The organism is Lactobacillus pasteurii DSM 23907 = CRBIP 24.76 (assembly GCF_000297025.1).
Classification (GTDB): Bacteria; Bacillota; Bacilli; order Lactobacillales; family Lactobacillaceae; genus Lactobacillus; species Lactobacillus pasteurii.
Map to the genome: position 1 here is coordinate 115,343 of NZ_CAKD01000001.1, position 47,601 is coordinate 162,943.

The following is a 47,601-nucleotide window of genomic DNA, read 5'->3' on the forward strand; positions in this document are numbered from 1 at the left end:
TTGACCAATTCTCCATGGATATTAGCTGGACTTAGATTCTTGCTTGGAATGGCTAGTGCAGGGATGATGCCAGCTGCTCAAGCAGTCTTAACCTTGAATACTCCAGCAGAAAGTTTCGGCCGTATCTTCAGCTACAATCAATCCTTCCAGGCCTTTGGCGCTATGGCGGGCTCAATGATTGGCTCGACCATCTCTGGTGTATTTGACTATGCGGCCGTCTTTTGGATTACTGGCCTTACCTTGTTAATTAACTTTATAATCGTTATGGCACTTGGCCAAAGTAAAAAATAATTTACATGCAAAAAATGCTTGATAAGTTCGTTGCCTATCAAGCATTTTATTTTTATCCTAAATGAATTTCTCGATCAAACATTTGATGCATTTCTTCAGCAACTATTGTTAGTAATAAAAATATTAAAGAAAATCTCAGCTTATTACTTTTAACAAGTCCACTTGGTGTCATTTCTTTCGCCTACTTTGTATTCATTTAACATTATCTTTATTGTAATCATACTTCTCATAAATTTAAATATTTTTAAATAAAATATCATTTTTATAAAAAATTCGAGATAAATAATATTTTAACTAACTTTATGCTGTCAAAATTACAAAAAAATACCGATAAATTCGATAGAATTCATCGGTATTTCCAGACTAATTCACCCTAATATCGCCATCTGCCGTCGAGATATGCAAGACGTTGCGGCTATTGATCTTTTTCTTAACTGTGCCTGAATCAAAGCTTGATACACGCTTACCCTTGAAATCAAGATCACCATCCGTAGTCGTCAAGTAATACCCTGTCGCATTATTCTGACTAACTGAAATATCGCCATCAGCTGAAGAAATACTAAAGCCAGTCTTAGATGCTAGATCTAGTATATCTACATCCCCATCAGAACTGCTTAGCTTACCGCTATCTGCGACTAATTTCCGAGCTGATACATCTCCATCTGCCAAATCAACAATCATTTGCCCAACCTTAAGATCATCAATATCTAAATCGCCATCGCTATTCTTAACGGTCAAACTAGTTAGCTTTTTAGGCACATAGACAATAATCTTTGGCTCTTCTTCAACATAGACTCCACTCTTCTTAGAATCTGTAATCTTCAAAGTTTGGCCAATAACTTTTGCATTTATGCGTGAATCTTTTACACCCTTATAAAGCACTTCTGCCTTATTTGATTTTCTGATTTCAACGTCCAAATCACTAACATTAATGTCGATCTTGTTAAAGGTCTTCTCAGTCAAAGTCTTAGTAATTCTGGTTTTAGCCTTATTTGTCTGGCTTGATTCACTTGCTGGCTTTTGCACTACAACTTTATAACATCCAGATAAACTTGCACCTATACCAGCAATTAAGATAGCTGATAGGATTTTTGTTTTGAATTTAGTCATGATTTCCCTCCGAATCTATCTAACTCATCACTATCATTTTATAACAAGAAAACACCCCATGCATAGCATGAGGTGTTATTAGCATAAGCAAATATTCGACTAACCCTTGTCAGCACCAGCAGTAATTCCGTTTACATAGAACTTCTGCATGAAGATGAACAAGATTGTAATAGGGATAGCAATGATTACACATCCAGCAACGAATTGTGCAAAGTATGCAGTGGCGTTACCTTTAGCTGTGTGAACCATGTTGTAAAGTCCATAGGCAATGGTGTAGTTCTTAGCATTACCTGAAGTTGATAAGATAATACCTGAGAAAATGAAGTCTGTCCATGGTCCGATGAAAGCTGTCAAAGCAGTGTAAACGATCATTGGCTTGGATAGGGGTAAACCAATGTTCCAGAATACTTGCCACTTGGTAGCTCCGTCGATTTCGGCAGCTTCATCTATTGCCCGGGGAATAGTGTCAAAGAATCCTTTGGCAACGTAGAAACCAAGTCCGGCACCACCTACATAAACAAGGAGCAAACCGCCTAAGTTAAGCATGTTCAAACCTTTTAAGATGTAGTACAAAGCGATCATAGACATGAAGCCTGGGAACATTCCTAAAACCAAAGCAATTTGCAAGAATGGCTTTCTAAGCTTGAAACGTAATCTTGATAATACGTAGGCAACTGTGATTGTTAAGAATGTTGAAATTACCATTGAAGCTAAAGAGATAATCAAAGTATTGATAATCCAGTTGACGAATGGATACTGAGGATTAGTAAAGATTCCAACATAGTTTTTCAGAGTGAATTGTTCAGGCCAGAAGGTTGAAACAAATCCAGTGTCGTTATATGAAAAGCTGGCTAAGATGATCCATACAATTGGTAAAATCCAAAGAACTGCCAAAATAGTTAAGAGGATATACCGGAAGATCAGTGAGAGCCGTCTTTGATTTGAATATGACTTCATGTTCTATTAGCCCTCCTTGAAAGCATTAGTACGTCTATATGCGATTAATGAGAATGTCGCACTAATGATAAAGATTAAAATACCTAATACCGCAGATGCGTTGTAACGTTGTTCCTGACCGAATGTCAAGTTGTACAACCACGTTACTAGCAAGTCGGTTGAACCCGCACCGTTGTAGTTATTGTTCATTGGTGCACCACCAGTCAACAGGAAGATAACATTGAAGTTGTTGATGTTACCGATGAATTGTTGAATCAATGATGGAGCCATTACGAATAGAATTTGTGGGAAAGTGATTGAACGGAAAATTTGTACGGCGTTGGCACCATCGATTCTTGCAGCTTCAATTTGATCTTGGGGTAAGTTTTGAATAATCGCAGTTGAAACTAACATAGAAACTGGGATACCAATCCACATGTTAACAATAATTACCGTAATACGAGCCATCAATGGTGAAGCTTGGTTATCAATAAAGTGAATTGGGTGGCTAATCCAACCAAGGTTCATCAAAATACCGTTTAAAGCACCTTGGTAGTCCAAGAATTGTGCCATCATCAATAAGGAGACAAATTGAGGCACAGCCCAAACAATAACGAATATTGTTCTCCAAAATCCCTTATGCTTAATACCCTTAGATTCGATCAAGAGAGCTAACAACACGCCAAAGAAGAAAGTGGTTGCTGTAGCAGCTACGGCCCAAATTAGAGTCCATCCTAATACTGGGAAGAAAGTACCTGCTAATTCACCATTAAGCACGTTTCCAAATGCCTTGAAGGCAGTCCATGAAAAGGCGATTGGGTGTTGGCGATCGTAGTTAGTGAAGGCCATTGAAATCATGAACAGAGTTGGCAAAATGTTGAAGAATAAGATACCTAATACAGGCAATACCATCAAAGTGGTATGTAATCTACCATCAAACAAGCTTGCTAATTCTTCACGGTTAGTTGCAAGATGTTCACCATCACGCTGCAGAATGTAGTTGTGACGTGTTGAACGCAAGTTGACAATGTAAAGGTAAATCATACCAATACAGATCATAATTGCTAACACACCAAAGAGCAGAATCAAAACTGAGTTAGATGGTTGTTTAGTTATATAAACGCCTTGCGCAGCGTCATATACAACTTTCTTTTCTTTAATTGTTCCTAATGTGGTTAACATGCTCAAAGCTGACGTACCACTAAAGATAAACCAAAGAATGAAGACGATTTCTGATAATAAAAGTGAAATTCCTTTTACCCATTGTTTATTGGCAAGGGCTTGACTACCCATTATGATAAAAGATAATTTGGTAGCTGCATTTCCTTTAGTCCATACCTCTCGATAAGTCGCTTTAGGAGCTACATGCTTTTTCTTTTTAAACATAACTTCTCCTTCTCTTAAGCGAAAAGGTTGGACTAAATATTTGACCAACCTTTGCTTATGCTTTAAAACTTACTATTTCTTTTCGATGTTCTTAGCAAATTTTTCAAGTTGAGCCTTGTATTGTGCAGGCTTAATCTTGCCATCGTAAGCACCACTGATTAATGGAGCTGCACCGTTCCAGAAGGCAGCCATTTGTGGAAGCTTAGGCATCAATACTGAGTTCTTACCTTGTTCGATAACTGCTTCTGCAACTGGGTCACTCTTAACTGCGCTTGATTCAACTGCTGACTTAAGAACAGGAATTTGACCAGCGTGTTCGTGAACGATCAATTGTGCCTTCTTGTTAGTAATGTATGAAGCTAATTCTGAAGCAGCCTTAGCACTCTTAGTGTGTGAGTTAACTGCGAAGCCTTCGATACCAAGGAATGCTTGCATTTGAACCTTCTTACCAGCAATAGTGATAGTTGGGTACTTAGCAACTGCAAAGTCCTTGCCCAAGATCTTCTTGATGTTAGCAGCGTTCCAAGGACCATCTAAGATAGCTTGAGCGTTGCCCTTCTTCAATTGGTTCAAAGCGTTTGAAGTTTGCATTACACCCTTGTTGTTCTTTTGAGCTGCGAACCACTTCAAACCGTTGATACCTTCTTGTGAGTTGATAGTTGAACCCTTAAGGTCTTCACCGTTGTCACCGTACAACTTAGTACCTGCTGAGAAGAATACTGGGTACATTACGTAAGCATTAGTAAAGTCAGTAGCAACTACACCCTTCTTAGTCAAAGTGTCCCAATCCTTAACATCGCTAGCTGAAAGCTTGGACTTGTTGTAGTAGATAGTTTGTGCTTGTTGTGCGTATGGGAATGCGTAAACCTTGCCCTTCCAAGTTACACCCTTAACAGCAACATCTACGTAGTTAGCTTTAATGTCCTTAGTAGCATCTGGTGAAAGTGGGTTGATGTAACCAGCTTCAGCCATTTGACCTAATTGGTCGTTAGGAACTTCAAATACGTCTGCGGCCTTTGAAGGGTCCTTACCAACGTCAGTCTTAGCGTTTGCTGAACCGTTAGGACTTTGAGTTACGCGAACCTTAATGTTCTTGTGAGTCTTTTGGAAGTCCTTTACGATGTCCTTGTAGTATGATACTTGTTCAGTATCTACCCAAAGAGTCAAGTTTGCCTTTTCATCACTGCTCTTGCTGCTTGATGATGAATCTGATGATCCATTTGAACAAGCTGCTAATGAAAGTGCTGCTAATGCAGCTGTACTACCCAAAGCTAATTTTTTCCAAAACTTCATGATTTTCCTCCTAAAAATCAATAAATATTCTTACTCTTACTAACGCAGTTACATTCTGCTATTTGTAAGCTTTAATTAAATACCTCGGCTTAGTTTACGATTGCCTCGGTGGTATCCTTGTCGAAGAAGTGAGCCTTGTTAACATCAAAGCCCATCTTCACCTTGTCGCCAGGCTTGTGGTAATCACGAGCGTTCACAATAGCAACAAATTCAGTTCCGTTGATCTTTTGGTAGAGCTGAATAGTTGCACCCAAAAGTTCTGAAACGACAACTTCTGATTCAATTACAGCGTCTGGCCAAGTTTCAAGGAAGGCCTCTTCGGAGTGAATGTCTTCTGGACGAATTCCGAATACTAGATCCTTGTCAGCGTAACCCTTGTCTTCAAGCATTTTGGCCTTACCAGATGGGATAGCGATATCTAATCCCTTACCGTCAGAAATGCGACCGTCTTTGTAGTGAACGTTAAAGAAGTTCATTTGTGGCGATCCGATAAAGCCGGCTACGAACATGTTTACTGGCTTGTTGTAAACTTCAAGCGGGGTGCCGATTTGTTGTACCTTACCTACTGACATAACGACAACTCTGTCTGCCAAAGTCATGGCTTCAGTTTGGTCGTGAGTTACGTAGATAGTAGTAGTTCCAAGTCTTTGGTGAAGCTTGGCAATTTCAGCACGCATTGATACACGAAGCTTTGCATCTAGGTTTGACAAAGGTTCGTCCATCAAGAAGATAGGTGCGTCACGCACGATCGCACGTCCCAAAGCTACACGCTGTCTTTGACCACCGGAAAGTTCACCTGGCTTTTTGTCAAGGTAATCTTCCAAGCCTAAGATCTTAGCAGCATTCTTCACTCTCTTGTCGATTTCATCTTTTGCGTAGTGACGAAGCTTCAAACCAAAGGCCATGTTGTCGTAAATGGTCATGTGTGGGTACAAAGCGTAGTTCTGGAATACCATCGCAATGTCGCGGTCCTTTGGAGCCACATCGTTCATTACTTTGTGGTCAATTTCCAAAGTACCTTCTGAGATGTCTTCAAGTCCAGCAACCATTCTCAAGGTAGTTGACTTACCACAACCGGAAGGACCAACGAAAACGATGAATTCCTTTTCCTTAATGTGCAAATCAAAGTCATTTACTGAGTTTCTGTCATTTCCTGGATATCGTTTATAGATATGATTTAAATCAACTTCAACCATAGGCTCCCTACTTTCTCTTACTACTAAATACTTCCGTTATTTGCTTTAAGTCTAGTTCAGCCGTAGTTGGAACAATGTAGTCGGCTTCTTTCAAAAGTTCGCTGTCACCAATTCCAACTGCAAATTGCTTAGCTGCCTTGATTGATGCAACACCAGCTGCTGCATCTTCAAAGCTGACCACTTCGTCTGCTTCAAGGCCTAAGATTTCTTGTGCCTTGATGTAGATTTCTGGATCTGGCTTACCCTTGCTTAAGGTTGCTGGATCAACAATGCCATCGAATTGTCCCATGATTCCCAACTTGTTAAGAATCTTTGGTGCATTCTTAGAAGCTGACGCAATTGCCATCTTCAATCCTTGCTCTTTAGCATCTGCCAATAATTTAGGAATTCCTGGCAAAATATCTTCAGGAGTCATTGTTTCAACTTGTTCGAGGAACTTAGCATTCTTTTCAGCTGCAAACTTTTCTTTTTCTGCTTCTGAATACTTGTCTTCTTGACCGCCATATTTCAAGATCAATTCCAATGAATCCATTCTTGAAAGTCCTCGTAAGCCATCAAGTTGAGCATCAGTTAAAGTAATGCCTAATTCTTTGGCTAAGTTGTTCCATGCCCCTAGATGGAATTTAGCTGAGTTAGTCAAAACTCCATCAAGATCGAATAACAATCCTTTAAGCATTGATTGTTTCACCTTCCTTAAGTTCTACTTCCTTACCGCTTACTAGAACTGGTAAGTTTTCACCCTTGATCAAAGTCAACTTGCTGCCAGCTTGATCAACTTCTACTTGGATCAAACGATCGCGGTAGTTAATCTTAAAGCTGTACTTATTCCAGTCATCAGGAATAAATGGCTTGAAGCTCAATTGGTCGTTGTTGTAACGCATTCCAGCAAAACCTTGAACGATTGCCAACCATGAACCACTCATAGAAGTGATATGCAAGCCATCAACAGTATCGTTATTGTAGTTGTCAAGGTCAAGACGAGCTGTTCTTTGGTACAATTCAACAGCCTTTTCCTTCTTGCCAAGTTCTGCTGCCAAGATTGAGTGAATACATGGAGAAAGTGAACTTTCGTGAACTGTCAATGGTTCGTAGAAGTCGAAGTTCTTTTCCTTTTGTTCCATAGTGTATTCATCATTCAAGAAGTAGATACCTTGCAAAACATCAGCTTGCTTGATAAATGGTGATCTCAAGATCTTGTCCCATGACCAGTGTTGGTTAATTGGACGTTGACCTTCAGGAATTGAGCTTACTGGACGAATGTCTTTGTCTAAGAAGTCATCTTGTTGCAAGAAGATTCCTAAGTTCTTGTCTTCGCCCAAGTACATGTTGTCAACAATGTCTTGCCACTTAGCCTTTTCTTCTTCAGTTACGTTTACTCTCTTTTGAGCTTCTTCAGTAGCCTTAGGCAAACGTTCCAAAGTGTACTTGATCAACCATCTTGCCATGGTGTTAGTGAACCAGTTGTTGTTGACGTTGTTTTCGTATTCATTTGGACCAGTTACGCCGTGAATTACGTACTTGTTGCGCCACTTAGAGAAGTGAACGCGGTCTGCCCAAAAGCGTGCAGTTCCAACCAAGACGTCCATACCTTCATCTTTGACGTAAGATTCATCACCAGTGTAGTTAGTGTATTGGTAGATGGCAAATGGGATATCTGCGTTACGGTGAATTTCTTCAAAAGTAATTTCCCATTCGTTGTGGCATTCAACACCAGTGAAAGTTACCATTGGGAACAATGCACCTGCTAAGCCCTGTTGCTTAGCGTTGTGGTAAGCACCTTCCAATTGGTCGTGACGGTATTGAAGCAAAGCCTTAGTTACTTCTGGCTTAGTGATGCCTAAGTACATTGGAACAATGTAAGCTTCTGTATCCCAGTAAGTTGCACCGCCGTACTTTTCACCAGTAAAGCCCTTAGGGCCAACGTTAAGTCTTTCGTCTTCGCCGTAGTAAGTCATGAAGAGTTGCAAGATGTTGAAGCGGATACCTTGTTGAGCAGCTTCGTCACCTGCGATTACTACATCACTCATGTCCCAACGCTTTTGCCATGCTGCAGTATGGTCTGCCAAGTTTTCTTCAAAAGTCTTGCTTTGCAATTGAGCCATCAATTCTGAAGCCTTAGCCTTTTGATCTTCATCTGCTACATCGCGGCTAGTAACAACAATTACGTCCTTTTCAACTTCGTAGCTTTCGCCTTCTGCTAAGTGGATTGCAAAAGTTTCTGCTAATTTTGCTTCTTGGCTAGCTACTTCAGTAGTAACTGCTTGACCTTCATGACGCAAGCTTTCCTTAAGCAAAACTGTAAATTGTGGAACGCCAAAGTTGTTTTCCTTAGTCTTGACTTGGATAGTTCTTGCTTCTTGATCTTCTTCAATTGGCAGCCAGAAGTATTCATCGTAGTTACTGTCTTCGTTGACAACCTTGCCATCTAAAGTAGATTTGTATTCGATGTGTGCTTCACCTGAAAGAACAGTGGCCTTAACCTTGATTAAAGCTGCTTCTTTCAAAGTAATATGAAGGAATCTTTCAAATTCAAATTTTACTTTGACATCTTTGCCTTCATAAATGAAGCTTCTAGTCAACAAACCTTGGTGCATATCAAGTGACAATTCAAAGTCGCTGAAGTTAACCTTAGCTAAGTCTAACTTTTCGTCATTGATTGTGATTTCCAAACCAATAAAGCTTGGGGCGTTGATACTTTTACCAAAGTATTCTGGATAACCATTCTTCCACCAACCAACACGAGTCTTGTCAGGGAACCAAACACCTGCTAGGTAAGTTCCTTGAAGGCTGTCGCCTGAGTAGCCTTCTTCGAAGTTTCCTCTAAGACCCATATAGTCGTTACCAATTGCAGTCATACTCTCTTGCAATCGTTTGTCTTCTTCTTTAAATTGATGAGTTACAACCCGCCAAGGGTCGATTTCAAAAATTCGTTTCATTATATCTTTATTCTCCATCGGACTCATTTGTTTACGGTTTTATTATGTACTAGCTGAAAACGCTTTACAATAGGAAAACGACTGTTACCGGTATCAGAAAAAAGCGTTTACAAAAGATAAGTGCAAAAAAAGGCGCTGTGGCGCCTTTTCTGCATTTTTATTCAAATACAATGGCAAAACCATCACAAGCTAGCTTGCCATCAACCAAGTTCTGACTCAAAACGGCGTTTTCCTTGAATTCATGGGCTTTGTCGGTGGTATTGAAGTAAGCAGTGATCTTTTCATCACCGGTTCTTTCTACCTTAATTAGGCCTGAATTTGTTACAGACATAACAATGTCGCCATGACCTAAGGTTGAGTGACTATTTCTGAATTCAATCAAGTCGTGAACACGATGCCATACTGGTCCATCGATCTTGTCCCAGTCCATTGGCTTGCGGCAGTCTGGATCGTTATCGCCGCTCATACCCATTTCTGTACCATAGTAGATACATGGAGAGCCTGGTTGCATAAACATGAAGCAGACAGCTTGCAAGGCTAAATCTTGATTGCCATTAGCAACAGTCAAGATTCTGGCTGTATCATGTGAGTCAAGCATGTTCATCATTGCATGGTTAGTGTTGTCGCGGTAGAGCATTAATTGATCAGTTAAATGTTCAGTCAAATCTTGAGCTGACATCTTCTTTTGGAAGAAGTGATCTTCAATTTGCAAAGTATATGGGTAATTCATTACGCCAGTAAATTCATCCCCATTAAGCCAAGGTCTAGCTGAGTGCCAAATTTCCCCAACAATATAGAAGTCTGGCTTGATTGCAACTAGAGCATCGTGGAATTTTCTCCAGAAGTGGTGGTCGACTTCGTTAGCAACATCAAGTCTCCAAGCGTCAATGTCAAAGTACTTCACCCAGTAAGTTGCAATGTTTAATAGGAAGTCTTGCACCTCCTTGTTAGCAGTATTGAGCTTAGGCATATGTGGCTCAAAGGCAAAAGTTTCAAATGGTGCATCGCCTTCGCCCTTGCTTGGATCGCGGTATGGCTCAACTGGGAAGGAATTGATGTGGAACCAATCTACAAAGCGAGACTTTTCGCCATTTTCTACAACATCTTGCCATTGCATTGACTTATAGCCTAAGTGATTAAAGACTGCGTCAAGCATTACTTTCATTCCACGCTTGTGGGCTTCACTGACCAACTTGCTAAACAAGTCCTTGTCGCCGAAGTTTGGATCGATTTCCAAGTAGTCGATTGTGTCGTACTTGTGGTTGGAGCTAGCCTTAAAGACAGGGCAGAAGTAAATACCGCTAACGCCTAAACTCTTAAGGTAGTCCAAGTGATCAATCACCCCTTGCAAGTCTCCTCCATAGTAGTCTTCTCTGCCAGGATGGTCTTCTGGATTCCAAGCCTTAACACCTGCTGGGTCATTAGACTTGTCGCCATTAGCAAAACGTTCTGGGAAAATTTGGTACCAAACAGTATCGCTAACCCAGCTAGGAGTCTTGACCATATCAATGTCATGCAAGTATGGAACCTTGAAGTAAGAGCTATCTGCTAGCAAATTCTTTTGGCTGAATTCGCTAATGCCGCGGTCACCTAAAATTACGCGTTCGCCATTTTGGTCAACAACTTCAAAAGTGTACTTCAAGCGGTGATATGGAGCAGTCAAAGTAGCTGCCCAGTGGTCGCTGACTTGTCCTTGGCCGCTTTTGGTCAACTTAATTGATTGATCAGTTTCAGGTGATAAATAGTTATCAGTATAATGGGCAATAATTTCCTTAATGTCGCCCTTAGCAGTATGTACTCTTACTCGTACATGACTGTGATCAACTACAAAACAATCTTCGCTTTCTGTTCTGTGACGTAATGCTGCTAGTTGCATTTGAATAATTACCTAACCTTTTCCTTTTCTTAAAACTACGCCTGAATAAGGCATTAATGTCAATTTGTTGTCTGTCTTGTTGTAACTGCCCGCTGCTAGCAATTCCTGATCATAGCCCTCAGGCAAGTCTACAGTGAGTTTTTCTGGGCTAAGAGAAACTGCTACGATTGCGCTATCGCCCTGATTATCGCGCTGATAAATGTAAGAATTCTTATCAGTGGTCAATAAGTAGTAGCTACCTTGCTCAAAGAGCTCGGTCTGTTTCAACTTAAGCAGTTGACGATAGAAATTAAGCATAGAGTTATCATCAGCTTCTTCGCTATCAACACTGGCTGTATCAACCTTTTTGCCCACAATCCATGGCGTAGCCTTGCTAAAGCCGCCATTTTCTTCGTCAGTCCAAGGCATTGGACCACGGGCTGGCAGTTTGTGAACCAAGCTGGCCATTTTAATTGCTTCTTCTTTAGTTTTGCCGGCTTTTATAGCTGATTTAATAAAGCTGTCGACAGTTTGGTCAGCAAATTGCTCAGCTGAATCAAACTCTAAATTCTGCATCCCTAATTCTTCGCCATAGTAGATGATTGGAATACCGCGCTGCAAGTACATCAACATTGCTAAGCTCTTGGCTTGGGTGTCATTTTTGGTAAGTCTAGTTCTGGTTCTAGCCATATCGTGGTTGCTCAAATATAAAGTTGGCTGCGATACGCCAGCCAAAGTCTGTTGCCAGATGGCTTGATTTTGCTTAAAGGCAACTAAATCAAGCTCTTTAGGTTGATATTGCGCTGAAAAGCTTGGATCTAGCTTGCTATCATCTTCAGTAAAGTAGCGGAAAGTTACCACGCTATCCATCAATTCGTTGCGCTTAGCAGTATAATCAACCGCCAAATTGACGCTGGCGCTGGCTGCTTCGCCTAGTAGCAATGTTTCTGGATAATCTTGTTTGATTTGCTGACAAAATGCCCGCATCCACTCTTGAACTTGTGGCAAATTAGCGAAAAATGGTTCTGCGATGACTGGTTCATCGCTACCATCTTCATTTGGAAAACTTTGTCTTAAGTCAGCTTTAGCAATATGAATAAAAGCATCTAGCCTCAAGCCATCGATACCCTTTTCTAGCCAGTATTCGGCTATTTCAAGCATTGCATGGCGAACTTCATAGTTGTTCCAATTTAAGTCGGGCATTTTTTTGTCGAACAAGTGGAAATAAAATTCGCCTGTGCCAGCAGGATCTTCTTCCCAAACGCTGCCACCAAAGAAGCTGCCCCAGTTGTTTGGACGCTTGCCATCTTTACCAGCAAAAATATAGTAGTCGCGGTAAATGCTGTCAGGATTACTGATTGCGTCTTGGAACCAAGGGTGTTGATCTGAAGTATGGTTCAAAACGAAGTCCATGATGACCTTGATTCCAGCTTCATGAAACTTCTCAATTAGATTTTCCATATCCTCCATTGTTCCCATATGCGGATCAATGGCAAAGTAATTCGATACATCATAGCCATTATCTACTTGAGGAGAAACGAAGATTGGATTAAGCCAAACAGCATTGACGCCTAGCTTTTTCAAGTAAGAAATTCGCTTGGTAATTCCGTTTAAATCGCCGATGCCATCATTATTCGAGTCTTGAAAAGACTTAGGGTAAATTTGATAAATTATTGCGTTGTCATACCAATGTGCCATAGTTTTTTCCTCCTGCGTTAAGTCTGAAGGATTATGTTATCGGTTTCAAGACCTTTTGTCGATGTTATCGGTATCAAAAAAATGGCCGCTTTTTTGAGGTCAAATAAAAAAGACCTCACTATTAGTGAGATCCAATCATTATCTAGTTGAGCCGCGTCTAATTAAGGTTGGCTTAATTAGCACTTCGCCTTGTGGCGAGCCCGATTGAGCAATTTTTTGCAGTAGCATCGTAGCTAGCAATTCGCCCATCTCAAAGATAGATTGGCGAATGGTGGTTAGTTTTGGATTGGCTACTTGATCCAAAAAGACCCCATCAAAGCCAATTACACCAAAGTCATCTGGCACCTTAGCTCCTTCTTCTGCAAGCTGCCGCTCAACGCCTAGAGCAATTCGGTCACTAGCACAGATAAAGCAAGTATCTTTCTTGAATTCTTTAAAGTGTTCTTTGATTAGGTCTTGGGCTGCATGACTATGATTGCCAATTCTAAAGATCTTCGGAATCAGCTGATTCTTCTGCAAAGTGTTGATGTAACCAGCTTCTCTTGAATATTCAAACGGCTCTTTCAAGTCGATGCCGATGAAAATGATATTCTTGTATAAACGCGACAAGGCATATTCTGTCGCCATCTTAACGCCTAATTGATTATCCGTATCGACAAAATCAAAACCGCGGTGATTTTCGCCAAATAAGATAAAAGGCTTATCTAATTGATCGAACATATCATAGTCGCTGCTTCTTGCCCCAGTAATAATATAGCCATCTGAGCGCCCAGCTTCGATCTGCTCAGGGTCAGTTACCAATTGAAAAGCATACTGTTTCTTAGTCAAGCCTTTAGCAACGCCAAAGAGCAGGTTCATATAATAAGGTTCAGTGGTATCAATATCCTCCAAAGTAACGAATTTCACGACATTGGTTCGATTGTTGACCAAGGCCTGGGCAATCGAGTTGGGATGGTAGTTGAGCGTGGCCATGGCGCTTTCAACTAAGCTCCGCAACTCTGGCGTTACTTGTTCAGGGTGATTAATCACCCGTGAAACGGTCATTTTCGATACATTTGCAGCTCTAGCTACATCTGAGAGTGTTACCATATCAATTCCTATTCTAAGTATAATTTCTTCAACTGTTCAAGATCCTTGGAACTAAAGCCCAATTCTTTCTTGAAAAAGTTCTCAAAACTGCCCCAGCCAGCCCTAATCGTCTCGGTTATTCCTAAAATAGCCTTGCCTTCGCCATGAGTGACGTTCATCCTGGCCACCATTTCTGAAATTTCATCATTGCTTGGCAACTGTCTTGAGCGGGCAAAGTCATAAAGCTGATTGGTCAAAAGATAGTCCCCAGCAATAGTGTCGTCTGGAACATCTAAGGCCATCAAAATCAGGGCAGTCATCATCCCTGTTCGATCTTTTCCTGCGCTGCAGTGATATACCAAGCCATTTTCTGCTGGCAAAGCTAGCAATTCTTGGAAAACCTTGCGAAATTCTTCTTGACTATGGGTATTGAGCAAGGTGTTTTGATAAATTCTACCAATAAAATTATCCTGTAAATCTGGCAGATGGTGAAAGAAGCGATAAAGCTTATTGCCGGCCTTGTCTTCGCTAAGATCATTCGAATATAGCGGTACGTCAACAAACTTGGCCCCAGCCCATAAATTATCTGGAGCCATGGTCTTTTCGTAATCTGATCGCAAATCGCAATCCACGCTGACCTTCAACTTAACCAATTTAACCTTGTCGCGGACGCTTAACCGACTTAGAGAATCTGAGCGATAGATCTTGTTCCATTTGACATGCTTGCCATCCTTGTTCTCATATCCTCCAATATCTCGGAAATTTAGCGGTCCATCCAATTCAATAATTCTATCTTGTGTCATTTTGTCACCTAAATAAATAACATTCAACCAAAATTATACCTGAGTTAGCCCTTTTCTTTCAATAAAAAAAGGTGAGTTGCTACTCACCGTGGGCAAACACTTCGGTTGCCTTAACTGCACGCTTCCAGCCGCCGTACAATGCTTCGCGCTCTTGTTGGCCCATTTTTGGTTCAAAGGCTTGACCAATTACGAAAATATCCTTCAATTCACCGATATCCTTCCAGTAGCTGACGGCTAAACCGGCCAAGAAACATACACCCATACCGGTAGTTTCTAAGACCTTAGCACGTTCAATCTTTGTACCAAGAATGTCGGCTTGGAATTGCATCAAGTAATTGTTGTTTGATGCTCCGCCATCGACTCTCAAAGTTGGGATCTCAATGCCGGAATCAAGCTGCATGGTATCAACCACATCCCTAGTTTGGTAGGCTAAGGATTGCAAAGTTGCCTTGATCAAGTCATAATTGCTTGTTCCACGTGTAACACCAAAAACCGATCCCCGTGCTTCCGCATCCCAGTAAGGTGCGCCCAGGCCCGTGAAGGCAGGAACGACATAAACTTCGTTTTCTGATTTAGACTTCAAGGCTGCCTTTTCTGATTCTGGAGCTGACTTGATCATCTTCATTGAATCTCTTAGCCATTGAATAGCAGAGCCTGCAACAAAGACTGATCCTTCAAGGGCGTAGTTGACCTTGCCATCGATACCGTAGGCAATCGTTGTCAATAGATTGTGGTTAGAATCTGTTGGTTCTTGTCCCGTATTCATGACGATAAATGAACCTGTTCCATAAGTGTTCTTAACCATCCCTGGCTTTAGCGCTAATTGGCCAAACAAGGCGGATTGTTGGTCACCAGCCATAGCCGCAATTGGAACTTCGCCACCAAAGAAAGTATATGAAGTAGTGTAGCCATAAATTTCCGAATTTGATTTTACTTCTGGCAAGATTGCCTTAGGAATATTCAAGAGTTTCAAGATGTCTTCATCCCATTCTAGGGTATGAATATTAAATAACATCGTTCTAGAAGCATTAGTGTAATCCGTGACATGAACCTTGCCGGCTGTCAGTTTCCACAAGAGCCAAGTATCGATGGTGCCAAACATCAATTCACCCTTTTCTGCACGCTCCTGTGCACCTGGAACTTGATCTAAGATCCATCTAATCTTAGTTGCACTAAAGTAAGGATCAATGATTAAGCCCGTCTTTTGCCGAATTAAGTCGCTATAGCCATCAGCTTTTAACTTTTCGGCTAAGTCAGTTGTTTGTCTTGATTGCCAAACAATCGCATTGTAGATAGGACGACCAGTTTCTTTGTCCCAGATTACAGTCGTTTCACGTTGATTGGTAATTCCGATTGCCGCAATTTGATCTGGTTGAATACCAGAAGAAATGAAGGCTGTCGCAATTGTCGTTTGAACTGCCTGCCAAATTTCTTCAGCCTTGTGTTCAACCCAACCCGGTTGCGGGAAATATTGTGGGAACTCTCTTTGTGAAGATGCTAGTTCTTTTCCGTTGTGGTCAATAATCATTGCGCGCGTTGAGGTAGTACCCTCATCAATCGCCATAATATACTTTTCCGCCACAAATATCACTCCTTGTGTAAAAACGCTTTCCCTATCATTTTAATTGTTTTGGTCTATTTGTGAAAGTCTTTTGATCAATAAATTTTTAAGCAGTCAAGCTAACTGTTACAATAGGATTAACCAATCTTTCGTTAAATCTTGTTAAGGGGGAAAATTAATGACTCAAGAACCTATCGCTGTTACTATCGCTGGAAACGATAGCGATGGTAGTGCCGGCATGCCTGCTGACTTGCATGCTTTTTATGCGCGCAAAGTCTATGGCATGGGCTTAATGACAGCTGCCGTTGCTGGCAATACTACTGGAATTTATGCCGCTCAGATTATGCCAATCGACTTTATTCAAAAACAATTCGACGTTTTGGCAGCTGATTTCGACATTAAAGCCACTAAAACTGGCATGGTCGCAGATTCTACCGTAATGAATGTAGTGGCCGACAATTTAGAAAAGTATGATTTTGGCAAAATTGTCATCGATCCAGTAATCTCAACTAAACATGGCAATAGCTTGATGGACGAGGACTCTTATCAAACCTTCATCAAGCGCTTAGTGCCACTAGCTGACATTATTACGCCAAATTATTACGAACAGAAAAAACTTACCGGCTTAGAACTAACTAGCCTAGATGAAGTCAAACAAGCCGCCAAATTATTGCAAGACATGGGAGCTAAGAACGTCTTGATGAAAGGTCGTCATGATGGCTCTAATAGCCAAGTAACTGATTTGTTATTGACTCAAGATGGCCAATTCCATACCTTTGCCAAGCCATATTTTGCTACTGACAGAGTTAATGGCACCGGCGATACCCTCTCAGCCGTAATTGCAGCTGAACTAGCTAAAAAAACGCCTTTAATTGATAGCGTCAAGATCGCCATCGACTTCACTTATCAGGCCTTAAGTCATCCGATTATCGTTGGTTCTAAATATGGTCCAATCAACCACTGGGCCGGCGAAAATTTGTAAGAAAAAAGCTAAGATTCCCATCGAGGATCTTAGCTTATTTTTATAATCCAATATGTTGCCATGGCTTGACGTCAATTGCTGGCTCTTCAAGCAAGGCTTGTCGCTCTTTAGTTAAGTACTTCTTGTTAACAACAACGTCATAAACGTATTCCTTGAACCATTCGTGGCTAGCAGTGTAAAAACCATTGTGGCCCATCTTGTCGCCCCAAGAGTTTTCAATCTTCCATTTGCGAATGTCGCCCCTGTCTTCGTCAACGCCAACTAAAGTCATATCGTGAGTGGCGCTTCCTTCGCCAGTTGCCAAGCGATCTGCCTTGCTCATTTGCGTATCAACGCCAAACAATTCATCAGTTTGATACAAGTTTGGATCCATGAAACCACTCTTGCGTTCCATTTGCTTAGAAACGTCATTGCCAAACATAACTGCTTGTCCGTCTTTAAGTTGCGCCATGGCTGCTTGAGCTAAGTCTTCAATTGGCAAGTTCAAGCCAACAATTGGTTGACCATCAGCAACATTGTCATAGATATCTTGGTGGTAACGCTTGTTGTATTCGAAGTTTGGCACATTCAATAAGAGAACATAGTCATCAAATGGGAAGTCGCCCAAGTACTTTTGCAAGAATTGACGTGGAGTCAAGTTTTTGTCCAAATGATATTCTTTCTTATCATCGCGATATTCTAAGTCAAATTGCTTTGGCGGCTCGCCAAAAGCAATAGCTAGCATGCGGTAGACCTCGTTTAGATATTGCTTTTTTGCCTTTTGGGCTTCTTCAAGCTTGCCGTCTTGCACTAACTTGCGCAAAGCCAAGGCATCTTTTCTTTCCTTGCGGGCCAAAGAATCATCAATTGCATTAGTGTGGTTGGTGTTGAAATTTTCTGGCATTGCGTATGATGGCACGACGCCGTATTTTTTAATTAAGTTAACAGCCATTGGCCAAAGACCACCATCTTGTCCAACAAAATTAAGCCAAGCTTGTACTTCGCGATCGTCTAAGGGCTTGTCTGCCAAGGCAATAGTAGCATTGTAGAAGGCATTGGCACGCTCTATTTTATCCCAGAAAAAGGTGTAGGCTTGAGAGAAGGTAAAGTCCTTGATGTTGTACTTTTTGCCAAAGAAATGACGAAGCAAGTTCAAACTAGAAAATTCCCAGCAACGACCTGATTGTTGTTGGTTAGTTACCCCCCCAATCTCTAATTCAGTTGAAAAAACATGATTGAAGTTTTGGCTAACCTGATCATTGAATGAGGCTTCAAGAAGGCCGCTGCGACGAGCAGCTCTTGAAAGCACTGGGTTTTCTTTCTTGCTGTTGAAATCAGCTGAAAATTCAGCTAAGCTTTGTTCAGTTAATGCTGTCATAATATACCTCGTGATTTAAGTAAATATTAATAAATTTAATATATCATTGCTATCGTTAGCTTGTAAACCTTTTGACTTATAGAATAAGTACTAATATTTTTGCGAGTTATAGAAATTTTGGCTATAATTTACAATAGTTTATAACTAAAATGAGGAAACAATATGGATGACAAACTAATCAAAATCGCATACTTATACGAAGACCTGATGAACACTTATGGCGACTCAGGCGACGTTAAAATTTTGAAATTCCTACTAAAAAAAGAAGGCTACGACACTCAAGTTGACAATATCTCCTTGGGCGATGAATTCGATACCGACGACTATGACTTTGTCTTTTTTGGTGGTGGACAAGACTTCGAACAGACTGTTGTTGCTAAAGACCTGCCTCGTCACAAAGAGACTTTAGAAAAATACATCAATGACAAAAATCCAATGCTCTGCATCTGCGGCGGCTATCAATTGCTTGGAGACTACTACAAGACCAACTCAGGCGTAACAATCAAGGGATTAGGTATTTTGCCTTTACACACTATCTTCAAGTCTGACAAGCGGATGATTGGCGATACCCGCTACATGACCGAATGGGGCGAAGTTAAAGCCTTTGAAAATCACTCAGGTCAAACTTATTTTGATGATACTGATAAATTGCATCCCTTCGGCGAAATGATCGAAGGCTATGGCAATAACCCTCAAGACAAAGTCGAAGGCTTGCGCTACCGCAATTTAATCGGTTCATACTCACATGGTCCACTACTTAAAAATATCAATGTAGCCAATGCCATTATCAAACAGATTCTCGAGCGCCACGAAAAGCGTCTAGCAAAATAACTAATAAAAAGGATGACAATCACTGATTAGCTAAGATCAAGTGATTTGCCATCCTTTATTTTTGCTTTAAATTTTTATCTTTCTTCTTAGGAGTAATATTCAAAGCCATGGCTGCTAGCACAACTAAAATCGAGCCTAGCCAGTCCATCGGCATCATTACCAAGCCAAAGATCAAGACTGAACCAACAGTTGCTGAAAATGGTTCAAACGCATCTAATAAACTTGCAGTTGAAGGCTTAATGAATCTCAAAGAATTAGCCATCAACTGAAACGGAATCAAAGTTCCTATCACAATTACCCCGCCTGTACATAGCCAAACTTGGGCAGTATTAGGAATCTTAGGCATAGATGGATGAATCAGCAACAAACAAATCCCAGCAATCAACAAGCCCCAACCCGTAACAATCAAGCTTGATTGCCTTTTTAAGACTTGAATCGGGATCAAGGTATTGGTTGCAACCCCTACAGCTGAAAGTAGGCCCCAGAAAAGCACCTGTGGGGTAATAGCAAAGTGATTGAAATTGCCATGGGTAGCAAGCAAGACCACGCCGATAAAGGCAACAATTGCAGCTAGCCAGTCAATCCGGCGCATTACCTGCTTATGAGTGATCGCTAAATATCCCATTACGAAAAACGGCCCAATAAACTGCAAGATTGTCGCAATTGAAGCATTAGCCTTTTGAACAACGATAAAGTAAAACAATTGAACCGGCAATAATCCTAATAAGCCATAGGCAATAATGTCGCGGGCATTGTTTTTATCAATGATTGCCTTTATGGGATGTTGCTTTAAGCATCCTGCCAAAATTAATAAAATAATTCCGGCAACAATCATTCTGACTTGAGTCAGCCACATCGGGGTAATTTGCGAGCTGATATTGAATAAGGCCTTGGCAAATAGCCCTGAAATTCCCCACATAATGCATGCTAGTGCTGCCATCAATGCCCAAAAGCGACGCTGCTTTACTGTTGTCATCAAAAATCCTCCATCATAAAACACTAAATTCCATGATAACACACGGTAATTTGGCAATGGAAAAATTTTTCAATATTTAGGATCGATCGTAAAACGGTCGAAAAAACGGTCGAATCATGAATCGACCGTTTTTTTGCGTGCGTATTAGTATTATACTTGTAATAAGAACTTTCTAAAGGGCGGTAGTAAAGGAGGTAATTTTATGCGAGAAACAAGAAATTTGGAATTCAAAGAACAACTTACCAATACATTTCTAAAAACTGTTAGTGCTTTTGCAAATTATGGTACTGGAACAATCAAGTTTGGGGTGAAAGATGATGGAACAATCATCGGAGTACAAAACCCCGTTGATTTTTGCTTAAATATTGAAAATAAGATCAATGATTCAATTAACCCACATCCAGATTACAGTCTAAAAATAGATGACGAAACAAATGTTGTTATCCTTACTGTCAAACAGGGGAGCAATCCTCCGTATTTATACAAATCCAAGGCCTATAAAAGAAATGATACTGCTTCAATTGAAGTAGATAGATCTGAATTATCCCAATTAATATTAATTGGTGAAAACAAGACATTTGATAGTTTAAATTCTACAAACCAGCGTCTTACTTTTTCCATTCTCGAAGAAGCCCTGCAAGATAAATTAGGAATTGAAAAACTATCCTCAGATATCTTGATTACTCTTAATTTAAAACAAAAAGATGGCAGTTATACCAATGCTGGTGAATTGATAGCAGACAGAAATAATTATCGCGGAATAGATATAGTCCGTTTTGGCGAAAATATCAATATTATCCTTGATCGAGTAAGTTTTGAACATGTATCTATTTTGAAACAGTATCAGCAAAGTATTCAAAAATACCAGCAATACTATCAACACGAAGAAATTATAGGTTCAACTCGCAATATAGTAAGCTTAATCCCTGAAGAAGCCTTTCGCGAAGCTATTGCCAATGCAATAGTTCACCGAATTTGGAATATTAATTCACAAATTAAAGTTTCCATGTTTGAAGATAGAATCGAAATCGTTTCACCTGGTGGCTTACCACAAGGGTTAAGCAGAGATGAATATCTTTCTGGACAAATTTCTATCTTACGAAATCCAATTATCGCAAATATCTTTTTCAGATTAGGTTTAATTGAGCAATTTGGCACAGGAATTCGAAGAATTATGAATACCTATCAAAAAAGTTTGATTAAGCCTCAATTTGAAATCTTTGCAAATTCTATCAAAATAGTTTTACCTGTTTTAAAATATATTATGAATGATTTATCTGATGAATCCGCCAAAATTTATGAAGCTATTAGACTAGGATCAAACACGACCGCCAAACTTGTCAAAGAAAGCAAATTTGGTAAGACCAAAGTATTAAAAATACTGAATCAATTAATAGAGCAAGGCTACATAGCTAAAATTGGCAGAGGTAAAGCAACTAAATACGTTATAAGCAGCGATCGATCGTAAAGCGGTCGAAAAAACGGTCGAATCATGAATCGACCGTTTTTTTGCGTGCGTATTTGGTAGATATACTTATCGTTACCTTTTTTAGATATCAAGCTAATTTAACAACTTGAGTAAATTGAGCCCTTTCTTCATCACTAACTTTATGCGCAACTTCAATTATATATTGGAAATATTCTAGCATAATAAGTGGACAAGTCTTTAGATTCTAACACAGAAAATAAAGATTTATGACCTTTCAAAATTATAGACATCAATAAACTTAGCGCGAGCATCTTTTCATTCGAAGCTTCTCGATTTACCACAGGTTTTATATACGATACCGCAACTAGCTCGTTATTACTATTTTCGATATTTATTTTTTTATAGTTATTAAATATGTCTGTGTTGCTATCAACTCTATCTTTTATATTTCGGTTAATAATTGCGCTAAATACTTTTGATATTTGAATCTGTTTATAATGTATTATACAAATTTACAAACAAAATAAAGGTGTCCCAGCTGTGGGACACTTTTTCCACTAAAGCAAATTTTTTATTATCATTAACTTAAGACTTTTGTCCTGCCTTGACTTGCTGAAATGAATACTCACATACCTCGTGCAAGAGATCCAGATTATTCATCTTCAAAAAATCAAGCTCTACTTTTATCTTGCTGTCATCTCGACTCTCACAGTAGTCCAGCAACAAGGTCATAAAGTAGTACCTAATTCTTTCAAAAGCATATTTTTGCGGAATCAAATCACTACTAAAATACGATAGTAGCCTTTTTGCAAGATCAGTATTTCCTCTGATCAAGATATAAACTGCATTAATCAAAGTATTGTAGACGATTTGGTAATTTTCGTTATCCTGTAATTCGGCAAATTTGACATAATTTACTATTTGAGCACTAATTCTAAAAATATCTGAACTATCTAATAACAAAGCTGTATTGCCAAAATTCATAAAGTCTTCGTAATACCAGTCTTCAATCTTTAAAAAATAGTTCTTCAATCTTTTTCTATTAGTCTGAGTAAAAATATTCTTGCCAGTTAATTCCATATAACAATTGCAAGCCAAGGCAACCTTCCAAAAGTCTCGTCCAGATAAAATTACGTGATCCTGAAGTTGACAAATTCTCAATAAGAAATCTGTATTGTTTTCTAAATATGCATCTTCAACTTCACGAATGTCTTGGACAATTTCCTTAGCAAGGCCATTATTAATCAATTCAATCGGTCTGATGTGTAGTTTCTTAATCAACTGCAACACCTGATTGAAGGATAGATTATCCTGGCCTCGCTCCCAGCGATCTAAACTCGATTTAGAGGTTATGCCCTCGCTTGTCAATCGTAAACTTTTATTTCTATTTTGACGTATCAATCTAAATTTATTACCATAGCTATTTTCCATAGAGGAGTCCTCAAGATGCAAAGATCTAAATTAATCAGTTTATTAAGCAAGTTAATCATTGGTGGCGGCATCGTAATCAGCCATATCGCCTTGCCAGCAATCACTGCATTATCTACTTTTTCACATTAACACTTAACTATAAATTATAACAGGATAGCGATTGTAACAAAAATCTTGCTCATAGAAAGCAAAAACGGCTGAAAATTATTCGACCGTTTTTTTGATGTCAAAAAAATTCTTTTCGAAAAGGAAATTAAATTAGCTAAACTTTTCGTCAATTACTTTATTTCCATATCTTGTAGAACAATTCTACTCACATTTAGTCTAATTTCAATTGGGGCGTGTGGATCTTGAGTAAATATCTGAATCATTTCTACGTTAGATCTTGGATAGTAAAACATTTCCTCAAACTTTATCCAATTCTCGTTAGTAAATAAATTCGGATATTTTTCTTTCGCGACTATCAAAGCAATTAGATCCGGCATTATTTCATGAACAATTCTTTTTACATTTAGCTTTAGTCGCTTTTGATCAACTAATAAAAACACATCATCGTATAACTCAGCAGCATATGATAACAGATTTACAATCTTTTCTTTTTTATAGCCTTGTACTTGATCTATCAACATGTGTGACAGTTCATGAAATACAAAAAAATCATATACTATCCTTGTTTCGTTGCTTATTTTGGACAAATACAAGAACTTTATAGGCATAATTATCTTATTAGTTTTCCTACTATAACTAGGCGCTATCCCTTTGTCAATCACTTCAAAACTTGGTTTAAGGTTAGATTTGATCTGCAATCGCTCACAGACAACTTTCTCAAACAGATCTAAATTATTAACAAAGTCCTGTTTATAGTTGCTAACATCTACTTTTATATCACAAATCCCATATCCTAATAACCGTGCAACCTCCGATACATCGCTACACTTTACTTTGACACTTTTATTACCTAAAAGAAGAAGCCAGTTATTATCTTGCATGTAATCTTTGACCATCAAACTCTAAAACCTTAATATTACCTTTTTCAATCAAGTCTTCATCTAAATTATGTGCAACTTCAATCACTGTTATCGGAAGATTATATATTAGTTGACGAATTTTTCTTGCATTTGTTTTATCCAAACTAGAAGTAATTTCGTCTAAAAGCAATATAGATCTTTGTCGCAACAATCCCCTCGCAATTGTTAATCTTTGTAATTGTCCCCCTGACAAATTATCGTTAATCACAAATGATAACGGATCTTCGCCTAATTCTTTATCCAAATGGACCAACTCCAAAACCTTATTTAAAGTTTCGATATCATAGTTTTGATAAAGTGTAAGATTATCTTTCACAGTTCCTACAAAATACCATGGCTTTTGTGAGATCAAAATAGAATCAGATAATTTAATTGGACTCCCTTCTAACAAAACTTGACCTTTTCTTGCTTTTAATTGACCAGAAATCAGACTCAAAATAGTCGATTTTCCAACACCAGACGGGCCCGTTATTATAACCTTATCCAATTTCGCTATATTTAAATTTAAATTCGAAATGACAGTCTTATCTCCATACCCAGCAACTACATCTTTTAACTCTATAAAAGATTTTTCTGGAGTCGATATACTTTGTACCTCTTTTTCTTCAGAAGATAATTCATAATACTCAATTTTTCTGATCTTTTTTGTACCTGTTATTTGAGTATAATAATTAGTCAACTCCCTAATTCCCCCGAGAACATGATCAGCAGTCAAAGATAGAGTTACTACAGTTCCAATTTTGACACCTAGCCAACCTTTAGCAATACATATCAATCCGATAATAATCGGAAACACGCTTGATAATACTGCACCTATCCAAGTGTAATACTGAGCGGTAAATCTAGCATGATTTAATTGGTAGTATGCCCCTTCTTCAGATCTGAGTTTTTTATCAAAAATATTCAAAAAAGCTGGCATTACGCTATATTTGTTAATTTCAAGTTTTCCTGAAGTTATTTCCTTAATAATTGAAATGAGTTTATTATTTTTGTTACTCCAATCTTTAGTACTGCCACTTAATTTATTACGGGACAAATAAGAAGGTACCATACTGATAAATGACATCAAAATATAAATACTACCTAGATATAGATTAGTTCCCAATACTACAATTGCTGTAGATATAATCGTAATAAAGCATTGAACTAAATAAAATATTGGTTCAAAATATCTTTGCTCAATTTGAGAAGAAATATTTGTCAGCAAATTAAGTGATTCTGTAGTATCTGTTGAAATATCCTTTAATTGATATTTAAATAGCTCTGATTTAAGTTTGGTGTTTAAATGTTTTATCGCAAGCTGCTTACAGACTAAAAACAAATATGCTGAAGTGTAGGTTACTAAATATGCTAAAAAAATACCCAAACCAAATATCAATACCTCATTCAAATTGTTGAAATCAATACTAGTTATTTTCCCTAAAACATATCCATTTATTACTCCTTCAAAGGAACTAAAAACAGATAGTAATAAAATGGCAGTTAGTAAAAGAGATGGAATAGACTTCAATACCCACTTCAAATCAATAGTCTTCTCTTTCTTCATCTTTTAACACCTCCGTCAACAAATCTAGAATAAAAATTATCCCTAAATTTCCAGCTCCTAAATCCTGTTTGATATCAATTCCCTGATCTGCTTTCCATCCTAGCTCAGATTTAGTAGATCTAAAATTAGTTAAGATATATGATTGCCAGTATTTTAATATATGTCTGACTCTTTTTCTATTAGTCAACGAAATTCTTCTATTTTTCATTCCAATTATCAATGGCAAAATGAATCCTGCCACACCATTATTAACACCACTATTAGCCATAAATGGAACATCATATAAATCTAAAAAATTATTTTTTAAGAATCTACTATCGCTAGTACACATCGCATAAAGTACTAATCCGGCTCCTCCTGTCATCAAAGAGGGATACACTACTCCGTCAGTATTTAATCCTATAAAGATACCATCCACAAAGGATTCATTATAAATATTATAAATTTTGTTTCTCACTTTATCTAATAAAGTCTCTCTGACCATATATCCATTAGATACTAAATATTCTAAAGTTAATCCAATTCCTATATCCCCATACTCCAAATTACTCTCTGGAACCATATCAATATTTTCTTCTATGGATAATAATAAATCTTCTATAATATTACTGAAGTTCGGATAATTTTTTATTCTGCTTAAATACTCTAAGCCTAATATTATCCCACTAATTCCATTGGCCAAACTAAGATCTTTGTTTAAGCCCTCCCTATGGTATTCTATAAGAAGATCTACTAATGGCATATTTTCTTCATAGCTGCAATCTAAATTTGCTAAGACACATGCCAAACCTATTTTTCCAAAAAATAGTCCCTGGCTGATTAATTTCTTATGATATTGTTCTAGAATCCATATTCGACATCTTTTTCTATCTTCTTTGTTTAGTTTTTTTATACTGTTCAAGTACAGCAAAGTGCCTGGAATACCGTATGACAAAGATAGATTTGACTTAATATAATTTGTAGTTGATATATCAGCAATAGTACCACACTCTATTTTTTTGATGATACTAGTTATAATTGCATCCTTCGCCGGTTGAATTATTTTATCTTGTTCAAGATCTGCTACTGTCTTATCTATAGACAATAGATCTAAAATCATGTTAACCATATTTTTCAAACTAGGATATTGGTTCACAATAAGATTTAAATAGTACTTTATTAGTTTAGGATCTTTATCAACTTCTTGATTTTTTTGAGTCAGTATCCAAAACATAGACATTCCTAATTTATAGTTATCTGCTTCAAGTTCTGAAAACTTTTCTTCTGATACAGGTGCAAACAACTCTGTTTTTAAATTCAAATATGGTTCTCCCATCCCTATTTTATGAACACTCTCGATATCAATTGCGTGAATATTCAATTCATCATCAACAATAAAGTTATCAGGTGATACATCACCGAATACATATCCCCTACTATGAAGTTCTTTTATTAACTTTTTTAAATTACAAAATATCATACGTACTTTTTGCAAATCTAAAGTAGTAACTATCTTTTTTGGTTTAGTTATCCCCAATTTAGCCGAATAGTCTCTCAAACTAATTCCATTCACAAATTTTTCAGCCAGAAAATAATCTTTGCCAATATAAAAGTCATCTATAAAATCTGGCAAATTCAAAATACTACTTAATTCTGTATTTAATAGATTACTTTTCTCATTTTTCTTAAGTAGTTGTTGTGTACCTTCAGGGTATTCTCTACTGGATAGAGCACCATACTTTGCCATTTTTATGATTACTTTAGTATTTTTATTTTTACCTAAGTATATATTTCCACTTGCGAGTCTCCTAAGTATTTTATGGACTTCAATCTCTTTTCCATATGTATCTCCTATAAATACTAGGCTCGTATTTTTCAGATCATTATGAGTATCCCCGCTAATGAATTGAGGTATCATAATATTCTTAGGAACAAAGAAATATGGTCGACGTACATCTTCTACCTTTATTCCTAAATTATCTACGATATAACTGCGAACAGTATTATCATCATCTACCTCAATAATTGGATTAATTGCACCATATCTGTAATGCACTATTGTAGAATTTCGAAATGAGTTATCACTAGGAACCTTTAATCCATCAAATTTTTTCAATGCATCTGTTAACTCTACTAAAATACACTCAAAATCATCTATATTATTTGGATATATAGTTATTATTTTTCCAAACTGAGACGGTGATACAACTTTCCCAGTCATAACCGCATATCCTTCCAAACTCCAAATAAATTTGAATGATGTTTTTTTCTTATCACATATTGTATTTACTACTTTTAGAGTAACTTCAAAATTCGATAATAACGGAGAAACATGTATTTTCCAACCAGAAATTTTATTATTTAGACCATAATTTACATATTGAAATATTCCCTCTCTGCTTATTCCCCCCTGAAATTTAACTTTATTGATAAATGAAAATGCGTGTTGGCTTTCAAATTCTTTATATATACCCAAGTTAGTAGTTATTTCTCTCATAATAATAAAAGCTGGATACCTAGATCCAGCTCTCCTTTCACAGAAAAATTAATTAGTCTGGTTAAAACAATTTTGACTTAGAGTTGACCAACTAAGTTGCTCAGACTCCTTATCTTCAGCTTCTAACTTTTCTAATAATTCTTCTAATGCTTCAGTGTTTTTGGACATCGTTAACCTCCTATAATTCTAATAGCCCGAAATATTCAGGTAATTAAATAACAACTTTGGATCTTGATTAGATATTAAATACTATCCACGAGATCTAAAATTATTATGGCACAAATATTTGTAAAAAATAAATATGTCCCATATATGGGACGGATTTATTGATCTTAAATTATAAACAGTTATATATTTTGTAATTTTTTCTAATCTATCAATCGTAAACTTTTATTTCTATTTTGACGTATCAATCTAAATTTATTACCATAGCTATTTTCCATAGAGGAGTCCTCAAGATGCAAAGATCTAAATTAATCAGTTTATTAAGCAAGTTAATCATTGGTGGCGGCATCGTAATCAGCCATATCGCCTTGCCAGCAATCACTGCATTATCTACTTTTTCACATTAACACTTAACTATAAATTATAACAGGATAGCGATTGTAGCAAAAATCTTGCTCATAGAAAGCAAAAACGGCCGAATGATAAATCGACCGTTTTTTTGCGTGCATATTTTAAGCTTCTTGTAAGGTCTTACCCTTAGCTTCAGCGATGAATTCTTTGAGTTCATCATCAGTGAAGTAGTCGCCATATTTGTGTTTTGCCTGTGTAAAGATAAAACTATCTTACATTGATGCAGCGATTAGCGCATCAATAAAATTCTTCACACCAACCAGCCGTTCTCTTTCTTCGCCATACAAAGTCCAGTCTAATTTGTTCGTTTCGTAACTCACGATGCTCGCCCTCCTGTCTTGGTTTAGTTCGTTAACTCTATTTTGAGCCCAAATAAATTGCTCATTCAGGCTAACTTTTTGATCATTCATCAGCTTTGCCAGTTCTTTAAGTTCTGCGCTTTCGCCGGCAAAGTCTCCTTTCGAGTTAATGATAACCTTTGTGGCACCGTCGATCAATTTCGCAGAAATGAGTGCAACAAAAAGACGAGATTGCTCTCGCCTTTGTTATCTATGCTTCTTGCAAGGGCCTGCCTTTGGCTTCATTCATGAATTGTTTGATCTGTTTATCAGTGAAGTATTTGCCGTATCTCTTTTGGGCTTGAGTGAAAATCAGCTCATCAGAAAGTCCACTTTCACTAAAACCGATAATCAAGTTGTTTAGACCTTCACATCTTGCTTCGTTGCGACCTTCTTCAAGACCTTCTTCACGGCCTTTCTTTATGCCTTCTTGTCTGCCATACAATTCACGGTCCATCAGTTTTGCTTCATAACTCACAATATCCGACCTCCTGTCTTTGTTTAGTTCATCAATTCTGTTTTGTGCCCAAATAAATTGCTCATTCAGGCTAACTTCTTTATCATTCATGAGATTCGCCAGCTCTTTAAGTTCTGCGCTTTCGCTGGCAAAGTCTCCTTTTGAGTTAATGATAACCTTTGTGGCACCGTCATTCAACTTTAAGTCACTATCTTTGGTATCGACGGTTTTGAAGAAATGCACTGCTCGATCATCTTTCTTGCTAAAGGCATCGGATGGATCTTCCGAACAAAGAAAGATGATATAAGTGTCTGGTAATTGAGAATAGTCTTTGCCGACTTTCAAGATTCCATCTCCATCGATGATCGACTGATAGTAACGCACCCTGCGCCCTAAGTAAGCACTAGCTGTCGTCTGCATCTCGATGTCAAAGATTCGTCCTCGATCATCAACTACCTTGATGTCTAAGCGAATATCCTTAGCTTCGCGATCATCATTGCCGATGGCATCTTGCTTATGGAATTCAATGATTTTCTTGATGTTCAAGTCAGGCAATATAATCTGCAAGAGATACAGGCAGAACTCCTGGTTTTCCATCACCCAGCCAAAGATCTTATCCTCAGTGAAAGGATATTTCTTCAGCGGAACGTATTTTGCTTCATGAGACATGAAGTTTCCTCGTTTCAAATAGTAGTAGAGGTAAAATTACCCCTCCATTATCTAAATACGTAAAAAATCTCGATTTATTTTTTTGATTTTTCTATCTTTACTATTTCTTAAGATTTTGCCGGATGCTACAAAAAAGGCGGATCAAATATCCGCCTCAAATCATTATCAATCTTGTTTTGCTAGTAGCCACATAGTTCCATCTGCCGTGTAGTATGAACCATCTCTTTTAATGGTGAAGTTAACCGTCAATTTCTTCGTCTTAACAATCAATTTGCCTTTTTGCTTTGAAACTTCAGCTCTGCCAAGATCAGCCTTTTGCCCTGCCGTCAACATGTTGCCCTTCTCATCGATTGCCTGTCGAAACTGCTTAGCTGTTGCTGTATCGACCTTAGCAACACTGGTCATAGCAACAAGATACGCTTTATTTTTTTCAAAACGCAAGCTATACTAACCGCCGAGCTTATTATCGGAGACGCTTTGCGAAGTTGTTAAGCTTTTTCCGATCAAGTCTGAAGGAACGGTCTGCTTGTTTTGATAGTAGAACACGCCACCAGCAGCGATTAAGATTAATCCAATCACCGCAATTATCTTTTTCATAATCGATTACCACCTTTCTGTTAGGTACGATTATCTCTTGCTTTTTAAAAAACTTATCATATTTTATTATAATTTTTATTTTATAAAAATGCAATAAAAAAGAGACCTTATCAAGATCTCTGCTATTTCTTTCTATCTAATACAAATGGTCCGCTAACTCCTGCAACTAGTCCATAGAAAAAGTACAGCGAATAAATATCTGTCTGCTGAGGATATCTAACCCATAAAATTCCCGACATCAAAACCAACAAACCAGCTAGAAAAAGGGTTGAGGAATAGTGCATATTCGACATATAGCTAACTGATGCGCCAATAGTTAGCAGTAGCAAAATACTAAATACTACAACAATCAATGGACCCTTTCCTCCAAGATCAATATCTAACATTCTTGCACCGGAAAACAGCTGCCAAATCATATAAAATGCCAGGCTTAGGCCCAATACCAACATAATAATTCGAATAATTAAACATATCTTTTTGGGGATCATAAACACACTTCCCTATATCTAAATCCTACTTAAATTATAGCCAAATTTATCCAGATTCCCAACAATAACCCACCCCTAATGATGAATTTTCTAAGCAAGTCAAATAATAAAAAAGGCCTCTGATTTCTCAGAGGTCTTTGCTTAATCTAAGCCGCATTGTTTAAAGATGTCATCGACATAGCGCAAGTGATAGTGATAGTCGAAAGCATCGTCTAAGTCCTTGTCGGACAAGTAGTTCATCACATCGCTAGCTTCAACTAAACCTCTAAATGAAGTCTGGGTTTGCCATGCCTTATTGGCTAATTTTTGAACCATATCATAGGCTTGTTCACGTGACAACCCTGCTTCATCGATCAACTTAAGCAAGAGACGTTGTGAGTAGATCAAGCCATATGTTCGATCCATGTTCTTGAGCATTGTGTCTGGGAAGACATCAAGGTTAGTCAAGATTCGGTTAAAGCGGTTAAGCATGTAATCAATGCCAATGGTGCTATCTGGCAAAATGATTCGTTCAGCACTTGAGTGAGAAATGTCGCGTTCGTGCCACAAACTTACATCTTCTAAAGCTGTAACTACTTGTCCGCGTAGCACTCTAGCCATTCCACAAAGATTTTCTGAGCCAATTGGATTGTGCTTGTGAGGCATGGCAGATGAGCCTTTTTGACCGGCTCTAAAGTGTTCTTCAACTTCATGAATTTCGCTTCTTTGCAAGCCGCGAATTTCAGTTGCCCAGTTTTCGATACTGGTAGCGATCAAGGCAATGGTTGAAATGTATTCTGCATGCAAGTCTCTAGGCAAAACTTGACTGGTAATTGGCTGCTTGGTTAAGCCAAGTTGCTTCATTACGCTATCTTCAATTTGTGGTGGAACGTTGGCATAAGTACCAACTGCTCCTGAAATCTTGCCTGATTCTGCACCTTTAGCAGCATGTTCAAAGCGTTCAATGTCACGGTTAATTTCAGCATACCAGCGCGCCAACTTCAAACCAAAAGTTGTTGGTTCTGCTTGTACGCCGTGGGTTCTACCCATCTCTACCGTGTACTTGAATTCTTTAGCACGCTTAGCAATTGTTTCCTTTAAGGCTAATAAATCTTGGCGAATCAATTCGTCGGCTTGCTTTAATAAGTATCCTTGGGCAGTGTCGACAACATCAGTTGAAGTCAGGCCAAAGTGAACCCACTTCTTTTCTTCTCCTAAGCTTTCAGAAACAGTTCTGGTAAAAGCTACCACGTCATGGTGAGTAATTGCTTCTAATTCAGCAACTCGCTCAGGCGTAAAGCTTGCGTTTTCAGCGATCTTCTTAGCATCTTCAACTGGCACTTCACCCATTTCTGCCCAGGCATTAGTAGCAGCAATCTCTACCTTAAGCCAAGCAGCGTAGCGGTTTTCTAGTGACCAGATTTTTCCCATTTCAGGGCGAGTGTAACGTTCTAACATCTTATAATTCCCATGGGTTCTTAAGTACAATGGTTTGTTCGCGGTCTGGACCAACAGAAACAGTTACCAATGGTACGCCAACTAATTCAACGATTCTGTTCAAGAACTTCTTAGCATTTTCTGGAAGTTCATCCCAGCTCTTAACTTGGGTAATATCTTCTTGCCAAGCTGGCAATTCTTCGTAAATTGGGTGGCAGCGGTCAAGTTCCTTCAAGCTTGCTGGGTAGTAGTCGATTTCCTTACCATCTAATTCATAAGCAGTAGCAACCTTAACAGTGTCAAAGCCTGAGAAGATGTCCAATAAGTTCAAGCTCAAGCCAGTAATGCCGGCTACGCGCTTAGCGTGACGCAAAGCAACTGAGTCAAACCAACCAACTCTACGTGGACGGCCAGTTACAGTACCATATTCATGAGCAGTTTCACGGATGCGGTCACCAATTTCATCATGAAGTTCAGTTGGGAATGGGCCAGCACCTACTCTAGTGGTGTAAGCCTTGCAGACACCGATAACTGTGTTGATGCGGTTAGCACCAACACCAATTCCGGCAGCAAGTCCACCTGAAATAGTGTTTGATGAGGTTACGAATGGATAAGTACCTTCGTCGATATCAAGCATAATTCCTTGGGCACCTTCGAATAAGACCTTTTCGCCCTTGTCTAAAGCATCGTTAACCAAAACAGAAGTATCAGTTACGTATGGCTTCATTCTTTGACCATATTCGTAGTACTTGTCAAAAATGTCTTCGAACTTCAAAGCGGGCTTGCCATAAACCTTAGTAAACAAAGCGTTCTTAGTTTCAAGGTTGGCGCGCAATTTTTCTTCAAAAGTATCCTTTTCTAATAAGTCACAAACACGGATACCGATTCTTGAAGCCTTGTCCATGTAAGTAGGTCCAATACCGTTCTTAGTAGTACCGATCTTGCCAGCACCCTTAGATTCTTCTTGGTATTCATCTTGCAAGATATCGTAAGGCATAATAACGTGCGCACGGTTAGAAATGCGCAACTTACTGATATCGATGCCACTCTTTTCCAAATTATCCAATTCTTGGAACATAACTTCAGGATTGATCACTACGCCGTTACCAATAACTGCACCTTGATCAGCCGCAAAGATACCTGATGGAATCAAGCGCATCTTGAATTCTTGACCATCGATTTCAATTGTATGTCCAGCGTTGTTACCACCGTTAGAACGTACTGCCATAGCAGCTTCTTTACTCAAAAAGTCGGTAATCTTTCCTTTACCTTCGTCGCCCCATTGGCTTCCTACAACCGCAACTGCTGTCATTATTTTCACCTCATAAAAATTTTTCTCTATCTACATTACCTGTGTAATTCTAGCAATCTAATAACTAATAGTCAATGAAAATCCGAATTATTTTATTTTTGGAGAAAAATAAAGTTCGTTTTAATAGTTGACTTTTAGAAAAAGTTCACTTATAGTTGAGTTCGTTCAGAGAAGACTTACCAAAAGGAGTAGAACATTGAGTAATTATTTTAGCATGGAAGCCTTTGATTATGATGATATCCAATTAGTTCCTAGCAAAGGAATTATTAAAAGTCGGAAAGATGCTGATACTAGTGTTAAATTCGGAAACCGAACATTCAAGATTCCGGTTGTACCTGCTAACATGGAAAGCGTCATTAATGAAGATCTAGCTGTTTGGCTAGCAGAAAACGACTACTACTATGTTATGCACCGTTTCCAACCTGAAAAGCGGATCGATTTCATCAAGATGATGCATGAGAAGGGACTGTTTGCTTCAATCTCAGTTGGAATCAAGGATGATGAATACAAGTTCATCGACCAATTAGTAGAAGAAAACGTGATTCCAGAATATATCACGATTGATGTAGCCCACGGCCATTCAGTTTACGTAATCGACATGATTCACTACATTAAAGAAAAATTGCCTGATAGCTTCTTGACTGCTGGAAACATCGCTACTCCAGAAGCAGTTCGTGAATTGGAAAATGCTGGTGCCGATGCAACTAAGGTTGGCGTTGGACCTGGCAAGGCCTGCATTACCAAGCTCAAGACTGGTTTTGGTACTGGCGGATGGCAACTTGCTGCTTTAAGAATGTGTTCAAAAGCTGCCAGCAAGCCACTGATTGCTGACGGCGGTATCAGACATAACGGCGATATCGCCAAGTCTGTTCGCTTTGGCGCTTCAATGGTCATGATCGGTTCAATGCTTGCCGGACACGAAGAATCACCAGGCAACGTTATCAAGATCGATGGCAAGACCTTCAAGCAATACTGGGGTTCTGCATCTGAAGTTCAAAAAGGTGCCTACCGCAATGTTGAAGGAAAGCAAATGCTCGTTCCATATCGCGGATCAATTAAAGACACTTTGCAAGAAATGCAAGAAGATTTGCAATCATCTGTCTCCTATGCTGGCGGCAAGGATCTTAATGCCATCAAATTAGTCGATTATGTTATTGTCAAAAATACCATTATGAATGGTGATTACTAAAAAATGTCCTTTTAGTCTCCAATTCATAGAGAATTTATGGTATATTGGGATGTATCACTATGAACAGCGACATTTGTCGCAGATAATTTAGTTTAAATTATTGTTTCATATTGTTTATCTTACTGTTAAATGACGCAATACTTCTAGTATGTTAGCGACATTTTCGGTAAAATAATTATGGTCTAGTACTGTTAGGTAGTCAGTACTAGATCTTTTTCTTTTTTAAAAATTTTTCGTGACAAACTGCAAAAATGTGTTATACTATTCTAGTTGATAAAATTATGCACCCATAGCGCAACTGGATAGAGTGTCTGACTACGAATCAGAAGGTTGAAGGTTCAAATCCTTCTGGGTGCATTCAACGGGAAGTGGCTCAGCTTGGTAGAGCACCTGGTTTGGGACCAGGGGGTCGCAGGTTCGAATCCTGTCTTCCCGATATATTGAAGAGCAAGCCTGATGGCTTGCTCTTTTTTCGTTCGATAAAAAATAAAATTTTTTCAAGCAAAATCCTTGCTTTTTTCGTTTTCATAAAATAAAATATAAGCAATAAATTAAAAGGCTATGAAAAGACGAGTAGATTAGTTAAGTCTTGCAGTGAGCTAGTGCCAGTGAAAAACTAGCAGATCCTGGCTAATCGAAAAACACTTTGAGCATGCTAGCTGAACCATTTAGATGTAGTAAGCGAGGCCGTCGTCGGTACGTTATCACGCCGAAATGCATAATTGTGCATTATGAGTTGGTCTTTAATCAAGACAATTTGGGTGGTACCGCGGAAAAAGCCTTTCGTCCCGATCATACTTGGGGATGAAGGGCTTTTTCTTCACCTTGAATTTTCTAGAGAGAGGTTTTAAATATGCCATTACTTTTACCAACAGATTACCATCCTAGTTTATCAGTTAGAGATACGGAAGCAGCAATTGTTTTCATTCGCGAAAACTTCCAAGCAATTTTATCAGAAAAGCTAAACTTGCAAAGAATGTCTGCTCCAATGTTCGTTGAAAAAGATACTGGATTAAACGACAACCTTAACGGAATCGAACGTCCAGTTGATTTCGACATGTTGGCAAATCCTGGACATACCATTGAAGTCGTTCACTCTTTAGCAAAATGGAAGAGATTGGCTCTTAAGCAATACGGATTTGGAATGCATGAGGGTTTATATACCAACATGAATGCTATCAGACGCGATGAAGAATTAGACAATTTCCACTCGATCTACGTTGACCAATGGGACTGGGAAAAGATCATCAGCAAGGAAGAAAGAACAACCGATACTTTGGAAATTACCGTTGATCAAATTTTCTCAGCTATTAAGGCCATCGAACACGAAGTAGCTGTTCGCTATCCTGGATCAGTTTATCATTTACCTGATCATGTCTGCTTCGTAACAACTCAAGAGCTTGAAGATCGCTGGCCTGATCTAACTCCAGATGAGCGCGAAGTTGAAATTACCAAGCGCGAAAAGGCGGTCTTCTTGATGAAGATTGGTGACAAATTGCAAAGAAGCGGCAAGCCACATGACGGCCGTGCCCCAGACTACGATGATTGGCAATTGAACGGCGATCTTTTATTCTGGTATGAACCTTTGCAAACTAGAATCGAAATTTCCTCAATGGGTATTAGAGTTAGCGAAGAAAGCCTCAAGGAACAACTTAAGAAGGCTCATTGCGAAGATCGCGCAGAATTGCCATTCCACAAGATGCTTTTGGCTGGAGAATTGCCTTACACAATCGGTGGCGGAATCGGCCAATCTCGTCTATGTATGTTACTACTCGGCAAGGCCCACATTGGTGAAGTTCAAGCCAGCGTCTGGCCTGAAGATTTAACCAAGAAGTGTGAAGCAGCCGGTATTGAATTCTTATAATAAAACAAAAGCGTCGCAGCTGTGCTGCGACGCTTTTTTGCGTTCTTATTTAGCCTTATTGATAAGCCATTTAAAAATATTATTCATAAAAGCAACCTTCTTGTTACGATGCATCATTTCTGGGTGCCATTGAATACCAATGACGGTCCCTTGCTTATTTTCTAAAGCTTCAACTACACCATCAGATGCCTTGCCCACGACCTTTAAGTCAGGAGCTGGCTCGTGGACGATTTGATGGTGGAAAGAATTAACCATGAAGTCAGTCTTGCCTAAAACTTCTGCTAGCTTGCTGCCTGCCTCTAAATTCATCTTATGCGTTGGCAAGTCTGGCGTATGGTCTTGCGAATGCTTAAGCGTTAATTCCTTGCGATATGATAAATCTTGGTAAAGACTGCCACCATGGGCCACATTGATAATTTGAAAGCCACGGCAAACTCCAAGAACTGGGATGCCCTTTTCTTCGGCTAGCTTTAAGAGCAGCATATCAAAGTGGTCCCTTTCAGGCCAAGTCTTGCCTAACTTTTGCAATGGTTCTTCGCCATACAAATGAGGATCAACATCATGACCTCCAGACAAGATCAATCCTTGCACCTGGTCTAGTTGGGCAGCAATTACTTCATCATCTTCAGTAAAAGGAATAATTAATGGTATGCCGCCATTTTGAACAACTGAATCAACATAGTCTTCATTGACATAGCTGCGACGGTAGCCTGGGAAAATTCCACCATCGTCAATAATTTCAGAACCAGATATTCCGATAATTGGTTTAGTCATAACAAGACCCCTTTCAATTTGTACTTACTTTTTATAGGTATAATTGTAGAAAATATTCCCCCTGCTGTCCATTAATTGCTCTTACGGTGTCGAACCATGTAGCTGATTGTAGCAATGGCCAAAACTACTGCCCCCACAGTGACAGAAATTCGTGTCTCTGGATTGATGAACATAAAGATCACAATCACCGTCAACATGATCAAAGCAAAGAAATTGGAATATGGATAAAGCGGCAATTTAAATGGATGATCTTTCATCAATTCCGGATTGTTCTTGCGGAATTGATACTCAGCTAGCAGAATTACAAACCAAGCAACCATCCCTGGCAAAACGGAAGAACTGTAAATAACGACAAAGATATTGGCCAAGGATTTATTGAAAATTTGAATCAAAACATTCAATATAAATCCGCCCATAATTCCGGCAGTAATCCCAATGATGGCATGACTTGGAACAATTCGCTTTGAAACATAGCCAAAGGTAGCAGGCGCTTCGCCATCGTGGGCTAGTTTATACAGCATTCGACTTGATGAGTAAATACCTGAATTAGCGCCAGATAGCGATGCAGTTAATACGACAAAGTTGATAATCGAAGCTGCAGTAGTAATGCCGACTTTGGCAAAAGTATTAACAAATGGAGAACCTACTTGGCTTAATTCATTCCATGGGTAAAGGGTCACGATTACAAAGATTGCCCCAACATAGAAAATCAAGATCCGCCATAAAACTGACTTAACACTCTTAACGATCGCCTTTTGTGGATCAGCAACTTCACCAGCCGAAATACCAATCAATTCGATTCCTTCATATGATCCAACAATGATAGCCATGGAGAAGAAGAAGCCTTTAACTCCTCCAGCAAAAAAGCCGCCATGGCTCCAAAGATTGCTAAAGCCAATTGGATGTCCATTGATACCAAAAAGAATCAAGAATAAGCCTAGCACAATCATCAAAATAATCGTCACTACCTTGATCATGGCAAACCAAAATTCCAGCATGCCATATGCTTTGGCACTAACCAAATTGGCAGCTAATAAGGCCAAGATCACGATTATTCCGGCAATCCAATCCGATGAATCTTTCCACCAAAAGCGCAGATATTCCGTTGTAGCTACTACATCCGAAATACCAACCACGATAAACTGGAAGACATTAGCCCATTCGGCCAGGTATCCAGCAATTGGATGAATATGGTCAGTGGCATAATCCGCAAAGGATCCAGTACCTGGATCAATATAAAGCATCTCTCCCAATGCCCGCATTACGATGTATAAAATTAAACCTACAAAGATATAGGCTAATAAAACTGACGGGCCTGTCCACTTAATGGTTGAAGCAGAACCCATAAATAGGCCAACTCCAATCGCGCCGCCTAAGGAGATCATCTCCATCTGACCGGCAGTCATGGAGCGTTTTAGTTCGGGTGCTTTCTTTTCCTGCGCCATTTAATCCCTACTTTCATTCAATTATTTCCCAGGAAATTAGTTAGAATCTATTATAACAGAATATTATCGAATGCTTTAAAATACAATAAAAAAAGTCTAAGAGAATTTTCTCTTAGACTTTTGATCAATTAGCTAGCTTTAGGCAGCCTTGTTTTCATCATCAATGGTAAAGAGCTTTTCGCCGTTTAACAAAAAGTCTTGCCCTTCTACTGTGAAGTTAGCTTTCTTAGTATCTGGATGAGCCATGACCAACTTAGCGATTGGGGTTTGAAGGTCTTGTTCAATTACCCGGCGCAATGGTCTTGCACCAAACTTCTTGTCATAGCCTCTCTTAGCCAAAACTCGCTTAGCTTCTGGGCTAACTGACAACTTGATTTCTTTCTTAGCAAGAACATTTTCCATCTTGTTTAAATACAATTCCAGAATCTTGCCCATGTCCTCTTGGGTCAAGGAATTGAATGGCACGATTGCATCCAATCTGTTCAAAAATTCTGGTCTGAAGTAATGACCTAAAGCGTCGATCAACTTAGCTTGATCTACTTCGCCATCCTTAAGCAGGCTATCAGAGTAACCGGCGTTTGAAGTCATAATCAAAATCGTATCCTTGAATGAAACGGTTCTACCTTGTGAATCGGTCAAGCGACCATCATCCATAATCTGAAGTAAGGCATTGAAAACTTGTGGGTTAGCCTTTTCAATTTCGTCAAACAAGATCAAGCTGTATGGTTGGTGGCGAACTTTTTCTGTTAATTGGCCGCCTTCGCCGTAGCCAACATAGCCCGGAGCAGAACCGATCAACTTGTTAATTGCCATTTGATCTTGATATTCAGACATATCTAATCTGATGAAGTGGTCGCGGCTGCCGAACAACTTAGTTGCCAGTTGCTTAGCAAGTTCAGTCTTACCAACCCCAGTTGGACCCGTTAGCAAGAAGGAGCCAGTTGGACGGTTGCTGTCTTTAAAGAGTTGCTTGCGGGCAACTGCATCAGTGATCACATCAATTGCCTTATCCTGGTCAATTACGACTTCTTTCAAGCTCTTAGCTAAATCAAGATTCTTTTTCGCTTCATCGGCATGCAATTCGCTCATTGGAATTCTAGTCTTTTGCTCGATCAAGCTGTAGATATCATCGACCGTAACAGTTGGAAGTTCAGTCTCAGTTTGCTTTGAAGCTTGGCCAGTCAATTTTTCAATTTCATTCTTTAATTCGCTAGCCTTGCGGTAGTCTTCAGCATTTACGGCAGCATCTTTATCAGCTTGCAATTGCTTGATTTGAGCTTCTAAGTCATCCTTGCTCATCGCTACATTGCTTAAGCCTTTCTTAGCGCCAGCTTCATCCATTAGGTCAATCGCCTTATCTGGTAAGTAGCGACCTTGAATATAGCGCTCTGACAAAGCAACGGCTAATTTCAAAGCTTCATCGCTATATTTCACATGGTGGAATTTTTCGTATTTGTCCTTCAATCCTTGCAAAATCTTTACCGCTACTTCTGTACTTGGCTCTGGTACTTCAACTGCTTGGAATCTCCGTGCAAGTGCTGGATCCTTTTCAATTCGTTGATATTCGCTAGTCGTAGTTGCACCAATTAGCTTCAATTCACCACTAGCCAAGGCTGGTTTCAAAATATTGGCAGCATCACCATTGTTGTTTTCTGAATCAGTTGAACCTGCACCAACGATATTATGCAATTCATCAATAAATAAGATGATGTTTGGATTCTGCTTAGCTTGATCGATTACTTTCTTGAGCTTTTCTTCAAAAGAACCTCTCAAACTCGTTCCTGCCACCATATCATTGATGTTGATCGCAACAATATGCATGTTCTTCATCTTAGCAGGCACCTTGCCAGCAGCAATTCTTTGCGCCAAGCCTTCAACGATTGAAGTCTTACCAACACCAGCAGGTCCAATCAAGACTGGATTGTTCTTCTTGCGGCGACTAAGAATCTCGATAACATTGTCGATTTGTTCATCGCGGCCAATCACTGGATCGTACTTGCCGTGTTTAGCCTCTTCAACTAAGTCAACGCCGAGTTTTTGCTTATCTGCTTGCTGATTGTTATTAATTTCACTTGGCTTTTCCATAGCTTTGAATTGCATTGGCTGCATTGAAAAGTCATCGTCAAAAAATGTTGAATTTAATTGTCTAAATAAAGAATCAAAATCATTGTCAAAATATGCCATTGTTAAGCACTTCCTATCCCATTTCTATAAAATTTTAGCACTCTACAAGTTAGAGTGCTAACTCCTTACAATTAAATAGTATAGCACGTTATCCACAGGATGCAATATAAAAGCTCAATTTTTTCCACAGATTTTTAAAAATTGTGATTCTGACTAAAAAAGCCACTTATCCCCTATTATTAGTGGAATAAGCAGCTTCACAATTTTGCATAATCTTACCGATTTTAGCAAGTTTATTCAATTTTTATTTTTAAAAGCTATCCACATGTGGATATTATTCTTCATGTTCATTTTCCTTGCGATTTTTTTGTTTATGTTTGATGCCGGCTAGTTTTTTATCAGTCTTTTTGTCTAACAAGTACTGTTTGATTACTTCTTCTACCTGTTTATTTTGTGGCAAGTCCGAGTGCTGGGCATCTGAACCAGTCACCGTCATTTGGGTAAAATGCTTGACCCGATTCTGGAAAATATACTTGGCAGCTTCAACGCTCGCTTCAGGAACAATTCCATCTGAAGTGTAGTTGCGTCCTCCAGATAAAGAGTAAACCGTCAGATCGCTAGGCAAGTTCTTGCGATACTTGATAAAATCGCTCAGCATCGTAGTCCGGCGATTGATATTGCTTTCGCTAAAGTTGTAAGGCGATCCCAAGGTCATCAGGCGCTTCATCTTTATTTCTGATTTATAGTCGCTATAGTAATGCTCAAGCCAATAGGTCCAGATCAAGCCACCATTTGAGTGGCCGAAAGCCTTAAAATTATTGAACTTGTAGCTTTGCGAAATCTCATAAAAAGCATTATCCAGCCAGCGAGCTTGCTTTTGAATATTCGCATAACCATCATGATTGTTGCTAAAACCAATAACAATAATTGGCTCATTGTCTCCTCGGCTAATTGAGCCATGGTAGGTAATTTTTCCATCAGTCGCAACTTGTACTTTCAATACGCTATGAGGACGGGGATTCTTCTTGTTCAGATCTTCGATCAACTCATCAAAGCGATTAATCGTTGCGCTCGAGCCCGGGACCATAATTACTGGCGAAAGCAGCGATTTATGTCGCTGTGCTCGTTCTAAATTCGTCTTTTTCATCCATAAAAAAGCTGGAATCGTCAATAGAATCAAAAAGGCAATGATGACGCCCACCCAGAGCAAGTTGTGGCGATTAAAATATTGTCGCAGTTTCGTCATATTCCTTCAACCTCTCATTAACCTTGATTCCAATGTAGACAAACGGAATCAGCAAAGCAATATCCAGCAAAAATAGCAATAAAGTAAAGAAGAAGCTACTCCAATTGCCATTCGTTCCCAAAAATGAAGTTAGTATCCCTGGCGTCCCCGAGAGCACTGGATAAGCTGGAGTTGGGATCAACTTAATACTAATAGCGGCAGCCGCAAGGAGTTCATTAATTGCCGGAATAAAAATCAAAGGACGCAAGAAAAGCGGGTTCAAAATCATTGGCAAGCCAATAATTAGCCCAAACGGCGAATTGAAAATGATCGGCAGCAGGTTCCATTTAACAATCGTTTCGATCTGCCGGCTATTGGTGAATAAGAGCAAGACGACTGCCAAAGCTAAAATTACGCCGCCTGTTCCCATTATCCCATAGCCACGAATCAAAGAACTGCCCAAAAATTTATATGGCAAATTCATCGAATCGCCATGACGTAAGGCATAATTCATGTTAGCCACCGCAGATCCATCACTGATAGTCGCAGTCAAAGCAAGCAAGGGGCCATCAATTCCTAGCCAAGACAAGGCCAAAATCAAAATAGTCAAAAAGACAACGATTAAAACATTATTACTCGAGCGAGCTTGCTCAGCCAATTTGGTCATATAGTTAAATTCAACTAAATTGATCTTAAAATAGTAAACCAACGTCGAAAAAATTACTCCCAATAAAACAGAAATTCCGGCAGGCAAAAGTGAATTTAAAGTTCTGCTTCTAACAGCCACAACATTTTCAAGTTTAACGTGAACATATCTATTTCCCAGGAAATGAAAGACTTGTCCAACCAAATAGCCAATAATCATGGCAAACAAGAGATTGTGAAAGCCTAACATTTTTAAATAGGACATATTGCGCAGCTTGCCGTAGTTATCGGCATTAATCATGTAAGCATAAAAAGTTAACACGATCACCGCACTTATTCCGGCAACAGTTGCATCCCTATGATACAAGCGCGCTGTATAAACCGCTGAAAAATAGGCTACATAAAGACCAAATAAGCCTAAAGTTACCGATACTAGACCAGAACTAATGGCATCCCCTAAATTCCAAACCTGATCGCTCATCGTGTAATCGAAATTCAGTAAGTTGTAAATCAGACTGTTGGGCGAAAAAATGCTACTATTGATAAATTCAAAAAAAGCCCCCAAAGTTGCTACCGGCATCAAGATCATAAATGTTCGCTGGGCAACTCTAAAAAAGGACCGCCTTCTCAACCACAAAAATCCGTTGACTATTTTTTCCATTTGATCAACTCCCTATGATTAACCAATTATACACGCTAAGCATGCTATAATTAAATTATAGAGGTGATAAGAATGCCAAAAAAGAAATTTGAATTAGATACCAATATCGAGCAAGCTTTGAATAAATATCTTGAAAATAGTCGGCTAGACTTTGATCAAGTAGTCAACCAAGCTTTAAAAGAATACCTGCTCAAGCAGCTAGGTTGTAAGGATTGTCGCAAGCTATTCAACAAGCCAGGCAAAGATGCTGATCTTTCTAAATATGCCGATGAATTCTTGCGAAACTCAATCAACGATAATTATTAAAAATGCTTCAGTAGCAAAAACCCCCGAAATTCAACTACGAAATTTCGAGGGTTTTGTTTTTTATATCAAATATTTACCGATAATGCTTGTATTTATAATACTTATAGCCAACCTTTTGGCCTAGAATCTGCTCAGAGACATCTGCTTTGTTCGTTAACCAAATGTACACCATTAAGCCTATTAAGCCATAAACAGCTAAATACAAAAAGCTGTTCAAGCGACTAGTCATTCCATCAAAGCGCACGCCGATTAGGAAGTAATACCCTGCTACTAGCAAAAAGAAGACCAGATTTACTCCTACAAGGCGCGTCAAACTGCCCAGCTTGATTTCATATTTGCGATTGATCAAATAGTAGCTAACCACTACAACCAAGAGCATGGCTAAATTAGTGGCCCAGATGGCGCCGCTAGTATGATATAGAGTCAATAATGGCACCTGTAAAACCAGCTTGACTGCAAGTCCGACAAGCATTACAAGAACTGCAAGCTTATTCATGCTCAAAGCCAAAAGCAAGGTCAACACATTCATCGTCAAGGCAAGCAACAGACTCTGAAGGATATTTTGCATCAAGTAGTAGCTGCCGACCATATCATATGAAAATAGCACCGTGTAGATTTGAATGCTGGCAAAGGTTGCTAAAGTCACCAATGGCAAAAGAACAAACAATAAGAGGCGATAATTTTCTAAGAGCAATTCCTTAATTGCCTTCTTTTCCCCATTAGCTCTAAGGCCCGACAACAGCGGCAGGCTTGTTTCAGATACCGCGGTAGCTAGGGAAATAATTACTGTAGTTATCTTGCTAGGATTGGCTGAAAAAACGGTATATAAGTAGCTGACATAATCCTGGCTCCAATTAGTTGTCTTAAGCAAAATCTGCTTAAAGAACACTTGATCAACAAACTGAGTCAGAGTAATAAAAGCACCTAATAAAACAAAAGGAATTGAGCGATACCATAAAGAAAGCAGACTTTTACCTACATTATTTAATGTACGCGGTTGACTATCCTGCAAGGCCTTTTGATAACTTGGCAGTTGCTTTTTGCCGTAAAAAAGCAAATATAAATATGAAGCCAGTGCTCCGATAAATGCACCGAAAACGCTCAAATAAACTGCCAAGACGTAATTTTGCTTGAAGACTTCAACCACAGCAAATGTGGCAACTAGGATAAATAAGACCCGGGAAAATTGCTCCCAAAGTTGAGAAATTCCATAAGGCTTCATATCATTATTACCTTGAAACCAGCCTCTGACCATACTCATCGATGGCAAGATCATGACTGCTGGCACCAATACCCGAATAGAAAAAGTCGCCTGCTCGACTGAGGCAACCGGGCTATTTTTTGCGATCATTGGCGCGATTACATATAGAAGAACTCCACAAATAATCCCCATCACAACCATGACCAAAAAACCCAATTTAGTTAAATAGATACTGTCTTTATAGCGTTTTTTCGAGTTTAAGGCTGCCACTTCTCTAGCAATTACTGATGGCAAGCCGGCAGTTCCAATTGATAAAAATAATGCATATGGCGTATAAGAAGAATTGAAGATCGCCTGGGCATTAAGTTGATTATGGTAATCCCCTAACATGATTAGCCAAGGAATCAGGTATATAACTCCGAGTACGCGCGAAAAAATACTACCAAAAGATAGCCAGAACGAACCGGAGAGAATCTTTTTATTCACACAAATCACCTAAACTTCTAACTATCATAATTATAACTTAAACTTCCCACTTGCAAAAGTGGGCTTGTACCTTGAAAATTCAATAGTTTAGCCAATAAAAAAGCACAAGGCCTTTGTTCGCTTGATATAATTTAGTCAACCACAACATCATCAATATCAAACGAAAGGCTTGTGCTATGTCTAGTTTACCATCATTCGATACTGAAAATGAACCTAAAATCGCCCGTTCTGTTGAAAAGTTCTTCAAGGACTACAAAGTTATGGAGCTTCTCCGTAGATGTGGGCTCCGCAAGTCAAAAGGAATCCCTCTTTGGTCGATCCTTTCATACATCTTCAGTAATGTGTTTCGAGACAGAAGCATGTACATGCAACAGAAGTCTGGCAAGTGTACTGCTGGCTTCTCCAAAAACACCTACTATCGATTCATGCAGAACCCACATATCAACTGGCTCCGCTTCACTATTCTGCTAGCTGAGAAGATCGTCAATGGGCATCTGAAAGATCTGACCTCTGACCAACGTGCGGATTGCTTCGTCTTTGACGATTCGCTCTACTCCAGAACTGGATACAAGAAGACTGAGCTGGCTGCCAAAGTATTCGACCACGTTTCGATGACCTACAAGAAGGGCTTTCGGATGATGACCATGGGTTGGACTGATGGATCCTCCTTCGTCCCAATCGCTTCATCTCTCTTGTCCTCAAAGAATGATCAGAATGTCATCGGGACAACCAAGAAGATCGACAAGCGCACAATCGCGGCCAAAAGACGAATTATGGCCCAATCAAAGGGGACCGATGTAGTTATCCAGCTACTCGATCAAGCTTTGAAAGCAGGGCTTACTGCTAAGTACGTCATGTTTGACACTTGGTTCTCCAATCCTCATCAGATCGTCCAGATCAAGCAACGTGACCTAAACGTAATTGCCATGGTGAAGAAGAGTTCCAAGATCACATACGAGTTCGATGGTAAGCGGATGAACGTCAAGCAGATCTTCAGCGCATGCAAGAAGCGGCGAGGTCGTTCAAGATATCTCTTGTCCGTCCCTGTAAAGGTTGGAGATCCTGCCAAGGATGGTGCCCAGGTTGATGCCAGAATAGTCTGCGTAAGAAATCGCTCCAACCGCAAAGATTGGATCGCTCTTATTTGCACGGACATGATGATCGATGAAAATGAGATCATCAGAATTTACGGCAAAAGATGGGACATCGAAGTCTTCTTCAAGACCTGCAAGAGTTTCTTGAAACTTGGTACTGAATACCACGGCCTCTCATATGATGCATTGACTGCCCATACGGCTTTCGTCTTTCTGCGCTACATGTTCATGTCAGTTGAGAAGCGAGATGATGAAGATGATAGGACAATAGGCGAGCTCTTTTACTGCATGATAGACGAGCTTGCGGACATTACTTTCCATCACTCCCTTCAGATCCTGGTGGAAGCCATGTTCGAGAGCGTGAAAGAGATCTTCCAACTGACAGAAGAGCAGATGGAAAGGTTCACCAAAGCTTTCATTTCCCGCCTCCCGAAGTACATGCAAGAGGCTATATCGCCATCACTAGCAGCATAATTGAATATTTACTGGTTAAACTATTGAGTTTTCAAGGCTTCATAGTTCTTTTTGGTGTGGGAAGTTTAAGT

The 47,601-nt window shown here is 39.1% G+C and carries 38 protein-coding genes, 2 tRNA genes and 1 other annotated feature (1 of these 41 running past the window's edge); of the genes, 10 read left to right on the forward strand and 30 right to left on the reverse strand.

From position 1 onward, the window contains the following. On the forward strand, nt 1–291 hold the 3' end of the coding sequence (locus BN53_RS00560; RefSeq protein ID WP_009558917.1) for an MFS transporter. 939 nt of this gene lie to the left of the window's left edge; only the last 291 of its 1,230 coding nucleotides appear in the window; its start codon lies beyond the left edge, outside the window; the stop codon is at nt 289–291. Nucleotides 292–654: 363 nt separating this feature from the next. Here the strand turns inward: BN53_RS00560 and BN53_RS00565 are convergent, their stop codons facing one another. The 12 genes from BN53_RS00565 to glpK all read right to left on the reverse strand — a co-directional run bounded on the left by BN53_RS00565 (nt 655) and on the right by glpK (nt 16,154). Next, nucleotides 655–1,401, reverse strand: a complete 747-nt coding sequence (locus BN53_RS00565) for a DUF4097 family beta strand repeat-containing protein (RefSeq protein ID WP_009558919.1) — start codon at nt 1,399–1,401, stop codon at nt 655–657. 99 nt (nt 1,402–1,500) lie between these two features. After that, nucleotides 1,501–2,358 (reverse strand): sugar ABC transporter permease, encoded by an 858-nt coding sequence (locus tag BN53_RS00570; protein WP_009558920.1) that lies wholly within the window; start codon nt 2,356–2,358, stop codon nt 1,501–1,503. Between the two features lie 6 nt (nt 2,359–2,364). Beyond that, nucleotides 2,365–3,723, reverse strand: a complete 1,359-nt coding sequence (locus BN53_RS00575; protein ID WP_009558921.1) for a carbohydrate ABC transporter permease — start codon at nt 3,721–3,723, stop codon at nt 2,365–2,367. Nucleotides 3,724–3,795: 72 nt separating this feature from the next. Next, a complete protein-coding gene (locus tag BN53_RS00580; protein WP_009558922.1) occupies nt 3,796–5,016 on the reverse strand; it encodes an extracellular solute-binding protein in 1,221 nt (406 codons plus the stop codon). Between the two features lie 89 nt (nt 5,017–5,105). After that, the gene (locus tag BN53_RS00585; protein WP_009558923.1) at nt 5,106–6,212 is read right to left on the reverse strand and encodes an ABC transporter ATP-binding protein; all 1,107 of its coding nucleotides are present in this window, start codon (nt 6,210–6,212) and stop codon (nt 5,106–5,108) included. 7 nt (nt 6,213–6,219) lie between these two features. After that, a complete protein-coding gene (gene pgmB / locus BN53_RS00590) occupies nt 6,220–6,888 on the reverse strand; it encodes a beta-phosphoglucomutase (protein WP_009558924.1) in 669 nt (222 codons plus the stop codon). Then, a complete protein-coding gene (locus BN53_RS00595) occupies nt 6,881–9,148 on the reverse strand; it encodes a glycoside hydrolase family 65 protein (protein WP_009558925.1) in 2,268 nt (755 codons plus the stop codon). The genes pgmB and BN53_RS00595 overlap by 8 nt, the downstream gene beginning before the upstream one ends. 157 nt (nt 9,149–9,305) lie before the next feature. After that, a complete protein-coding gene (locus BN53_RS00600; RefSeq protein ID WP_009558926.1) occupies nt 9,306–11,024 on the reverse strand; it encodes a glycoside hydrolase family 13 protein in 1,719 nt (572 codons plus the stop codon). Between the two features lie 12 nt (nt 11,025–11,036). Continuing rightward, nucleotides 11,037–12,701, reverse strand: a complete 1,665-nt coding sequence (locus tag BN53_RS00605; protein WP_009558927.1) for an alpha-glucosidase — start codon at nt 12,699–12,701, stop codon at nt 11,037–11,039. A gap of 138 nt (nt 12,702–12,839) precedes the next feature. Then, nucleotides 12,840–13,790: a LacI family DNA-binding transcriptional regulator gene (locus BN53_RS00610; RefSeq protein WP_009558928.1), complete on the reverse strand. Its 951-nt coding sequence runs from the start codon at nt 13,788–13,790 to the stop codon at nt 12,840–12,842. A gap of 8 nt (nt 13,791–13,798) precedes the next feature. Further along, complete coding sequence (locus BN53_RS00615; protein ID WP_009558929.1) at nt 13,799–14,572, reverse strand: tyrosine-protein phosphatase; 774 nt, start codon at nt 14,570–14,572, stop codon at nt 13,799–13,801. 79 nt (nt 14,573–14,651) lie between these two features. Next, complete coding sequence (gene glpK, locus BN53_RS00620) at nt 14,652–16,154, reverse strand: glycerol kinase GlpK (RefSeq protein ID WP_009558930.1); 1,503 nt, start codon at nt 16,152–16,154, stop codon at nt 14,652–14,654. A gap of 157 nt (nt 16,155–16,311) precedes the next feature. Here glpK and thiD point away from each other — a divergent pair, with 157 nt between their 5' ends. After that, entirely contained in the window at nt 16,312–17,115 is an 804-nt protein-coding gene (gene thiD / locus BN53_RS00625) for a bifunctional hydroxymethylpyrimidine kinase/phosphomethylpyrimidine kinase (RefSeq protein ID WP_009558931.1), read from the forward strand. A 40-nt stretch (nt 17,116–17,155) separates the two neighbouring features. Here thiD and BN53_RS00630 read toward each other — a convergent pair whose 3' ends face one another. Further along, nucleotides 17,156–18,472 carry a C1 family peptidase gene (locus BN53_RS00630; RefSeq protein ID WP_009558932.1) on the reverse strand — a complete coding sequence of 439 codons (1,317 nt, stop codon included), beginning with the start codon at nt 18,470–18,472 and terminating at the stop codon, nt 17,156–17,158. Nucleotides 18,473–18,634: 162 nt separating this feature from the next. On the opposite strand from BN53_RS00630, the gene BN53_RS00635 reads away from it, so the two are divergent. Then, a complete protein-coding gene (locus tag BN53_RS00635; RefSeq protein ID WP_009558933.1) occupies nt 18,635–19,303 on the forward strand; it encodes a type 1 glutamine amidotransferase in 669 nt (222 codons plus the stop codon). A 55-nt stretch (nt 19,304–19,358) separates the two neighbouring features. Here BN53_RS00635 and BN53_RS00640 read toward each other — a convergent pair whose 3' ends face one another. Then, the gene (locus tag BN53_RS00640) at nt 19,359–20,279 is read right to left on the reverse strand and encodes an EamA family transporter (RefSeq protein ID WP_009558934.1); all 921 of its coding nucleotides are present in this window, start codon (nt 20,277–20,279) and stop codon (nt 19,359–19,361) included. Between the two features lie 202 nt (nt 20,280–20,481). Between BN53_RS00640 and BN53_RS00645 the strand changes: the two genes are divergently transcribed. Next, nucleotides 20,482–21,747 carry an ATP-binding protein gene (locus BN53_RS00645; protein WP_009558935.1) on the forward strand — a complete coding sequence of 422 codons (1,266 nt, stop codon included), beginning with the start codon at nt 20,482–20,484 and terminating at the stop codon, nt 21,745–21,747. A gap of 546 nt (nt 21,748–22,293) precedes the next feature. Here BN53_RS00645 and BN53_RS00650 read toward each other — a convergent pair. The 10 genes from BN53_RS00650 to BN53_RS00695 all read right to left on the reverse strand — a co-directional run bounded on the left by BN53_RS00650 (nt 22,294) and on the right by BN53_RS00695 (nt 34,042). Then, nucleotides 22,294–22,998, reverse strand: a complete 705-nt coding sequence (locus tag BN53_RS00650; protein WP_238318398.1) for an Rgg family transcriptional regulator — start codon at nt 22,996–22,998, stop codon at nt 22,294–22,296. 419 nt (nt 22,999–23,417) lie between these two features. Beyond that, the gene (locus BN53_RS00655) at nt 23,418–24,128 is read right to left on the reverse strand and encodes a Conserved protein (protein WP_009558938.1); all 711 of its coding nucleotides are present in this window, start codon (nt 24,126–24,128) and stop codon (nt 23,418–23,420) included. Then, nucleotides 24,118–25,713, reverse strand: a complete 1,596-nt coding sequence (locus BN53_RS00660) for an ATP-binding cassette domain-containing protein (RefSeq protein ID WP_009558939.1) — start codon at nt 25,711–25,713, stop codon at nt 24,118–24,120. Before BN53_RS00660 ends, BN53_RS00655 begins: the two co-directional genes overlap by 11 nt. Continuing rightward, nucleotides 25,691–28,189 carry a class III lanthionine synthetase LanKC N-terminal domain-containing protein gene (locus BN53_RS00665; protein ID WP_040537217.1) on the reverse strand — a complete coding sequence of 833 codons (2,499 nt, stop codon included), beginning with the start codon at nt 28,187–28,189 and terminating at the stop codon, nt 25,691–25,693. Before BN53_RS00665 ends, BN53_RS00660 begins: the two co-directional genes overlap by 23 nt. A gap of 1,125 nt (nt 28,190–29,314) precedes the next feature. Then, nucleotides 29,315–30,229 (reverse strand): Rpn family recombination-promoting nuclease/putative transposase, encoded by a 915-nt coding sequence (locus BN53_RS00675; protein ID WP_009558943.1) that lies wholly within the window; start codon nt 30,227–30,229, stop codon nt 29,315–29,317. Between the two features lie 165 nt (nt 30,230–30,394). Continuing rightward, on the reverse strand, nt 30,395–30,670 hold the full coding sequence (locus BN53_RS00680) for a hypothetical protein (RefSeq protein ID WP_009558944.1): 276 nt from the start codon (nt 30,668–30,670) through the stop codon (nt 30,395–30,397). Nucleotides 30,671–30,676: 6 nt separating this feature from the next. After that, the gene (locus BN53_RS09525) at nt 30,677–30,826 is read right to left on the reverse strand and encodes a hypothetical protein (RefSeq protein ID WP_009558945.1); all 150 of its coding nucleotides are present in this window, start codon (nt 30,824–30,826) and stop codon (nt 30,677–30,679) included. 122 nt (nt 30,827–30,948) lie between these two features. After that, nucleotides 30,949–31,314, reverse strand: coding sequence for a hypothetical protein (locus BN53_RS00685; protein WP_009558946.1), 366 nt, complete (start codon nt 31,312–31,314; stop codon nt 30,949–30,951). A 141-nt stretch (nt 31,315–31,455) separates the two neighbouring features. Continuing rightward, the gene (purB, locus tag BN53_RS00690) at nt 31,456–32,751 is read right to left on the reverse strand and encodes an adenylosuccinate lyase (RefSeq protein WP_009558947.1); all 1,296 of its coding nucleotides are present in this window, start codon (nt 32,749–32,751) and stop codon (nt 31,456–31,458) included. 1 nt (nt 32,752) lies between these two features. Then, a complete protein-coding gene (locus BN53_RS00695) occupies nt 32,753–34,042 on the reverse strand; it encodes an adenylosuccinate synthase (RefSeq protein WP_009558948.1) in 1,290 nt (429 codons plus the stop codon). A gap of 196 nt (nt 34,043–34,238) precedes the next feature. On the opposite strand from BN53_RS00695, the gene BN53_RS00700 reads away from it, so the two are divergent. From BN53_RS00700 to asnA, 4 genes are all read left to right on the forward strand, one after another. Further along, entirely contained in the window at nt 34,239–35,231 is a 993-nt protein-coding gene (locus BN53_RS00700) for a GMP reductase (protein ID WP_009558949.1), read from the forward strand. Between the two features lie 283 nt (nt 35,232–35,514). After that, nucleotides 35,515–35,588: transfer RNA gene (locus tag BN53_RS00705), tRNA-Arg, on the forward strand. 5 nt (nt 35,589–35,593) lie between these two features. After that, a tRNA-Pro gene (locus BN53_RS00710) sits at nt 35,594–35,667 on the forward strand. A gap of 116 nt (nt 35,668–35,783) precedes the next feature. Further along, nucleotides 35,784–36,025, forward strand: a binding site (T-box leader). Nucleotides 36,026–36,084: 59 nt separating this feature from the next. After that, on the forward strand, nt 36,085–37,095 hold the full coding sequence (asnA, locus tag BN53_RS00715; RefSeq protein WP_009558950.1) for an aspartate--ammonia ligase: 1,011 nt from the start codon (nt 36,085–36,087) through the stop codon (nt 37,093–37,095). Between the two features lie 45 nt (nt 37,096–37,140). On the opposite strand, the gene BN53_RS00720 is transcribed toward asnA, so the two are convergent. From BN53_RS00720 to BN53_RS00740, 5 genes are all read right to left on the reverse strand, one after another. Beyond that, on the reverse strand, nt 37,141–37,869 hold the full coding sequence (locus tag BN53_RS00720; protein WP_009558951.1) for a gamma-glutamyl-gamma-aminobutyrate hydrolase family protein: 729 nt from the start codon (nt 37,867–37,869) through the stop codon (nt 37,141–37,143). 71 nt (nt 37,870–37,940) lie between these two features. Continuing rightward, on the reverse strand, nt 37,941–39,314 hold the full coding sequence (locus tag BN53_RS00725; protein ID WP_009558952.1) for an amino acid permease: 1,374 nt from the start codon (nt 39,312–39,314) through the stop codon (nt 37,941–37,943). A gap of 138 nt (nt 39,315–39,452) precedes the next feature. Continuing rightward, entirely contained in the window at nt 39,453–41,498 is a 2,046-nt protein-coding gene (locus BN53_RS00730; RefSeq protein ID WP_009558953.1) for an ATP-dependent Clp protease ATP-binding subunit, read from the reverse strand. A gap of 274 nt (nt 41,499–41,772) precedes the next feature. Continuing rightward, the gene (locus BN53_RS00735; protein WP_009558954.1) at nt 41,773–42,684 is read right to left on the reverse strand and encodes an alpha/beta hydrolase; all 912 of its coding nucleotides are present in this window, start codon (nt 42,682–42,684) and stop codon (nt 41,773–41,775) included. After that, the gene (locus BN53_RS00740; protein WP_009558955.1) at nt 42,659–43,969 is read right to left on the reverse strand and encodes a PTS sugar transporter subunit IIC; all 1,311 of its coding nucleotides are present in this window, start codon (nt 43,967–43,969) and stop codon (nt 42,659–42,661) included. Before BN53_RS00740 ends, BN53_RS00735 begins: the two co-directional genes overlap by 26 nt. A gap of 72 nt (nt 43,970–44,041) precedes the next feature. Between BN53_RS00740 and BN53_RS00745 the strand changes: the two genes are divergently transcribed. Then, entirely contained in the window at nt 44,042–44,275 is a 234-nt protein-coding gene (locus BN53_RS00745) for a hypothetical protein (RefSeq protein WP_009558956.1), read from the forward strand. Nucleotides 44,276–44,348: 73 nt separating this feature from the next. Here BN53_RS00745 and BN53_RS00750 read toward each other — a convergent pair whose 3' ends face one another. Then, nucleotides 44,349–45,962, reverse strand: coding sequence for a putative polysaccharide biosynthesis protein (locus tag BN53_RS00750; protein ID WP_009558957.1), 1,614 nt, complete (start codon nt 45,960–45,962; stop codon nt 44,349–44,351). Between the two features lie 176 nt (nt 45,963–46,138). Between BN53_RS00750 and BN53_RS00755 the strand changes: the two genes are divergently transcribed. Beyond that, complete coding sequence (locus BN53_RS00755; protein WP_009558959.1) at nt 46,139–47,530, forward strand: IS4 family transposase; 1,392 nt, start codon at nt 46,139–46,141, stop codon at nt 47,528–47,530. The last annotated feature ends 71 nt before the right edge of the window (nt 47,531–47,601 follow it).

Excerpts from the sequence above, each read along its gene's own strand:
- BN53_RS00725 (WP_009558952.1), bottom strand. The coding sequence starts at position 39,314 with ATGGCGCAGGAAAAGAAAGCACCCGAACTAAAACGCTCCATGACTGCC.
- asnA (WP_009558950.1), top strand. The coding sequence starts at position 36,085 with ATGCCATTACTTTTACCAACAGATTACCATCCTAGTTTATCAGTTAGA.
- pgmB (WP_009558924.1), bottom strand. The coding sequence starts at position 6,888 with ATGCTTAAAGGATTGTTATTCGATCTTGATGGAGTTTTGACTAACTCA.
- BN53_RS00665 (WP_040537217.1), bottom strand. The coding sequence starts at position 28,189 with ATGAGAGAAATAACTACTAACTTGGGTATATATAAAGAATTTGAAAGC.
- BN53_RS00720 (WP_009558951.1), bottom strand. The coding sequence starts at position 37,869 with ATGACTAAACCAATTATCGGAATATCTGGTTCTGAAATTATTGACGAT.
- BN53_RS00570 (WP_009558920.1), bottom strand. The coding sequence starts at position 2,358 with ATGAAGTCATATTCAAATCAAAGACGGCTCTCACTGATCTTCCGGTAT.
- BN53_RS09525 (WP_009558945.1), bottom strand. The coding sequence starts at position 30,826 with ATGAAAAAGATAATTGCGGTGATTGGATTAATCTTAATCGCTGCTGGT.
- BN53_RS00740 (WP_009558955.1), bottom strand. The coding sequence starts at position 43,969 with ATGGAAAAAATAGTCAACGGATTTTTGTGGTTGAGAAGGCGGTCCTTT.
- BN53_RS00660 (WP_009558939.1), bottom strand. The coding sequence starts at position 25,713 with ATGAAGAAAGAGAAGACTATTGATTTGAAGTGGGTATTGAAGTCTATT.
- BN53_RS00635 (WP_009558933.1), top strand. The coding sequence starts at position 18,635 with ATGGATGACAAACTAATCAAAATCGCATACTTATACGAAGACCTGATG.
- BN53_RS00585 (WP_009558923.1), bottom strand. The coding sequence starts at position 6,212 with ATGGTTGAAGTTGATTTAAATCATATCTATAAACGATATCCAGGAAAT.
- BN53_RS00630 (WP_009558932.1), bottom strand. The coding sequence starts at position 18,472 with ATGACAGCATTAACTGAACAAAGCTTAGCTGAATTTTCAGCTGATTTC.
- BN53_RS00645 (WP_009558935.1), top strand. The coding sequence starts at position 20,482 with ATGCGAGAAACAAGAAATTTGGAATTCAAAGAACAACTTACCAATACA.
- BN53_RS00685 (WP_009558946.1), bottom strand. The coding sequence starts at position 31,314 with ATGATCCCCAAAAAGATATGTTTAATTATTCGAATTATTATGTTGGTA.
- BN53_RS00755 (WP_009558959.1), top strand. The coding sequence starts at position 46,139 with ATGTCTAGTTTACCATCATTCGATACTGAAAATGAACCTAAAATCGCC.
- BN53_RS00730 (WP_009558953.1), bottom strand. The coding sequence starts at position 41,498 with ATGGCATATTTTGACAATGATTTTGATTCTTTATTTAGACAATTAAAT.
- BN53_RS00595 (WP_009558925.1), bottom strand. The coding sequence starts at position 9,148 with ATGAAACGAATTTTTGAAATCGACCCTTGGCGGGTTGTAACTCATCAA.
- BN53_RS00675 (WP_009558943.1), bottom strand. The coding sequence starts at position 30,229 with ATGTCTCATGAAGCAAAATACGTTCCGCTGAAGAAATATCCTTTCACT.
- BN53_RS00655 (WP_009558938.1), bottom strand. The coding sequence starts at position 24,128 with ATGCAAGATAATAACTGGCTTCTTCTTTTAGGTAATAAAAGTGTCAAA.
- BN53_RS00640 (WP_009558934.1), bottom strand. The coding sequence starts at position 20,279 with ATGACAACAGTAAAGCAGCGTCGCTTTTGGGCATTGATGGCAGCACTA.
- thiD (WP_009558931.1), top strand. The coding sequence starts at position 16,312 with ATGACTCAAGAACCTATCGCTGTTACTATCGCTGGAAACGATAGCGAT.
- BN53_RS00565 (WP_009558919.1), bottom strand. The coding sequence starts at position 1,401 with ATGACTAAATTCAAAACAAAAATCCTATCAGCTATCTTAATTGCTGGT.
- BN53_RS00695 (WP_009558948.1), bottom strand. The coding sequence starts at position 34,042 with ATGACAGCAGTTGCGGTTGTAGGAAGCCAATGGGGCGACGAAGGTAAA.
- BN53_RS00605 (WP_009558927.1), bottom strand. The coding sequence starts at position 12,701 with ATGGCACATTGGTATGACAACGCAATAATTTATCAAATTTACCCTAAG.
- BN53_RS00615 (WP_009558929.1), bottom strand. The coding sequence starts at position 14,572 with ATGACACAAGATAGAATTATTGAATTGGATGGACCGCTAAATTTCCGA.
- BN53_RS00745 (WP_009558956.1), top strand. The coding sequence starts at position 44,042 with ATGCCAAAAAAGAAATTTGAATTAGATACCAATATCGAGCAAGCTTTG.
- BN53_RS00735 (WP_009558954.1), bottom strand. The coding sequence starts at position 42,684 with ATGACGAAACTGCGACAATATTTTAATCGCCACAACTTGCTCTGGGTG.
- BN53_RS00610 (WP_009558928.1), bottom strand. The coding sequence starts at position 13,790 with ATGGTAACACTCTCAGATGTAGCTAGAGCTGCAAATGTATCGAAAATG.
- purB (WP_009558947.1), bottom strand. The coding sequence starts at position 32,751 with ATGTTAGAACGTTACACTCGCCCTGAAATGGGAAAAATCTGGTCACTA.
- BN53_RS00600 (WP_009558926.1), bottom strand. The coding sequence starts at position 11,024 with ATGCAACTAGCAGCATTACGTCACAGAACAGAAAGCGAAGATTGTTTT.
- BN53_RS00575 (WP_009558921.1), bottom strand. The coding sequence starts at position 3,723 with ATGTTTAAAAAGAAAAAGCATGTAGCTCCTAAAGCGACTTATCGAGAG.
- BN53_RS00580 (WP_009558922.1), bottom strand. The coding sequence starts at position 5,016 with ATGAAGTTTTGGAAAAAATTAGCTTTGGGTAGTACAGCTGCATTAGCA.